The 57,671-nt window shown below is 47.3% G+C and carries 41 protein-coding genes and 3 pseudogenes (1 of these 44 running past the window's edge); 17 read left to right on the top strand and 27 right to left on the bottom strand.

What is annotated here, in order from left to right:
* On the top strand, positions 1-1,398 hold the 3' portion of the coding sequence (locus JCM15548_RS08785; RefSeq protein WP_227625628.1) for a transglycosylase domain-containing protein. The gene continues 540 nt to the left of window position 1, outside the view; the window shows 1,398 of its 1,938 coding nt (coding positions 541-1,938); the start codon falls outside the window, past its left edge; it ends in the stop codon at positions 1,396-1,398.
* Positions 1,398-1,817, top strand: coding sequence for a hypothetical protein (locus JCM15548_RS23510; RefSeq protein WP_227625627.1), 420 nt, complete (start codon positions 1,398-1,400; stop codon positions 1,815-1,817). The genes JCM15548_RS08785 and JCM15548_RS23510 overlap by 1 nt, the downstream gene beginning before the upstream one ends.
* Positions 1,818-1,901: 84 nt before the next feature.
* Here JCM15548_RS23510 and radA read toward each other — a convergent pair whose 3' ends face one another.
* From radA to JCM15548_RS23505, 4 genes and pseudogenes are all read right to left on the bottom strand, one after another.
* Positions 1,902-3,272 (bottom strand): DNA repair protein RadA, encoded by a 1,371-nt coding sequence (radA, locus tag JCM15548_RS08780; RefSeq protein ID WP_062124464.1) that lies wholly within the window; start codon positions 3,270-3,272, stop codon positions 1,902-1,904.
* A gap of 139 nt (positions 3,273-3,411) precedes the next feature.
* On the bottom strand, positions 3,412-3,747 hold the full coding sequence (panD, locus tag JCM15548_RS08775; protein WP_305047380.1) for an aspartate 1-decarboxylase: 336 nt from the start codon (positions 3,745-3,747) through the stop codon (positions 3,412-3,414).
* A gap of 11 nt (positions 3,748-3,758) precedes the next feature.
* Positions 3,759-4,489, bottom strand: a pseudogene (gene panC, locus JCM15548_RS08770) (pantoate--beta-alanine ligase).
* Positions 4,453-4,677: a hypothetical protein gene (locus tag JCM15548_RS23505; protein WP_227625626.1), complete on the bottom strand. Its 225-nt coding sequence runs from the start codon at positions 4,675-4,677 to the stop codon at positions 4,453-4,455. The pseudogene panC and the gene JCM15548_RS23505 overlap by 37 nt, the downstream one beginning before the upstream one ends.
* A 171-nt stretch (positions 4,678-4,848) precedes the next feature.
* Here JCM15548_RS23505 and JCM15548_RS08765 point away from each other — a divergent pair, with 171 nt between their 5' ends.
* Positions 4,849-5,649, top strand: a complete 801-nt coding sequence (locus JCM15548_RS08765) for a glycogen/starch synthase (RefSeq protein WP_062124460.1) — start codon at positions 4,849-4,851, stop codon at positions 5,647-5,649.
* Between the two features lie 39 nt (positions 5,650-5,688).
* Positions 5,689-7,137: a DUF4270 family protein gene (locus JCM15548_RS08760; RefSeq protein ID WP_062124458.1), complete on the top strand. Its 1,449-nt coding sequence runs from the start codon at positions 5,689-5,691 to the stop codon at positions 7,135-7,137.
* Here JCM15548_RS08760 and JCM15548_RS08755 read toward each other — a convergent pair.
* On the bottom strand, positions 7,134-7,739 hold the full coding sequence (locus tag JCM15548_RS08755) for a riboflavin synthase (RefSeq protein ID WP_062124456.1): 606 nt from the start codon (positions 7,737-7,739) through the stop codon (positions 7,134-7,136). The two genes, JCM15548_RS08760 and JCM15548_RS08755, sit on opposite strands and share 4 nt — an antisense overlap.
* A gap of 102 nt (positions 7,740-7,841) precedes the next feature.
* Between JCM15548_RS08755 and JCM15548_RS08750 the strand changes: the two genes are divergently transcribed.
* The 3 genes from JCM15548_RS08750 (at position 7,842) to JCM15548_RS08745 (ending at position 11,086) form a co-directional block, all read left to right on the top strand.
* On the top strand, positions 7,842-8,576 hold the full coding sequence (locus tag JCM15548_RS08750) for an NAD-dependent epimerase/dehydratase family protein (protein ID WP_227625625.1): 735 nt from the start codon (positions 7,842-7,844) through the stop codon (positions 8,574-8,576).
* Entirely contained in the window at positions 8,533-8,850 is a 318-nt protein-coding gene (locus JCM15548_RS23500) for a Rossmann-fold NAD(P)-binding domain-containing protein (RefSeq protein ID WP_227625624.1), read from the top strand. The genes JCM15548_RS08750 and JCM15548_RS23500 overlap by 44 nt, the downstream gene beginning before the upstream one ends.
* Before the next feature lie 214 nt (positions 8,851-9,064).
* Positions 9,065-11,086 carry a transglycosylase domain-containing protein gene (locus JCM15548_RS08745; protein ID WP_157482570.1) on the top strand — a complete coding sequence of 674 codons (2,022 nt, stop codon included), beginning with the start codon at positions 9,065-9,067 and terminating at the stop codon, positions 11,084-11,086.
* Positions 11,087-11,232: 146 nt separating this feature from the next.
* Here JCM15548_RS08745 and JCM15548_RS08740 read toward each other — a convergent pair whose 3' ends face one another.
* From JCM15548_RS08740 to JCM15548_RS08665, 16 genes and pseudogenes are all read right to left on the bottom strand, one after another.
* A complete protein-coding gene (locus tag JCM15548_RS08740; RefSeq protein ID WP_062124454.1) occupies positions 11,233-12,258 on the bottom strand; it encodes a DUF2157 domain-containing protein in 1,026 nt (341 codons plus the stop codon).
* Between the two features lie 11 nt (positions 12,259-12,269).
* A complete protein-coding gene (locus JCM15548_RS08735) occupies positions 12,270-13,496 on the bottom strand; it encodes a nucleotide sugar dehydrogenase (protein ID WP_227625623.1) in 1,227 nt (408 codons plus the stop codon).
* A 111-nt stretch (positions 13,497-13,607) separates the two neighbouring features.
* Positions 13,608-14,642: a Gfo/Idh/MocA family protein gene (locus tag JCM15548_RS08730; protein WP_062124453.1), complete on the bottom strand. Its 1,035-nt coding sequence runs from the start codon at positions 14,640-14,642 to the stop codon at positions 13,608-13,610.
* Complete coding sequence (locus JCM15548_RS08725; RefSeq protein WP_157482568.1) at positions 14,635-15,228, bottom strand: acyltransferase; 594 nt, start codon at positions 15,226-15,228, stop codon at positions 14,635-14,637. The genes JCM15548_RS08730 and JCM15548_RS08725 overlap by 8 nt, the downstream gene beginning before the upstream one ends.
* A 19-nt stretch (positions 15,229-15,247) precedes the next feature.
* A complete protein-coding gene (locus tag JCM15548_RS08720; RefSeq protein ID WP_062124449.1) occupies positions 15,248-16,396 on the bottom strand; it encodes a DegT/DnrJ/EryC1/StrS family aminotransferase in 1,149 nt (382 codons plus the stop codon).
* Between the two features lie 124 nt (positions 16,397-16,520).
* On the bottom strand, positions 16,521-17,570 hold the full coding sequence (locus JCM15548_RS08715; protein WP_062124447.1) for a polysaccharide deacetylase family protein: 1,050 nt from the start codon (positions 17,568-17,570) through the stop codon (positions 16,521-16,523).
* 163 nt (positions 17,571-17,733) lie between these two features.
* Positions 17,734-18,981, bottom strand: a complete 1,248-nt coding sequence (gene metK, locus JCM15548_RS08710; protein ID WP_062124445.1) for a methionine adenosyltransferase — start codon at positions 18,979-18,981, stop codon at positions 17,734-17,736.
* Between the two features lie 248 nt (positions 18,982-19,229).
* A complete protein-coding gene (locus JCM15548_RS08705; RefSeq protein ID WP_227625622.1) occupies positions 19,230-20,306 on the bottom strand; it encodes a LacI family DNA-binding transcriptional regulator in 1,077 nt (358 codons plus the stop codon).
* Positions 20,307-20,339: 33 nt separating this feature from the next.
* Positions 20,340-21,560, bottom strand: a complete 1,221-nt coding sequence (gene gluP / locus JCM15548_RS08700) for a glucose/galactose MFS transporter (RefSeq protein WP_227625621.1) — start codon at positions 21,558-21,560, stop codon at positions 20,340-20,342.
* 52 nt (positions 21,561-21,612) lie between these two features.
* Positions 21,613-23,522, bottom strand: a pseudogene (gene nagB, locus JCM15548_RS08695) (glucosamine-6-phosphate deaminase).
* A gap of 235 nt (positions 23,523-23,757) precedes the next feature.
* Positions 23,758-25,847: pseudogene (locus tag JCM15548_RS08690) on the bottom strand (GH92 family glycosyl hydrolase).
* 205 nt (positions 25,848-26,052) lie between these two features.
* Complete coding sequence (locus JCM15548_RS08685; RefSeq protein ID WP_062124486.1) at positions 26,053-28,392, bottom strand: glycoside hydrolase family 3 N-terminal domain-containing protein; 2,340 nt, start codon at positions 28,390-28,392, stop codon at positions 26,053-26,055.
* Positions 28,393-28,581: 189 nt separating this feature from the next.
* The gene (locus JCM15548_RS08680) at positions 28,582-30,045 is read right to left on the bottom strand and encodes an alpha-L-fucosidase (RefSeq protein ID WP_062124443.1); all 1,464 of its coding nucleotides are present in this window, start codon (positions 30,043-30,045) and stop codon (positions 28,582-28,584) included.
* 152 nt (positions 30,046-30,197) lie between these two features.
* Positions 30,198-32,048 carry a SusD/RagB family nutrient-binding outer membrane lipoprotein gene (locus JCM15548_RS08675; protein ID WP_062124440.1) on the bottom strand — a complete coding sequence of 617 codons (1,851 nt, stop codon included), beginning with the start codon at positions 32,046-32,048 and terminating at the stop codon, positions 30,198-30,200.
* Positions 32,049-32,066: 18 nt separating this feature from the next.
* Positions 32,067-35,528, bottom strand: a complete 3,462-nt coding sequence (locus JCM15548_RS08670; RefSeq protein WP_062124438.1) for a SusC/RagA family TonB-linked outer membrane protein — start codon at positions 35,526-35,528, stop codon at positions 32,067-32,069.
* A gap of 148 nt (positions 35,529-35,676) precedes the next feature.
* The gene (locus JCM15548_RS08665; protein WP_062124436.1) at positions 35,677-36,918 is read right to left on the bottom strand and encodes an ROK family protein; all 1,242 of its coding nucleotides are present in this window, start codon (positions 36,916-36,918) and stop codon (positions 35,677-35,679) included.
* Positions 36,919-37,130: 212 nt separating this feature from the next.
* Between JCM15548_RS08665 and JCM15548_RS08660 the strand changes: the two genes are divergently transcribed.
* The 6 genes from JCM15548_RS08660 to JCM15548_RS25275 are packed head-to-tail and all read left to right on the top strand — an operon-like array spanning position 37,131 to position 44,854.
* The gene (locus JCM15548_RS08660; RefSeq protein WP_062124434.1) at positions 37,131-39,389 is read left to right on the top strand and encodes a GH92 family glycosyl hydrolase; all 2,259 of its coding nucleotides are present in this window, start codon (positions 37,131-37,133) and stop codon (positions 39,387-39,389) included.
* Entirely contained in the window at positions 39,389-39,844 is a 456-nt protein-coding gene (locus JCM15548_RS08655; RefSeq protein WP_062124432.1) for a hypothetical protein, read from the top strand. Before JCM15548_RS08660 ends, JCM15548_RS08655 begins: the two co-directional genes overlap by 1 nt.
* Positions 39,727-40,497: a glycoside hydrolase family protein gene (locus JCM15548_RS08650; RefSeq protein ID WP_162198199.1), complete on the top strand. Its 771-nt coding sequence runs from the start codon at positions 39,727-39,729 to the stop codon at positions 40,495-40,497. Before JCM15548_RS08655 ends, JCM15548_RS08650 begins: the two co-directional genes overlap by 118 nt.
* A gap of 18 nt (positions 40,498-40,515) precedes the next feature.
* Positions 40,516-44,223, top strand: a complete 3,708-nt coding sequence (locus JCM15548_RS08645; RefSeq protein WP_062124428.1) for a transglutaminase domain-containing protein — start codon at positions 40,516-40,518, stop codon at positions 44,221-44,223.
* Positions 44,208-44,651 carry a copper homeostasis protein CutC gene (locus JCM15548_RS08640; RefSeq protein ID WP_062124426.1) on the top strand — a complete coding sequence of 148 codons (444 nt, stop codon included), beginning with the start codon at positions 44,208-44,210 and terminating at the stop codon, positions 44,649-44,651. The genes JCM15548_RS08645 and JCM15548_RS08640 overlap by 16 nt, the downstream gene beginning before the upstream one ends.
* Entirely contained in the window at positions 44,630-44,854 is a 225-nt protein-coding gene (locus tag JCM15548_RS25275; protein ID WP_062124424.1) for a copper homeostasis protein CutC, read from the top strand. The genes JCM15548_RS08640 and JCM15548_RS25275 overlap by 22 nt, the downstream gene beginning before the upstream one ends.
* Before the next feature lie 136 nt (positions 44,855-44,990).
* Here JCM15548_RS25275 and JCM15548_RS08630 read toward each other — a convergent pair whose 3' ends face one another.
* The 6 genes from JCM15548_RS08630 to JCM15548_RS08605 form a co-directional block, all read right to left on the bottom strand.
* Complete coding sequence (locus tag JCM15548_RS08630; protein WP_227625619.1) at positions 44,991-47,501, bottom strand: alpha/beta hydrolase-fold protein; 2,511 nt, start codon at positions 47,499-47,501, stop codon at positions 44,991-44,993.
* Positions 47,502-47,654: 153 nt separating this feature from the next.
* Positions 47,655-48,530: an ROK family protein gene (locus JCM15548_RS08625; RefSeq protein ID WP_062124421.1), complete on the bottom strand. Its 876-nt coding sequence runs from the start codon at positions 48,528-48,530 to the stop codon at positions 47,655-47,657.
* Between the two features lie 80 nt (positions 48,531-48,610).
* A complete protein-coding gene (locus tag JCM15548_RS26695) occupies positions 48,611-48,922 on the bottom strand; it encodes a substrate-binding domain-containing protein (protein ID WP_062124419.1) in 312 nt (103 codons plus the stop codon).
* Positions 48,883-49,251, bottom strand: coding sequence for a substrate-binding domain-containing protein (locus JCM15548_RS26690; protein ID WP_162198198.1), 369 nt, complete (start codon positions 49,249-49,251; stop codon positions 48,883-48,885). The genes JCM15548_RS26695 and JCM15548_RS26690 overlap by 40 nt, the downstream gene beginning before the upstream one ends.
* Positions 49,170-49,628 (bottom strand): LacI family DNA-binding transcriptional regulator, encoded by a 459-nt coding sequence (locus tag JCM15548_RS08610; protein WP_062124414.1) that lies wholly within the window; start codon positions 49,626-49,628, stop codon positions 49,170-49,172. The genes JCM15548_RS26690 and JCM15548_RS08610 overlap by 82 nt, the downstream gene beginning before the upstream one ends.
* A gap of 67 nt (positions 49,629-49,695) precedes the next feature.
* Positions 49,696-51,492 carry a glycoside hydrolase family 9 protein gene (locus JCM15548_RS08605; RefSeq protein WP_083985051.1) on the bottom strand — a complete coding sequence of 599 codons (1,797 nt, stop codon included), beginning with the start codon at positions 51,490-51,492 and terminating at the stop codon, positions 49,696-49,698.
* 198 nt (positions 51,493-51,690) lie between these two features.
* On the opposite strand from JCM15548_RS08605, the gene JCM15548_RS25270 reads away from it, so the two are divergent.
* The 4 genes from JCM15548_RS25270 to JCM15548_RS08590 all read left to right on the top strand — a co-directional run bounded on the left by JCM15548_RS25270 (position 51,691) and on the right by JCM15548_RS08590 (position 57,541).
* Positions 51,691-53,106 (top strand): SusC/RagA family TonB-linked outer membrane protein, encoded by a 1,416-nt coding sequence (locus tag JCM15548_RS25270; protein ID WP_262486961.1) that lies wholly within the window; start codon positions 51,691-51,693, stop codon positions 53,104-53,106.
* A gap of 25 nt (positions 53,107-53,131) precedes the next feature.
* Positions 53,132-54,913, top strand: a complete 1,782-nt coding sequence (locus JCM15548_RS25265) for a SusC/RagA family TonB-linked outer membrane protein (RefSeq protein WP_369403688.1) — start codon at positions 53,132-53,134, stop codon at positions 54,911-54,913.
* A 68-nt stretch (positions 54,914-54,981) separates the two neighbouring features.
* Positions 54,982-56,706, top strand: coding sequence for a RagB/SusD family nutrient uptake outer membrane protein (locus JCM15548_RS08595; protein WP_062124410.1), 1,725 nt, complete (start codon positions 54,982-54,984; stop codon positions 56,704-56,706).
* Between the two features lie 31 nt (positions 56,707-56,737).
* Positions 56,738-57,541, top strand: a complete 804-nt coding sequence (locus JCM15548_RS08590) for a hypothetical protein (protein ID WP_062124408.1) — start codon at positions 56,738-56,740, stop codon at positions 57,539-57,541.
* Positions 57,542-57,671: the final 130 nt, after the last annotated feature.

Raw genomic sequence — 57,671 nt, 5'->3', positions numbered from 1 at the left:
TTTATTTATGATGCTTATGGCATAAAATCAGCCGCTGCCACCTTTTTTAGCACCTATCCGGATTCCTTGACAGTGGAAGAATCGGCCGTTTTAGTGGGCATGCTCAAAAATCCCTCACTCTTCAATCCGGTGCGACGCCCTGAACTGACACAAGGCCGGCGCAATGTGGTGTTGCACCAAATGATGAAAGCCAGGCACCTGACACGTGCGGAATACGACTCGCTCAAACAATTACCTTTGGGTCTGGAATTCAAACGCTCAGATCATATTGGGGGACTGGCACCCTATTTCAGGGAATATCTGCGCACGACGCTGACGGCCAGGCAACCGGTAAGAGAGAACTATGCCTCCTGGCAAAATCAAAAATTTCTGGAAGACAGTGTGGAGTGGAACAAAAACCCGCTGTTTGGATGGGTGAATAAAAACCTGAAGGCGGATGGTTCAAAGTATGACATCTACCGGGACGGACTCAAAATATACACCACCATTGATTCGGAATTGCAATTAAACGCTGAAAAGGCAGTACAGATGCATTTGGCTGAAGACTTGCAGCCCAAGTTCTTCAAGGAAAAAAGGGGACGCACCCGCGCCCCTTTTACCCAACATATCACCAAGGAGCAATACGACCAGATTATTAACCGGGCCATGCAACAAACAGATCGCTATCGAATCCTTCGGCAGAAAGATATGCCGGAAGACTCCATCCGCATGGTCTTCAATGAGCCGGTACCCATGCAGGTATTCTCCTACAAGGGCGATATTGACACCATAATGAGTCCGATGGACAGCATCCACTATTACAAATCCTTTTTACGGGCCAGTCTGTTTTCCATGGATCCGCATTCGGGACATGTGAAGGCCTATGTGGGTGGTCCCAGCTACAAGCACTTTAAATATGACATGGCCACCATGGGCAAGCGTCAGGTAGGGTCTACCATCAAACCCTTTATTTATACACTGGCCATGCAGGAAGGGCTGACGCCCTGCGATCTGGTGCCCAATGTGCCCCAGACTTTCTACTTGCCTACCGGACAAACATGGACGCCCCGCACCTCCGGCAACAGACGCGAAGGTGAAATGGTTTCCCTGAAATGGGGGCTGGCACAATCGAACAACAACATCACGGCCTGGATCATGAAACAATACAATCCGCAGGCAGTGGTCAATATTCTCCGGTCATTGGGCATTAAGAGTCCCATGGATGCCGTTCCGGCCTTATCTCTGGGGGCACCGGATTTTGGACTGAGTGAAATGGTGGCGGCCTATGCCACCTATGCCAACAAGGGTGTACACTCAGAACCGCTGTTCGTGACGCGGATTGAGGATCGGTATGGCAATGTCATTTCCACTTTTAATCCCCGGCGCTCGGAAGCATCAATGAGCACAACGCCTATTTAATGCTCAACTTGCTTCAAGGGGTAGTGAATACGGGTACAGCCATCCGGTTGCGGCTGACCTATAACTTACGCGGACAAATTGGCGGAAAAACGGGGACGACCCAAAACAATTCAGATGGCTGGTTTATTGGAGTAAGCCCCAATCTTGTAACAGGCGTTTGGGTGGGCGGCGAGGACCGGGATGTCCACTTCGACAACACCTATCTGGGACAGGGGGCCAATATGGCGCTGCCGATTTGGGCACTGTATATGATACCCGCTTATGAGGACCCGGAATCGGGCTATTCACTGGAAGATGAATTTGAGGCTCCCTTAAGATTTGATATCGACCTGAATTGCCCGGACGAGTACGTCCCCCAATCAGAAGACGAGATTGAAATAGAGACGATTGGTGAGCAACAAAGAAACGAATTTTTATAGAACCGGTGAGCGACTTTTTTTCTGCTCTATTTTGCGAGGAAGAAAGCTCATTTCACGAAGGACCAGGAGGTCTTCCGGCAGCTGTTAAGAAAACAGCTGTCGGAAGGCCTCTTCGAGTTTTCCGGCCTGGACCACCTTGATGTCGAATTTCTTAAAATCGATGCCTTTGTTGTAACGGGGAACGATGATGGATTTGAAACCCAGTTTTTCGGCCTCCCCGATGCGCTGTTCAATGCGGGTCACCGGACGGATTTCGCCGGACAGTCCCACCTCTCCGGTAAGGCAGATTTCCCGTGACACGGGCAGGTCTGTATTGGAGGAGAGGACGGCACTGACCACCGACAAGTCGATGGCCGGATCAGTGACTTTTAAGCCGCCGGCAATGTTGAGAAAAACATCCTTGGCGGCGAGCTTAAAACCGGCCCGCTTTTCGAGCACGGCGAGCAACATGTTCAATCGTCGCAAATCAAAACCGGTTGAAGAACGCTGTGGCGTGCCGTAGGCGGCCGTACTGGCCAGGGCCTGCACTTCTATCAAAAAGGGCCGCAAGCCCTCAATGGCAGCCGAAATAGCAATGCCACTCATGTCCTCATCCTGATGGGCCAGCAACATTTCACTGGGGTTGGAGACTTCCCTCAAGCCGGTACTCAACATTTCAAAAATGCCAATTTCTGAGGTGGAGCCAAACCGGTTTTTAATGGACCGCAAAATGCGGTACATATAATGGCGGTCCCCTTCGAATTGAAGCACCACATCCACCATGTGTTCCAGCACTTTGGGACCGGCCAGACTGCCTTCCTTGTTGATGTGCCCGATGAGCAAAACCGGCAGGTTTTGTTCTTTGGCCAGACGGAGTATCACGGCGGTAGACTCCCGAATCTGGGAAACGCTGCCCGGGGCCGACTCCACTCCTTCACGCTCCAAAGTCTGCACCGAATCAATGATCACCAAATCCGGCTTGACCTGATTGATATGGTTGATGATGCGCTCCAGGGAGGTTTCGCTTACCACCAGGCAATGGTCACCCTGATTGGGAACCAGGCGATTGGCCCTGAGCTTGATTTGCTGGGGGCTTTCTTCGCCCGATACATACAGAATCTTTTTCCCGGTCAGCATCAGGGCCATTTGCAGAACCAGGGTCGATTTTCCAATGCCCGGCTCACCACCCAATAAAACCAGTGCGCCGGGAACCATGCCACCACCCAAAACACGGTTAAATTCCCCGATGCCTGTATCAATGCGCGGCAGATCGTCCACCGTTACCTGGTTGACCGAAACCGGCTTTTGTCGGGGTGCTTCCACTGCACCCGACAGGCTCGCAGATTTGGATTTTCCGGTCATTACCACCTCTTCCACAAAGGTGTTCCACTCACCACATGAGTAGCATTTGCCAATCCATTTGGGGGACTCCGAACCACAGTTCTGGCAGACAAAGACCGATTTACTCTTAGCCATATAATAAAATTAAAAAGTATCCTGAAATGAATGAAAGTCTAAAGATGGGAAGAAATTTACAAATGGCAGACACAAAAAAACCGGACTCTGAATAAGAATCCGGTGCTGGTAATTTCTTCGTAAGTTTTTTAAGCCGCTCCTATATCAGCTTATTGGTGGCTGTATCCGGAAAAATAAAAATGGGCTTAAATGTTTGGGCTTCTTCCCAGGACATCATGGCATAGGTAATAATGATGACCACATCTCCTACGGCTGCTTTGCGTGCAGCAGCCCCATTCAGGCAAATAACACCGGATCCCCGTTTTCCTTTAATAACATAGGTTTCTATGCGTTCCCCATTGTTATTGTTAACCACCTGGACCTTCTCATTTTCGAGAATGTGGGCCTCTTCCATCAATTCTTCATCAATGGTAATGCTCCCGACATAGTTCAGGTTAGCTTCTGTAACTGTTACGTTGTGTAACTTTGATTTCACAACATGAATGTTCATGATATACCCTTTCTGTAAATCACATTATCAATCAACCTAATTTCACCGGCAAACACTGCAACACATCCCACTATATAATTACTTTCGTCCCAGCTGTTGACCGTTTGTAAAGTATTCCCGTCCACTATCTCAAAGTATTCGACTTGCAACTCCGGTGATGCATTGATGCTTTCAACGACAAAACCAATGGTATCCGCAACATTATGGGACTGTGCAAAATTACAAGATTCTGACAAAGTACGTGCTATAACCGGTGCATTTTTTCGTTGGGCATCGGATAAAAGTTGATTTCTGGAGCTCATGGCCAAGCCGTCTTCTTCGCGAATAATGGCGCAGGAGACAATCTCAACGGGGACATTTAATTGTCGCACCATGCCCGTACGATGGCCAATTGCTGAAAGTCTTTTTCGCCAAAAAAAGCTTTGTCGGGCTTCACCAGATCAAACAGTCTGCTGACCACCTGTGCCACCCCATTGAAATGGCCGGGGCGATAATGCCCTTCCATCACCTTATCAAGCGGTCCAAAATCAAACACCCTGTTGTCGGGTTCGGGATATACTTCTTTAACAGTTGGCACAAAAAGAAGTTCACAGGGTGTTTCAGACAACATGTCAGCATCTTTTTGAATATCACGCGGGTAACGCTCCAAATCGGCCGGATTGTTAAATTGGGTGGGATTCACAAAAATGCTCACCACGACCACATCGGATTGCTTCCCGGCCTCCATCGCCAGCGACAAATGCCCCTGGTGCAGGGCACCCATAGTAGCACAAAGCCAATCACTTTCCCGGCTTCTTTAAGGGCGTGAATGCGGGCACTCAGCTCAGACGATGATTCCAATATTTCCATATCAACTATTAAAGAAAAACGCGGCAAATTAAAGGAATAAAAACCAAAGAATAAAAATTCAATCATTAAAAATTCTTTACCGGCGAACATTAAATTTGGGGATTCGGCCACCAGTCAGGCGAAAGCCATTGAATCACGGCAGCTAAGGAACTTTGTTTTAGTACCATATTTTTTGTACTTTTGTACCCGTCACCCCACAAAATGGAGCGACTAAATGTTTCATCTTTTCTTAAAACAATGGAAAAAACCAAAGTCCTTTTCATCTCCCAGGAAATTACTCCCTACCTGTCCGAAAATGAAATGTCATTATCATCGCGCAATCTGCCACAAGGCATACAGGAAAGGAACAAAGAGATTCGAACCTTTATGCCGCGCTTTGGCTCCATTAATGAGCGACGTAACCAACTTCACGAAGTCATCCGCTTGTCCGGAATGAACCTGATCATAAACGATACAGACCACCCGTTGATCATAAAAGTGGCCTCCATTCAGGCGGCCCGCATGCAAGTTTATTTCATCGATAACGAAGATTATTTTCAAAGAAAATTCACCACCGTAGATGAGGATGGCACTGAATTTGCTGACAACGATGAACGGGCGATATTTTTTGCCCGTGGCGTTTTGGAAACCATTAAAAAGTTACGATGGGCGCCGGACATCGTCCATTGCCAGGGTTGGTTCACCGGTCTGGCACCATTGCTGATAAAAAAGACCATGAACGACGATCCCTTTTTCGCCAAATCGAAAGTGGTCTATTCCATCTTCAATGATGGTTTTACCAATCCGCTGGATAAAGAATTAAAATCAAAGGTGAAAGCCTTAGGCATCGCCGAAAAGGACATTAAATTATTGGAGGACCCCAGCTTTGAAAACCTTTCCAAACTGGCCATCAACATGTCAGATGGCGTTATTAAGGCCAGTCCGGAAATAAATCCTGAAGTGGAAAAATATGCCAAAGAATCGGGTAAAGTATTTCTGGATTTCCAGGACAGTGAATCCTATATTGATGCATTCAATGCTTTTTACGATTCATTATAAGTTAAACAACACAACAGAAAAATAAATAATCATTGTTTTATGCCGAACACATTCCAGAGGCTTTTGAAATTAACAGGAGCATTAGTTTTTATGGGTTTTTTGACCTATGGTTGTGAGAATGATCCTTCTACAATTGGCCTTGAGGCACTTCCTTCTTCTGATTTACTGAGTGCCAACAGCACAGAAAACATCATATATGGAAGCAACTTTGTACCCGACAGCATCGTGTCGGACAACAGTTCAATGAATCAGTATCCTTACGGCATCATCGGTTATTTCAACGATCCGATGTTTGGAAGGACCAAGGCCGACATGGTGACAGAGGTAACACTATCTGCCAACCCACCGGACTTCCGGTATGATCCGGCTACCGGAGAAATTGATGAAGCCAAGTTTTTTCCGGATTCGGTGGTGCTGAATCTGGCGTATGTGTTTGAAAACTGGTATGGTGATCCGGAAGCGGAACACACCATTCAGGTATATGAATTAGCTGAACGTCTGGATACGGCCTTTTCTGACAGCCGGTATTTTAGTGATTTTGAAATCCTTGGAAAATACTACAGTCAGCTTTTGGGGCAAAAGACCATTTCAGCTGCGGATACTTTAAGCGATTCAACCTGGCAGTCTCAAAATTATGTGAATGTCATAAGCCTGACACTGGACAATCAGCTAAGAGACAAACTTTTTAATCTGACAGAGGATGAGCTGAAAGATCGTAACCTTTTAAAAAATCGGTTTAACGGTTTGTATATCACCACCACTGATCCAGCTGATCCCACAAGGCCAGGCTCCCTGATTAAGATAAATCTGGAACATGAGTTAACCAATCTGACCCTCCACTACCGCAAGGAATTTCGTGAACTGGTAGGTGAAGATGACGAAGAAGGCACACTGCTGGAGGTTAGAAAAATGCGTTACATCTTCCCCATCAACCCCGAAGCCCGTTCATTTAACCGCTTTGAGCATGACCATACGGATAAAATTGAAGTCAATACACCCAACGCGGAGCGTTTGATGATACAGGGAATGGCAGGCAGCCAGGCGCAAATTGACTTGCGGCCTCTGATCGCTGAATGGGCAGATTCACTGACAAGTACAGACCCCAAGTATGGCATTAGCGGGGTAGATCTGATTTTTTACGCAGACACTTTCCACAACAGCCCGGATTTGTTTACGCCTATCAATACGACCCTTTCGATAACCCACCGGAGCGAAAACAACATCCCTATTGTCGCTTCTGCTGTCGATAAAGATGGGGAAAACATCCCGGCCTTCCGATTTTCTTCGGCCAGCTACGATGCAGAAAATAACAGCTATACCTTTAGCATGAATCAGGCGTATTTTGAGAAGGCAGCCAGGGGTGAACTGGAAGTTACCCCCTTTTATCTGACCATTCCTTTCACCCAGTTCAGCTTTAAAAGAGTTATACTGTTTAATAATGTGTCGGACCACCCCCCGGTATTTAAAGTGCGGTACGTGACCTATTAATCCTTTAAAGCCATCAGGCGACTGATGTACTTACCCAGAATATCAAACTCGAGATTAACGATGGTTCCGGGTTTGATCTGGTGAAAATTGGTAAACTCGTAGGTATAGGGTATGATGGCCACTGAAAACCGGTCGTCGCGACTGTTGACCACGGTCAGACTCACGCCATTAACGCAGACAGACCCCTTCTCAACGGTCATGTAACCCTGTGCCGCCATGGCTTTGTTGATGTCATATCTGAAGGTAAAATACCAACTGCCATCCGACTCTTTAACCTCCAGGCATTCAGCGGTCTGATCGACATGCCCCTGGACAATATGGCCGTCGAGTCGCCCATTCATGATCATGCTGCGCTCAAGGTTCACCCGGTCTCCCTCTTTCAGAAAGCCCAGATTGGACTTTTCCAGGGTTTCCTGAATGGCCGTTACGGTATAGGTATCTCCCTGGGTATTCACCACAGTGAGACAAACCCCGTTGTGCGAAACACTCTGGTCGATTTTTAATTCATGGGTAAAGGAGCATTTTAATGTCAGGTGTAAATTGCCCTTCTCTTTTTTTAGCCCAACTACAGTTGCAGCCTCTTCTACAATTCCGGAAAACATACTTGTTAATTTTTAGGGCAGGCTCAAAACATACCTGCTAATCTTAAATAATATCATTAAAAATGCTAATTTAGTGACAATTTCTGAAATAAAATTCACCCTATGATATTAGTTACAGGCGGAACAGGTTTGGTCGGATCACATTTGTTGTTTCACCTCACCGAAAAAGGCGAAAAGGTGAAAGCCATCTATCGCAACAGCAGCAGCATTGAGGAAGTGAAGCGACTGTTCAGATTTTACACCGAAGATGCCGACCGCTTGTTGGAGCGTATTCAATGGATAGAGGCCGAATTATCCGATTATTTTGCCCTCGAAGAGGCCCTTCGTGGCGTTAAGCAGGTGTATCATTCCGCCGCCATGGTTTCATTCAATCCACGCGAATCAGACAAGATGCTGGAGGTCAACACGCAGGGCACCGCCCATTTAATGAACGCCTGTCTCAAATGCCAGGTTAAAAAAGTCTGTTATGTAAGTTCTGTCGCGTCGCTGGGTAAATCGGTGGATGGGCGCCAAATTGATGAAATGGTTGAATGGCAGCCGGACGATTACCGATCCGCTTATTCCTACAGCAAATTCAGAGCAGAAATGGAAGTCTGGCGGGCCTCCAAAGAAGGCGTCCCGGTAGTCATCGTCAACCCGACCGTCATTATTGGTCCGGTCAACTGGCTCAGAAGCAGCGGACGGCTGTTCTACTCCATAAAAAGGGGCATGCCCTTCTACCGGGGGGGCGACGGGTTTTGTAGATGTCAGAGACGTGGCCAAGGCGCTGGCTCTGTTAATGGAGAGCGAGGTGATGAACGAACGCTACCTCCTGAACGGAGAAAATCTTTCCTTTAAAACATTTTTTACCATGGTGGCCCGGGCCATGCAGCTCCGTCCTCCCAAAATCAAAGTGTCCAGACTGGTTACAGAATTGGGGTGGCGTGCCAATCTGGTGCTTTGCTTCATCGCCGGCAAGGCTCCTGCCATCACAAAAGACTCGGCACGTTCGGCACAGGCCTCCTCCAAATATTCGGCTGAAAAGTTCAGGCAACAATTTAATTATACCTTTATCCCCATTAAAGACGCCATTGAGAACTCTGCGGCATGGTTTAAAGCAATTGAAAAATGACATTTAAGCGACCACCCAAAAAAAGACGGAGCAAGCCAACCCAGACAGGCAAGGAGCGTCAAAACCTAAAAGGCAGGATTTTAGCCTGGAGTATCAGGCTCCTTATTGCAGGGGTAGCCTTATCCGTCGTTTTTGTTTTGCTGGTGTATATGGGGCTCTTTGGGAAGCTTCCGACAATGAATCCATCCGGGGCATTCGCAATCATACCGCATCGGTGGTCTATTCCACGGATGGTGCCATGATGGGTAAATACTATATCCAGAACCGGCTCACCATCGATAATGACCACATTTCCATCCATATAAAGAATGCCCTTGTAGCCACGGAAGACAGTCGCTTCTTTGAACATAAGGGCCTGGATTTCATCAGTCTGGGGCGTGTTTTCGTCAAAACCATCCTGTTACGGGATACCCGTCAGGGCGGCGGCAGCACCATCAGTCAGCAATTGGCCAAAAACCTCTATCCCCGCCGAAAAATTGGCTTCCTTTCTTTCCCGGTCAATAAAATCCGGGAAATATTTATTGCGGCCCGTTTGGAAAAACATTTCTCCAAGGAAGAAATCCTCGGTTTATACCTCAACACGGTTCCTTTTGGGGAGGATATTTATGGTATTGAAGTGGCCGCCAACCGTTTTTTTGCCAAGCCATCCTCCAGTCTGACCCCTCCGGAAGCCGCCACACTTGTGGGCATGCTGGCTGCCAACACGGCCTACAATCCGCGACGCCATCCGGAACGTTCCATGTTGCGCCGCAATGTAGTGCTCGACCGCATGCAGGATAATGGTTTTTTGTCGCAAGAAGAAACCGACACCTATAAAAAAGCCCCCATTAAAACAACCTATACCCGATTGGATAGCAACCACGGGCCAGCCCCGTGGTTTATGGAACAGGTAAGAATGCAGGCCGAAAGTATCCTGAAGCAAAATCCGGCGTCTCCGTATAACATCTACACCGATGGCCTGCGCATCCGGACCACCATCGACTCCCGACTGCAGTCCTTTGCCGTTACGGCCACCAAAAACCATCTGGACTACCTGCAAAACCTGTTTGAAGAACATTGGAAAGGGCGGGATCCCTGGCAGCACAATCCTGAAATATTTAACACTGCTCTTCGAAAAACAGACCGCTATCAGCTGCTTAGGGACAAGGGGCTGGAGGAAGCGGCCATCCTTGAGGAGCTGAATAAGAAGGTGCCCACCACCATCTACACCCATGAAGGGGAACAGCAAATGACCATTTCACCCATCGACTCCCTGAAGCGCGCCTTACGCATTTTGCATACCGGTTTTGTGGCGATGGACCCGTCCACCGGCCATGTTTTGAGCTGGGTAGGCGGGGTTGATTTTAAATATTTCAAATACGACCATGTCACCTCCCGTCGACAAGTAGGATCTACCTTTAAACCCATTGTCTATGCCACAGCTCTCAATCAGGGCTACGACCCCTGTGAATTCATCTCAAACGAGCAGAGGGTGTATGAGCAATTCGACAACTGGGAACCGGCCAATTCAGATGGCGAGCACGAAGGGTATTACTCCATGAAGGGTGGATTGATCCATTCGGTGAACACCATTGCTGCTGAAGTGATCAACAAAACAGGCGTTAACAGTGTCATCTCAACGGCCCGTGCCATGGGAATCACCAGTCCCATACCTACCGTTCCGTCCATTGCGCTGGGAACGGCCGACATTTCTCTGTTGGAAATGGTGACGGCCTATACGGCTTTCGCCAATTATGGAAGAGCCCAAAAACCTGTATTGATTCTAAAAATTGAAGATGCCGAAGGCCGTGTTCTGTATGAAGCAGAACCATCGGGTTTTATGGAAGAAGCCTTCAATGAAGAAACGGCACGCATGATGGTTCAGATACTGCGGGGTGTTATTGAAAGAGGCACCGGTTCTGCCTCTATAGCCGGTATCACCTGCAAGGCGATTACGGCGGGAAGACGGGTACCACACAAAACAATGCCGATGGCTGGTTTGTCGGCTTTACACCAAACATCGTCGCCGGCGCCTGGGTGGGCGCCTCCAATCCGGGCATACGGTTCAGAACAACGGAGCTGGGACAGGGGGCCCATACGGCCTTGCCCATATTTGCCCGCTTCATGCAGAAAACGGAGCAGACATCGGCCTTCAGCGCTGTTCGCACGCAACAGTTTTATCCCTTACCGGAGGACTTGCTGGTGCGGCTCGACTGTGAAGACTATCTGGAAGACTATACGCCCAGAGAGGAAATGAATTTCTTTGAAAGGCTGTTTAACAGACCCGATCGCTCTGAAAGAACAGCGCCTGAAGAAACGGACAGCACCGAACAGGACAAAGACAAAAATCTACTGGACCGCATGCGGGACATTTTCAGAAAAAAAGAGTAGGCAGGGTTTGATTTAGGGGCGGCCCCAAATGACCTCTGCTTTGCGGCCCACCAGAAAAAAAGACAGGGCCAGCAAAAAGAAAAAGAGCGATGCCGGAAGCGGATCCCAAAGAAACAGGAAGTATTGGGTATACACATCGGCAAAAAGGGCAATACTGCCCATCCAGACCCACTGTCGATGCTTCTTCTGCACCCCCTGGTGCCATACCCAGAGTGCTGCCACGGCCATCATGACGCCCCAGGGAAGCAAGTGTAAAGCACTCACCGCTTCCCAGTCATCCCAGGAGGCATAATTTCCAAACAGCGCACACAACCAGAAAGCCACCCAAAAAACAAACCAGACAAACTGAAAGGAGACCATACGAAAGACCTTCTTCAAAACCATTTTTCTCAGCCCGTGCATCAGCAGCAGGGCCAGAAAAGACATCACCAAAAACCTCAGTTGAAAGGTCATCCCCAAAAACAGCGGCTCCCAACCACTCAATCGGGCTGTTTCCAACCCCAGCCAAAGTGTCAGACCACTTAAGCCGGTCAGCCAGATGACCGAAGCGTAAAACAATCGGGCCACCAACAAACCATAGATGGCCACCAACAAAACACAGCCCACTTTCCAGAAATCAGACAGTTCAAAAACCGTGGACGCATAGTAGCAGGCCCCGCCCAGAGACATAATGCCCAACAACAAGAAAGCCTCCACAGAAACCCGGAGCGCACCGCTTTTGTGCTTTACCCGGGATGCCATCCACGGGAAAACCAGTGCCAACAACAGTAACAGGGACATGAAAAAAGCATCCGACAACTCAAAAAAACGGACCAAAACCTCCAACACCCATTCATCGGCCACCAGGTGCAGAAAGGCAATGACCATAAAAACAATGGCCAACCCAAGCATGTTTTGCGCCACACGCTTCCAGTTGACCACCTTTAATTCCATGTGTTCCTTGAGTTCATCGGCCTTCTCTCTGGAGAGCAAATCCTGATCGGTCCATGATTCCAACAGACGCTCTACCATTGTGTATTGCTTTCCCGATAACTTCATTCGACTATAGTTTACAAGCTCCAGTAATCCAGCTGCTTGATTTTATCCCTAAATACGCCCTTCACATCCACAAACAGACCTTTGGGAAGCAAAAAGCTTCCAAAATGCGATTCTTCCATTTTTACATAGTCGGCATGATTCACCGCCACTACAATCGCTTCATATTTTCCGGTAGGTTCAGGCACCAATCCGTAGCCATATTCCTCCATCAAATCATCCGAGGAGGCGTGCGGATCAACCACCTCCACATTCACACTGAACGATTGCAACTCATGCACCAGATCGGCCACCTTTGAATTGCGAATGTCGCTCACGTTCTCCTTAAAAGTAGCCCCCATCACCAAAACCCGGGAACCGTTGATGGGATGTCCGGCAGAAATCAGGCGTTTCACAATTTCATTGGCAATGTGCGGGGCCATACCATCATTGATCACCCGTCCACCGGTAATAATTTTAGAATGAATGCCCAATTCACTGGCCTTATAAGTCAGGTAGTAAGGATCCACACCAATGCAATGTCCCCCCACCAATCCGGGGAAAAACTTTAAAAAATTCCATTTAGTACCCGCCGCCTCCAATACTTCATAGGTATTTATATTCAAGCGGTTAAATATGAGCGACAGCTCATTCATCAAGGCGATATTGACATCCCGCTGGGTATTTTCAATGATTTTAGCCGCCTCGGCCACCTTTATGGAGCTGGCTTGATAAATACCGGCTTTAATAATGGAACCGTACACCTCCGAAATCACCTCCAGCGCTTCGGCATCGCTTCCCGAAACAATTTTCAATATCTTGGTCAGCGTATGCTCCTTATCGCCCGGATTGATGCGCTCGGGAGAATATCCCACCTTAAAATCCTCATTGAAACGGAGTCCCGATTCCCTTTCAAGAATGGGCACACAATCCTCTTCGGTGCAACCGGGATAAACCGTGGATTCAAACACCACATAATCGCCTTTTTTAAGAATGGAGCCGACGGTTTTCGTGGCACTCAGCAAGGGATTTAAATCGGGCAGGTTATGCTTATTAATTGGGGTAGGAACCGCCACCACATGGAAAGTGGCGGCTTTAAGATCTTCAGGGTGACATGAAAAATGAATGTCACAACCCTCAAAATCGGATGCTTCCAACTCATCACTGGGGTCAATGCTTTGCCGCATCTTTTCCACCCGATCCGCTTTGATATCAAAACCCACCACCTGCATTTTCCGGGCAAACTCCAAAGCAATGGGCAAGCCACATAGCCCAGTCCTATGACCGACAGTTTGGTATCCTTATTGATTAAATTCTGAAACATATGCTTATTTTTAAATGATTCTTTAGTTATTCGATGGACGATCCTGTTCCTATCTGTTGACCGATGGGCCGGGACCTCTCACTTCATAAATGCGTTCAATGATATCTACAATCTTCATCCCTTCCAACGCATTGGTGGCCACTTCTGTGGTTCCCTTCAGGGTTTGCACCACGTTGTCAATCACCGCAGCATGGTTGGAAGCCGACCCTTTATAGCCGCCGTAATCATTGGGCGGGTTGACCGACTCCAGTTCGGGCATCTGATAATCCGCAACATGACACACCGCTACCTCATCCATGTATTGACCGGCAATTTTGACCGTTCCCTTTTCTCCGATAATGGTAATACTGCTTTCAAGGTTGCGGTCCCACACCGCTGTGGCATAATTGATATTGCCCAGGCCGCCATTCACAAAATCAAACACCACACTGCCGGCATCTTCAAAGGCGGTAGAGTGTTGATGGGCAAAATTACCGAAATTCCCCTTTATATGGCAAATGTCGCCAAACAACCAATACATGATGTCCATGAAATGAGAAAATTGGGTAAACAGCACCCCTCCGTCCAGATCGGGTGTTCCGTGCCAACCATCCTTATGATAGTAACGATCGTCGCGGTTCCAGAAACAATTCATTTGAACCATAAAAACAGTCCCCAGTCGGTTTTCCGTGATCATTTGCTTCAACCACCTGACGGGCGGAGAATAACGGTTCTGCATCACGGTAAATACCTGCCGCGAGACCTGAAGGGCTTTAAAAATGACTTCTTCGGCGTCTTTTTTGTGCAAAGCCATGGGCTTTTCAACCACTACATGTTTGCGGGCTTCCAGGGCTAAGAGCGTTTGTGGGGCATGGAAGCCGTTTGGGGTACAAACATTGACCACATCCAATGCCACATCCGATGACAGGAGGTCCTCCAGCGACCGGAAATAAGGAAGATCGCTGTCCGCCCACCCTACTTCACCCGCCGGCAGCACATCACACACAGCCACCAGTTGCGCCTGCTCATTCCCCTGAATCATGGCGGCATGGCGTTTTCCAATATGGCCCAGACCTATGACGGCAAACTTAATCGGCTTACTCATTTTTGTCCACAATTTTAACCACCTTTCCACAGAAAAAGCGGTATTCATTTTTGGTTTCCGGACAAACAGCAATGCCATCCGGACGAAAGCGCAAGCGATGCCCATGCTCACTCATCCATCCAGCATGACGTGCGGGAATACCAACAACCAGAGAATAAGGTAACACATTTTGTGTGACCACGGCACCGGCGCCGATAAAGGCATATTCACCCACTTCCACCCCACACAAAACGGTGGCATTGGCCCCCACCGTAACGCCCTTCTTCAGGATGGTTTTTTTATATTCATGCTTCCGGCTGACCGCACTCCGGGGATTGGTCACATTGGTAAAGACTGCTGAGGGACCAATAAACACGTCGTCATCGCAAAACAAACCTTCGTACAGCGATACATTGTTCTGCACCTTTACATTGTTTCCCAAAACCACCCCTTTGGCCACCATCACATTCTGTCCCAAAGAGCAGTCTTTCCCAATTTGGCAACCACTAATCAAGTGACAAAAGTGCCAGATACGGGTTCCGGCGCCTACTTCGCAGTCATCGTCCACAATGGCGGATTCATGGATCCATGCTTTTTTGTGTATCATTATCTCTATCAATAGGTTCTTATAATTCCTTTAATAATCCGGCTACAGATCGGGCAATATAAGCCGCTTCTTCGGGCGACATTTCGGTATGCATGGGCAAAGATAATACTTCCTGGCAAGCCTTTTCGGCCTGCTTTAATCCATGGCCAACGGGGGCGTACCGACCAAAGGCCGCTTGCTGATGCAAGGCCAGGGGATAGTATATCCGGGAAGGAATACCCATCTTTTCGAGACCTTTCATCAAAGCCTCCCGTTTCCCGTTTCTCACTCTGATGGTATATTGATTGTAAGTATGCCAGGCGTCTTCCCGAACAGCCGGAAGCCCCACCTGAACCACGTCCTTTAATAAATCGTTATAGACCGCTGCCACTTCTCTTCGTTCGGATATAAAGGCGTTCAGATAGGGTAATTTGGCATTAAGCACCGCGGCTTGCAAGGTATCTAAACGGGAATTAATACCAACCCGTTCATAGTAATAGGGCTTGGCGGAACCATGTGCCGAGATAATTTTCATGCGCTGTGCCAGCGCCGGATCATTGGTAAAACAGGCGCCGCCATCACCAAAACAACCCAGGTTTTTAGAGGGAAAAAAGGAGGTGCAACCAATGTGCCCGATGGTACCTGCCTGTCGGTCTTTCCCCTTATAAAAACAGGTGGCTCCCAGCGACTGGGCCACATCCTCTATCACATACAAACCATGCTTATCGGCCAGTTGCATGATGGCCGACATGTCCGCTGTTTGTCCAAACAAATGGACCGGCAAAATAACTTTCGTCTGAGCGGTGATGCGCTGTTCGATATCCCGGGCATCTATGTTGTAAGTATCCGGGTGGATGTCGGCAAACACCGGTTTTAATCCCAGTAAGGCAATGACTTCGGCTGAGGCCACAAAGGAAAAAGCCGTGGTGATGACCTCATCACCCGGCTGTAAATCCAATGCCATCAAGGCCAACTGAAGAGCGTCCGTACCATTGGCGCATGGGACCACCGCTTCTGCCGAAAGGTAATTTTTTAAAGCATCGGCAAAGGTCTGAACCTGGGGTCCGTTGATATACTGAGCCGAATCGACCACTTGCATCATGGCGGCATCCACCTCCTTCTTTAACCTTGAATATTGCGCTTTTAAATCCACCATCTGTGGATGGATCTTCGCTTTTTCTGTGTCCATACACTCAGTAATAAAAACCTTTATCGACCATTAAGAGTGCCAAGTTACGAATTTAGGGCCTTTTTCTGATGCCCCCTGCCCGGATCTTTGACGAAATTGCTGATTATCCCCATCAAGAAACGGTTTATGTTTTTAAGTCGTCATACACAGGCAACTGTCTGATTCGTTGCAGAAGAGACATAAAACCCACTTCCTTCTTTTTCATAGATGCCTGGAGCATGTCGACGGTAAAAGGGCTCATGTTTTTGGAATGCAACACGACTTGTGCGAGAGGACGGGCCTTCCTTACCAGATATCGCCACCGTATCGGGTCCATCCCTTCGGGGGTTAACCGATAATAGCGGGAACCTATTTGTGACCACCAGTGACCGGACTGCTCCCTTTTGGTGAAATGCAGGCGTTTACCATCACCGTAGGAGCCCTTGCCCACATAGACAAAGTTCTGAAGAAAATAAAAGAAGAATCGAATATATCCGGGCACCTTAACGCTTTCTTTGGGAAACTCCCAAAAATAACCCTCATCACTGTGTCTTAAAACAGAAGAATCGAAGCGGTAATGCAAGTAAGTCGGTAAACGGCTAAAGTCAAAGGGATATTGGGGTTCATAACTTTTCATGCCAAAAGCGGCAGAAGCATCCACTTTAATACCATTAACCCTCAGGGATTCTGCCAATCGGTCAAATGGCTCCACCCGGTACCCACCGGCTCTGAAGGCACGTACCTTATAGTCGGGTTGAGCGGCCCTGCAAACCTCCTCCATCAACTGGCGGCTTTGGGTGATACAACCCATGATGGTTTCAATGCTATCGGCATCGCCCTCATCCCAGAGTCGGTGAAGGGAAAAACGGTTGTAGGTAAACCGCCATTTTTTATTCTCCCAGCGGGCATCCAGCCAATGCGGATGGATGTGCATTTGCACATCATGGCCCCGAGCAAGCAGCGTATGAATCTGCTTTTCAATCAACTCCCGGTCAAAGCGCAAATCAGCCACTTCCCCCTCGAGTTCTTTGAGTCGGTAATAATGAAGGATGTCCCAAAATACGGTCATTTTACCACCATAAACTTCAAGAATTTCCATGAGTCGCTTCACGGGACGGATCATGCAGTTCTCCACCGTTCCGGCATCGTCACCAAAGAACAATTCATAATCGACAGTTAGTAAAAGCTGTTTCATAGGGTTTTAAAATCATTATTAATGGCACTAATTTATGATTTTTTTTGATTGAATCAGACGTGGAATAAAAAAAGCCGGCTAAGCCGGCTTTTTATTATCAAATAAGTCATCTATGCCCGGGTAAAGCGCTTTAACCAGACCTACGTTTCTCAAATAAGCATGACTATAAATCAAAAGCTTTTTGAATGGCCTCCACGTAATCCAGCTTTTCCCAGGTGAAAAATTCTACTTCCTTTTCCACTTCCTGCCCATTCTCGATAAACACCACCTTGTCGGTATATGGCGCACGCCCCATGTGGCCATAGGCTGCTGTGGGTTCAAAAATAGGATTCTTAAGTCCCAAACGCCGAATAATCATACCCGGACGCAAGTCAAACAACTTTTCAATGCGCTTCGCAATCTCGCCATCGTGAAGACCAACTTTTGCGGTGCCGTAGGTGTTGACATAGACACCTACCGGCTGGGCCACGCCTATGGCATAAGCCAACTGCACCAACACCTCATCGGCCAGACCGGCAGCCACCATGTTTTTGGCCATATGTCGGGCAGCATAAGCCGCCGAGCGGTCCACCTTTGAGCTGTCTTTGCCCGAAAAAGCACCGCCACCATGCGCTCCCTTTCCACCGTAGGTATCCACAATGATTTTTCGTCCGGTCAAGCCGGTATCGCCATGGGGACCACCAATCACAAATTTTCCTGTGGGATTTACATGCAAAATATAGTCCGCAAACAGGCCGGCAATCGAGGTATTTAATTTCTTTTTAACCCGTGGAATCAGGATGTTCTGCACATCTTCCTTGATTTTGGCCAGCATGGGCGCATCGGCATCGAAAGGATCGTGCTGGGTGGACACCACAATGGTGTGCACGCGAACCGGCTGGTTGTCGTCGCTATACTCAAGAGTCACCTGCGATTTTGAATCGGGGCGCAGGTAGGTCATCTCTTTTCCTTCACGGCGAATAGCGGCCAACTCTATCAACAATAAATGAGACAGTTGCAAAGCCAGCGGCATAAACTCTTCCGTATCTCTACAGGCGTAGCCAAACATCATTCCCTGGTCTCCGGCCCCCTGGGTTTCTTCCGATTCACGGTCGACGCCCCGGTTAATGTCTTCCGACTGTTCATGCAGTGCCGATAAAACCCCACATGAACCGGAGTCGAACATATACTCGGCTTTGGTATAGCCTATACGCTCAATAACCCGGCGTGCCACTTGCTGAACGGCCGCATAACCGTTGGTTTTGATTTCACCGCTCACTACCACCAAACCGGTAGAAACCAGCGTTTCACAAGCCACCCGTGAATGAGCGTCCTGACGAAGCAGTTCGTCCAGAACTGCATCAGAAATCTGGTCGGCCACCTTATCCGGGTGTCCTTCTGACACAGATTCTGAGGTAAACAAATATCCCATAATGAAGTACCATTAGTCACTCTGCACCTTTAAGCACAAAGTATTGTTAAACAAAAAAGGGAATTTGGATGTCGATAAGCTAAAAGACGCGTTTTAGCACTTTTTTTGAGTGGTTGCAATCGGCCAAATCCCTCCACTTAATTTGTCCAACAAAGAAAAGAAAAAATATTTAAATAAAATGATTCTAAACAAATTATTATTCTTTGAGCAGATAAACCAAGTCCCAGAAAACGGAACAAAAAGATAGGTCATATATAATATTGTACATTCTCTTTGGTAATGATGTCCAGCGGAAGATAGCGAATGGGCTCCACCTGCTTGTTAAAAAGCAGGTGATCGGCCATCATTTGCACCCCGTAAAACCCTTGGCCCTTTGGGTTTTGATTGATTAAAAAATGAATGAGGCCCTCATTCAGGTAAGCGATATTCTTTTGCAGCAAATCATAGCCCACAAGAAGAATGTTCTTAAGTGCCCGCTTCTGAAGGTAGGCGGCTATAGCATAAGCCCGGGAGTTGGTGACAAAAAAACCAAGTATATCAGGATACTTTTCAAAAGTCACATCCAATTGCTTATGAAAGGAGATTTCATCCCCATAGCCTTTCAGGTCAATAGAAATGGTTTTAAAATCCGACAGACCTTTCTCCTGAAAATAGTCCATAAATCCCTGTTCCTTTTTTATCAGGTGGGAGGAGTTGGGAACATCCTCATCGACGTGTGCAATAAGACAAGTGCCTCCTCCTTTGCTGCCAAAGTGCATCAATTTACCGGCCAGTAAACCACTCTGGTAGGAGTCTTGCCCAATATAGGCCAAAGGCTTATAATCCGGAATATGTGTATTAAAGAGATTGAACGGAATACCCTCCTGACTCCATCGCCGCATATAAGACAAAGATTCTCTGTAAAAAAGAGGGGCCACAACAATGCCATTATAGCCCACGTCAGACAAGCTCTCAGCCGCTGCTTTGAAAGACTCCACGTCGTTCTGATCAAACAGGTGCTTCCTCACCTCCACGCCATATGGGCGAAGCTGTTCCTGAGCCTCATCTACCCCTTTGGAGGGCGCCTCCCAATACTCATCATACCCAGGATCAGGAATTAGCGCCGCCAAACGGTAATTGCGCCTGGAAACCAGTGCCCGGGCCAAAACGTTGGGCTCATAATTGAGCTCACTGATGACCTGCAAAACCCGGTCACGTACTTGGGGTGACACTTTCCCGCGATTATGAATAACCCGGTCAACCGTGCCTGTTGAGACACCCGCTTTCTCAGCAATGTCCTTAATCCGGGTTACCCCACCAATATTTTCCTTGGATGGATGACTCACCTTTTAGTTTTTCAGATAAAATACCAGTTAAAATCAGACCCTGACTTTATGCCCTTTGAGGGCATAATACAAAATATATAGGAAAATGGGGACCGTCACCCAATAAGCATTCTGAGCACCAAAGGCATCCTTCACAAATCCGTATAAGGTTGGTATCAAGGCTCCACCCACAATGGCAATCACCATCAGAGAGCTACCGGCTTTGGTAAAACGCCCCAAATCTGTCATGGCCAAGGGCCATATGGCCGGCCACATCAAAGAACACCCCAAAGCCATAAAAACAACAAAATAGATAGACATCTCAGGAGGTGTTAGTACCACCATAAGCGAGCCCACAATGGCAATTACCGAAACAATCAGCAGCGCATTGGATTGACTTAAGTATTTAGGAATCAACACAATTCCTGCCACGTAGCCAAACACCATTCCCACTGGCGCAATCCATGCGTAATACTCAGGATTGGGCAAATTAAGACTTTCGGCATAGTCAACCAGCGTTCCCAACGAAATGGTTTCAGCACCCACATATAAAAACAAGGCCAAAACACCTAAAAGAAGGTGCGGAAATTGCCAGACAGAGGTCTTTTTGGCGGCATAGGGACAATCGTCCACGCTGTCTTCATCTTCGCCGGTAGCTTTCACCTCAGGCAGGGGCGCCAAAAGCGCCAACACGCCCAATAAAAGGAATACTCCGATAATGATCATAAAGGGAAGCCGGGTATCGGCCAGACTAACTTCATTAACACTCTTACCAATAACCAAGGCTAAAAACATGGGGGCAATGGGCCAGGCCAATTTATTGGCGATACCCATGATACTCATCCTTTTGGCAGCACTTTCGATGGGTCCCAGAATGGTCACATAGGGATTAACCGTTGCCTGTAAAAAAGTATTACCCATGCCACTGATAAATGACGCCACCAGAAAAAGGGTCAGACTTTCCATTTTAGCCGACGGAATGTAAAGAAAGAAACCAATGGAGAACAAAAGAAAGGACAAGGCCATTGTTTTTTTGTAGCCAATTTTCCCAATCACCAGAGAGGCGGGATAGCCGAAAATTAAAAAGGCACTAAAAGTAGCTGCCAGAACCAGATAAGATTCAGCGGAAGATATTTCGAGTGCCTGATTTAAAAGAGGAATCAGGTAACTGTTGATGCCAAGGGCAAAACCAATGGCAAAAAACATGGTTCCCAATATCACAATGGGAAAAAAATAATAGCTGGCTCTTTTCGTTGTTGTAGGTTGCCCGTTCATATCATAAAATATTTAAGTTATTCACTTTCATCTAACACCTAACAATCTATTATTAAAACACATACCGCTTAAAAGCTTCAATAGCCTCGTACTCTGTAAGGCCTAACTGATCATACAGCGGGCAGTCGCTCGATTCCGATCTTCTGCCCTTTGCCAGAATTCGCGTTTATCTTTCCCCGGAAACACAGGTTCATCTTTTTGAGACTGATGCTTAAAAATGGCTTTTCGCTTTTTCATCAGTTCATCGGGACTAATAGGAACGGCCATTTCAATGTCTTCAATATCCCATTCCTGCCAAGCTCCCCGGTACAACCAGACCCAGCAATCGCTGGCCCAGTCATCGGACTTGACCACTTTTAAGGCTTCAAATATGGCTTTAAGGCAAACCGCATGCGTTCCGTGCGGGTCTTGCAGATCACCGGCAGCAAATATCTGATGCGGTTGAACCCTGCGCAACAAATCTACAATAATATCCACATCTGCAGAAGAAAGGGGTTTCTTTTTCACATTCCCGGTTTCATAAAAGGGCAGATCCAGAAAGTGAATATTTTCTTCTTTAACCCCACTGTAACGGCAAGCTGCAGTCGCCTCTCCCTGACGAATCAAACCTTTGACCGACAACACCTTATCATAGGCGTTACCATTTCCGGAATTCGCGACCAAATGACTGGTAATATCTTTGTGAAGTGCATCAAACTGATCCACAGAAACACCAAACTTATGGGCAAAAGCCTTAGCAAAATCAGTAAATCTGAGGGCATCATCATCAAACACCGCAATATTTCCTGAAGTCTGGTAAGCCACATGCACCTCATGTTTCTGCTCTGCCAATCGAATAAGGGTTCCGCCCATAGAAATCACATCATCGTCGGGGTGGGGACTAAACACCAACACCCTTTTGGGAAAAGGCTCAGAACGCTCCGGCCGCGTCTTATCATCACTGCCGGGCTTACCGCCAGGCCACCCGGTAATGGTCTGTTGCAGAATGTTGTGGGTTTCAATATTTAAATCATAAGCACTTCCAAACTTCTTAAGCAAAGCATTTAAGCCCCATGTTTTATAATCCGATTCCGTCAATTTTAAAATGGGTTTGCCCGATTGCTTCGATAACCATATGATGGCTTTTTTTTGCATTTTGCTGTCCCACTCACACTCCCCAATGAGCCAGGGCGTTTCAAAGCGACTTAGGCGGGAAGCCGCCATCGTATCCAAAACAAACAGGCAATCGCTGTGCTGTTGAAGAAAGGAGGCCGGCACATCAGCAGTCATTGCTCCCTCAGCAGCCTGTCGCACAACATCTGCTTTACCATTTCCCCAGGCCAGCAGAAATATCCTTTTGGCCTGAAGAATGGTCTTAACCCCCATTGTAATGGCCTTTGTTGGTACATTCTCAGCTCCGCCGAAATCCTGGGAAGCATCATCAATTGTAATTCTATTCAGATTAACCAGACGCGTTCTGTCCGTAGGCAAGGATCCCGGTTCGTTGAACCCAATGTGGCCTGAGCGACCAATACCAAGCACCTGAATATCCAGCCCCCCCAAGGATTGGATTTTGCTGTCGTACGCCAAACAATAGGCCTCCACTTCCTGTAGAGACAGGGTCCCTTTTGGGATATGAACATTACTGCTGTCAATATCAATGTGCGCGAAAAAACTTTCCCACATAAACATATGATAGCTATGACTGTCTTCAGGCGCCATTGGAAAATACTCATCCAAATTAAAAGTAATCACATTTTTAAAGGTCAAGCCCTCTTCGCGGTGTATTCTTATCAGCTCTTTATAGACCAAAAGAGGTGTACTACCGGTGGCCAGACCAAGAAGGGTAGGCTTGTTAAGTTTGTTCTTTTCTTTAATCAGTGAAGCTATTTGCTGTGCCACATAAACCGATCCTTCATCACGGTTATCGAACACACCAGTTGCCACCTTTTCAAGATGACTTTTTAATATACTGTTATCCATCTCTTTAAGTTATTGGTTTATTTCAGCTCTTAAAAGTCAACTACCCCATACAGCTTTGCCGTCACACCTTGTAAACAAAACACAACGTACTATATTACAGGGCAAAGACACAATCATACAAAAATCGACTCAACAAATCTAACACATTAAAAACAATAAAAAAAGAAAAACGGGCAAAAAGTGTGCACGTACACACAGAGAAAAAATCCCTTGTTTTGTTCCTAAATTACTCCCGCTATTCAAAATAATGAACCGGGGTGTCGCCCATATAAAATTCAAGCTTTCCTCCCCGTTCAATGGCTTCATGGGAAATAGACACAGATGGATGATCCACTCCATTTAAAACAATCCGTTGAATGTATTTATTCGCGGAACTATTATTGTGGGCTACAATGTGGAATATTTTATTTCCCTTAACGCGCAGGGCGACCTCATCAAACATGGGACGACCAAAGATGTACTGACCACCGGCAGGTTCAACGGGGTAAAAGCCCATAGAAGAAAGAATGTACCAGGCCGACATTTGACCGACATCCTCGTTACCGCTTAAACCTTCGGGCGTATCGTCATACATCGTTGTTAAAATCTCGTGCACAACATCGGCCGTTTTCCCGGGTTCACCCACCATCGCATACAGATAGGGAATATGGTGACCGGGCTCATTACCATGGGCATATTGCCCAATGAGTCCGGTGATATCGCTCGAAGCCGCTTCACCCATATCCCCTTCAGCCACAAACAAGGTATCCAGTTTGGCCACAAAGGCATCTTTTCCGCCCAGCAGTTTAACCAGACCATCGACATCCTGTGGCACCAGCCACAGGTATTGCCAGGCGTTGCCCTCACAAAAGTCATCGCCCATATGTACGGATTTGAAGGGATTGAAATCGGCACGAAAGGCGCCCTCCGAAGAGCGTCCCCGAATAAAGCCGGAAGTGCTGTCAAAATAGTAGAGGTAGGCATTGCTGCGCTCCAGGAAATAAGAGTGATCTTCGTAAAAGCCGAGCTTTTTAGCCACTTGCGCCAGGGACCAATCGGCCAAAGCGTACTCCAATCCCATGGCCACCGATTCGCGCTCCACATGCTTGTCGAAGGGAATGAATCCATGCTCCTTGTACAAATCCAATCCACGCTCATCCAGCATAGCAGATTGCTTCATGGCTTCATAAGCGGCCTGTTCATCCACCTTGTAACCTTTAAGTACGATATCGGCGAGGACGGGAATGCCAGGATTGCCAACCATGCAATCGGTCTCATTGCCCATCAGATGCCATACTGGCAATTTGCCTTGTTGCTGATAGATATTGATCATGGTCTGGGCCACATCGGGCACCATCTCAGGATGAATGAGCGTCATCAATGGTTGAGCCGCCCGATAGGTATCCCACAATGAAAAAGTCGTATAATTCGTGTACGACGTATCGTTGTGTACCTGATAGTCGGCACCCCGGTAATCCCCGTTGACATCATGAAACAGCGAAGGCGCAATCATGGTATGGTAGAGTCCTGTGTAGAAAGTCCGTTTGGCCGCCACATCAGCGGTTTGAATCACAATTTTATTGAGTTGCTCATTCCATGATTGGTCGGCAGCGATGGCCGTCCCTTCAAAATCCCATCCGGGCAATTCGGTCAGCAAATTTTCCAGTGCATTATCACGGCTGACTGCAGAAAATCCGGCTTTGACCAAAACAGGCTCCTGAAGGTCATCTTCAAACACAGCCTGCCCATAAAGCTTTCGGGCTTTTAAGGACTGGCCCTCTTTTTGTTCGAGACCGTCGAACACTTTAAAGATCTTCACCGGTTTAGAAAAAATGGCGGTAAAATACACCACCTGATCTTTGGCCCATCCGGATGACCGTCGGTAACCCGAGACCACCGTGTCGTTTTCCATAACAATATAAGCATCGATGGTCCTGTCCCAACCGATTCCATGCTCCAAATCAATCAATAGGCCGGGCTGCTCCCCTTTTGGAAAAGTATATTTATGAAAACCGGCTCTCGGAGTGGCCGTGAGCTCAGCCTGAATACCAAAGCGATCCAAAACCACAGAGTAATAGCCGGCTTTGGCGACCTCAGTGGCCCTGTCAAAATAGGAATAAATGCCTGTAGCCTCGTCCGGCAGCTCTCCTCTTGTGGTGGCTACATCCCCCATAATGGCATAAAGGCCACATCCCCCAGGTCGCCAATCCCTGTCCCACTCAAATGTAAATGCCCGAACCCGATAATGGTGGAGTCCGAGTAATGGTAACCCGAGCACCAGTCCCACCCCTCACTGTGCTGAGTAGGCCCTAGCTGAACAAAGCCATAAGGCACATTGGCCCCCATAAAAACATGCCCGTGCTCACCGGTTCCAATATAAGGATCCACATATTGGGTCAGATGCTCCATCGCCGTATCGGCCACTGGAGATTGACACCCCGCCAGAAACAGGGCAAAAACTACTGATGATAAAACTAATCTCGACTTCATATAAATCCGTATTACTTATACCTCGTTGAAAAACAAATGACCTGATATGCGCCTCCTGACCTTACTTCACGACTTCAATTTCTGCTTCCAGTTTAATGGCGTCAGAAGAAGCTCCAATCATAAGTTTAAATTTGCCTGGTTCTATCACACGTCTCATTTGAGCGTCCACGATAAAAAGATCTTCATGGCTCACTGTAAAAGTCACCCGTTTGACTTCCCCTTTTTTCAGGAACACCCGCTCAAAATGCTTCAATTGCTTAAGCGGCTGCACCGAAGAGGCAAACTGCTTTCTCATATAGAGCTGCGCCACTTCCTCTCCATCAACACTCCCTACGTTTTTCAAGTCGAAAGAAACTTCATAACGCAGAGATCCAACCTCATTTACTGTTAAGTCGCCATACTCAAATTGCGTGTAACTTTTGCCATAGCCAAAGCTATACAAAGGCGTTAGCGGCATGTCCACATAGGCATGCCCCACTGGCGCCAAACGGTTATAGTAGAGGGGCAATTGTCCAGCACTGCGAACCACCGTCACCGGCAGTCGACCAGCAGGGTTATAGTCGCCAAACAGCACATCGGCAATGGCCTGGCCGCCTTGCTGACCGGGATACCAGGCGGTAAGCAAAGCCTCTGCATGTTGAGCAGCCCAGTTCATATCCATGGGGCGCCCCTGAATATAGACCACCACAACGGGCGTACCCGTTGCTTCAACCGCCTTCAGCAGCTTCATTTGAAAGCCCAGCAATTCAAGCGTAGCGCGGTCAAATCCCTCACCAGCATCCATATCACTCACATAATCCTCACGGGTAACGGCTGCTCCCGTCTCCATGTAACTGGTTTCAAAATCTCTGGCACTGGAACCACCGACCACCACAATGGCCACATCTGCCTTTTTAGCAACTTCAACGGCCCGGGCTATTTCGTTCCAACTGGTATCACGAATGGCACAGCCCCGCACATAATCCACGTTTTTAGCACCCAATTTGGTCTGTACGCCTTCTAAAACCGTAACAATGTTAGAGGCTTCCTGAGGGGCGGTATAATCGCCCAGCATGTTATACCGGTTGTGGGCATTGGGTCCTATAACGGCTACCTTCTTCATCTTTTTGGGATTCAGGGGCAACAAATTATTTTTATTTTCGAGTAAGACGATGGAAGACTGAGCCGCCTTCAAAGCCAATTGAATGTGCTCGGGTGTGCGCACTTCCCGCTGCGCTTTGTCGGCCTCCACATAAGGATTTTCAAACAAGCCCATTTCGAATTTCAGGCGCAGGACACGGCTCACGGCCGTGTCTAAGACGGCGATGTCCAGACTACCCGCTTCCACGGCATCGACCAGCTGCCGAAAAGCATTTCCTCCCAAGTCCACATCCACACCAGCCTTTATCGCCATTTCGGAAGCTTCACGAATGGTTTCGGCCACATAATGATTGCTGCGCAATCCTTCAATACTGAACAAGTCAGACACCACAAAACCATCAAAACCCCATTGATTGCGCAACACTTCGGTCAATAAATAATCGTTCGAAGTACAGGGAATGCCATCAATAGAGTTATAGGCCGTCATCACAGAAAGTGCTCCGGCCTGAACCGCTTCCCGAAAGGGATGCAGGAAGTTGGTATGTAAGTCGCGCGTGCCAACCATGGCAGGTCCGCCATTCCGGCCCCCTTCTGGAGAACCATAAGCCAGAAAGTGCTTCAGGGTGGAGATAACACTGTATTCCCTATCCAGATCACCGGCACCCATGCCGCGTACCAGGGCAGCGCCCATGGCTCCACTCAAAACGGGATCCTCACCATAGGTCTCTTCCACCCGCGACCAGCGGGGATCCCTGACCAGGTCCAGCACGGGACCATAAGCAATGTGACCTCCTTGAAGACTAACCTCTTTGGCAACCACTGCCCCCATCTCCTCAATGAGCTGGGGCGACCAGGTAGAGGCCAGACCAATTCCGGTCGGGAAGACCGTCGTACCGATGGCCATGTGACCATGCGGTGCTTCCTCTGCCAGGAAGATGGGAATGCCCAATCGGGTATGCTCCATCACATACTTTTGTATGGCATTGCCCGTTTCTGCGGCCAGGGCAGGATTCAATCCTGTCTCCAGCGTTTTCTCCGTCCATGGGTCAGCCCGGTAAGTCCCCCAAAGCATCCCAATATGGTGCTCAGCCACCAAACCCTTAAATTTTTCTGAGGGTGCTACTTCACCATTCACCTTCACCCACATTTCCCAGCCAAAGGGACTCAACAACTGTCCGGCCTTTTCCTGGATGGTCATATGTTGTAAAAGGTCCGCCACCCGCTCCTCCGCAGAAAGCTGAGGGTTTTTATACTTAAAATCTGTCTGTGCAGCTGCCGTAGAAAAAAAACCGACTGCCAAAGCGATCAATAAAATCCGCATATATTTAATTTTAACAGGTAAATCCACTTCCATCAACTGTTCTGGTCAACTATTATTAGTTGGGGACAGTGCCTAAGTCATCAGGATCAATGACAACAAGTTTAATGCGTTTTCGGAGGGTGCTTCTTTTTTCCATGAAATAGGGAACATTCTCCGTTTGTAAAACGAATTCTGTTACCGCCAAAAATATTACTCTATTTCAGATACTTTAAAACTCCAGGCATACCTTGAAGGTGGGGACTTTCTTAAACCAGCCGGAATATCAATCACAAAGCCATCACCCTGAGGCTTCCATTTAAGCGCCACATCTGAGCCCAACAGGCTTACTTTGGCACCCGGTACAGGTTGGATTTGCGGCACCACTATTTTGGATGGCATACGGGATTCCCCTTCATCTGCCATATAAATACAATAAATCTCCCTATTGTTTTTTTGAGTTAAAGCGACGTTGCCAATCTTAAAAGGAGCAATAGCGCGGGTTTCATAAATCGCTTCACTGTTCACCTGCATCCATTCCCCCATCTCTTCGAGCAAATCATAGGCCCCTTGCTGCCAGGTGCCATCGGGACCGGGAGCCACATTGAGCAAGAGATTACCGCCTTTGGCCACAATATCTACCAAAAGATGGACCCCTTCGCGTCCGGACATGTAAGTGGCATCGGGCGTGTGAGACCAGCCTCCGCCAGAAATAATGCAAGACTCCCAGGGATAGGGAAGAGAATGCTCTGGCACCCGGTTTTCAGGCGTTAAGTAGTTCTGATTTTTCCCATGCACAGCCCGATCAACTACTATCAACCCAGGTTGCTTTTCACGCGCTTTGTCCACCAGTTCATCCATACGTATGTCCTGGTTAACAATCTGCGCCTTTATAAAACCGGAAGTATTGTTTTCCATCTTCCTGCCATACCATTCTCTAATAAACTCGGGCGATTTTTTGGCCACCCAACCACCATCCAGCCAGAGAATATCGACATCCCCATAGTCGGTCATCAACTCCATAATCTGGTTGTGGGTAAACTGAACAAAATTCTCCCATCTTTCAGGGTAAGCCTCCGGATCGTAATTCACGTTACGGTCGGGCGTTGCAAAATTAGACCACCAGTAATTCTCATTGTGCCAGTCGGGCTTCGAAAAATAAGCCCCGGCCCATAAGCCCTTTGCCCTGAATGCATCAAACACCTCTTTGGTAATATTGGCTTTAGGGTTGGTATGAAAAGGACAATCGGGTGATGTCACTTTATAGTCGGTGTATTTACTATCAAACATGCTGAAACCATCGTGATGTTTGGTAGTAAATACAACATACTTCATACCGGCATTTTCAGCTGCCAGCGCCCACTTTTCAGGATCAAAACTAACCGGATCAAAAGTTTTCTGCAAATTATGATACGCCTCTTTATAAGCCACATAATCTTCGTGCGGCCGGCGACACCAATCCTCATCTTCGGCACAAATACTCCAGGATTCCACAATGCCCCATTGGCTGTAGTGGCCCCAATGCATTAATAAGCCAAATTTCAAATCCTGCCACTGCTCCAGTTTTTGAAGCACCACAGGATCCGTTTCAGGCACATAACGCTCATCTTCATAGATGGCTTGAGCACAAATCATTTGCCCCAGCATCCAGACGGCAATAAATAAAATAAATTTCATCTGTTTATTTTTTGTTTTTTATTTATCAGATGGAACTCGCCGAGAAAATCATCTTCCCTTTGTGAGAAATTACTCTCATGCTCGTTTCATAACCTCAATAAAAAGCATAAGGGCACCTGTTAGGAGTGCCCTTATGCGTTAAACAATACTAATTAATTACTTGGACCCTCGCCGTAGTTCGGGCTGTTTTTATCGAACCATAAGCGCTCGGTGTTCAGCGTCTGCGGATCATTCACTCCGGTGGTGAATCCCTGAGCATCAATGCCCGCTTTTGCATTGGCAAAGTTCAGATCATCCTCGGTAGGGGCCTGCACCACAAAGCGACGGGGCATCACCATGTCCCTTCCAGAAGAAAGGACTGGTTGCCATGCCAGATAGGTACTGTTTCTCATGGGCACACCTGAACGACGAACAGTAGTCCACAAATCACCAGGTGTATTCATGAAATTAATATACTGCTGTATATAAACCTTTTCCAATCCATCAGTTGTCAAATCACTTATGGGCCGCTCCAAAAGGGCTGCGATTTCACCTGCACGCAGTTTTACACCTGCAGCTTCCTGCTCTTCTACAGGATATACCGGATCCATTTCATAGTAAGGTAACTGGTTATTGGCAGCCAAAGCATCGGCACGACGTACCGAGAACTCAACCCCCAGGTTAAAATACTCCTGGGCAGTCTTGGGCAAATTAGCGCCCAACAATTTAAACTCTGCAAGATACAGATTTGTTTCAGCAGCAGAGCCTAAAATCACCTGCAAACCGGGAGCATTATCTTTCAGCTCTATTACCCGCCCACCAGGTTTAGTAGGATAAGTGTAGTTGTAGCTGGTGCGGGTAATCTTCTGATTAAACAAAGAAGTACCTGCATAAGATTTCTCCACGCCGCCAACAGCAACCTTAAACTTATCACCCTGTCTGAAATAAATATCATTGGCTGCTTCGTTCAAAGCATCTGGTGAAAGAGGTGCTCCATGATAACGAACCCAAGGCTCACCCGGTCCGCTCCAACCGGCAAAATCACCTTCCGCATCCAACACAACAAATGGCTCTACATAAGGGGGTAGATCCACCTCTGCATCCAAAAATGCCTGTACCACTTCCCCATTGAAAGAGTTCTTCTCAAAATGGAAACGTACACGCGGGTCTTTATTGTCCACCAGAAACTCCAACAAATCACGGTTGCCATAACCAATCCACAAGGCATTACCGGTCCCATACCATTTTGTTCCACGATGATAAACAAAGTCATCACTCAATTCGTCCATATAACCAACAGGTGAATTGGCCACTTCCTGAGCAACAGCCAAAGCCTTGGTAGTATTAGCCTGAACAAGACGAGCAGCAATTTTTAGCTTAAGCAAGTTACAGAACTTGGCCCATTTGCCGTAATCACCTCCATAAACTAAGTCCTGATTTCCTAAGGTAAACTGTCCCTCGGTATCTTCCAGAACATCCAAAGCCCAATCCAACTCCTCCAACCAAAGATTAAACAGTTCCTCTTCACTGTCCATTTTAGGCGTCAATAAATTGGTGAATGGTCCTAAGGCTGCTTCGGAATAATAAATGGATCCAAACAAATCAGTCTTGGTCATAGCCGGCTGAATCTGAATAGCATAGGTGATGGCTTTAAGCGCCTGAAAGGTAGCAGCCTCCTCAGCAGGCATATTATCAATCCTGTGCTGAATATCACGGGTCTGGCGCATCAAATCCCTGTACAGTCCCTGACCGCCACCCCAGGCACCCATCACATTGAATTGATGACCGTTACCACCCTGCGTGGTGGTTACCTGGGTCCAGGGATAGATATATTGAAAATTGTCGTAAAACCAGTTCGTATAATCATTGTTATACATAGCTTCAATGGCCTTGGCAGCAGAAAAACGAAGATCCGGATTGGAAATCACCGAAGGGTCGGTATTCAGCTCTGCAAAATCATCCTTATCGCAACCCCAGCTAAAGGCAAGCATCAAGGCGAATAAGATTTTAGCAATATTTTTCATATTCCTTTATTTTTAATATTAAAAATCAACTGACACACTAAATGTATAAGTCGCGGTATAGGGCGTAAAAGAACGCTCTCTATAACCTGTGCTACTCGCTGTACCCCTGAAACTTTCAGGATGCAGATTATTGGGAAGAGAGTTGTACAGATAAGCCAGGTTTCTGGCGTTCACGGACAAATGCACATTTTGTGCCCGAATTTGCTGGGCTATATTTCTGGGCAGGTTGTAACCCAAAGAAATGTTTCTCAGCGCAACGTACTTAACTTCTGAGAACCAGTCGTCGTTTACCGTACCCTGCCCCCAGGAATTACTGAAATAATTATGTCCGGAAGCGTGTGAAGGCTCTACATGACCGGCATCAAGGGCTTCCTGGAAAGTCATTCCACCCACATTAACATTTGTGCCGCCTGGCGAAGCCACTGTTGTTCCTTCCGCAAAAACACCATCGGGAATCACACCGTCATGGAAGGTTTGTCCCGCACGATCGGCATACTGAGAAGTCCAGGTAACACCACCATGCCCCTCTCGTCCTTTTAAAGAGGTCTCCAACCAACCATAGGCTGTACCGTAGCGGTTACTATAGGAAGCCATATGGCCACCAAAACGCGCGTCAAGCAGTACCGACATGGTCCAGTTTTTATAACGGAAATCGTTGGCCCATGATCCTTCAAAATCAGGCTGCAATTTACCTACTTGCTCTACTTCCATGCTGCGGGCATAGTAGGCGGCCCTGGCGTTACCACTGTAAGCCAACACCTTCATACCGTTTCGTGGGTCGTTGGGATCTTCAGACTGCCATACCTTAGGCTTACTATCACTCATCAACACGCCATACTCACCACCATTATAGGCTACAGAAGCAATCCGGAAATTACCATAGTTAAAATCCCCGTCCAAACGACGGAATTCACCGTAGCTTTCGTGCAAATTCTCAACTGTTGTCTTATTGTTCCAGTAGTTGAAAGTACTGGTCCAGTCAAAATTGCGATTTTTAATAGGTGTTACGCCTAATGATACTTCGATACCAGTGTTTACCAGAGATCCCACATTGGTGATCAAACCTCCATTCAATCCGCTCTCTTCAGGAAGTGGCACCTGACCGATCTGATCCTCAATGGTTTCGTCGTACCAGGCAAAGTCAAAATTAACCCGTCCGTTGAAAAGTCGGGCATCCAGACCTAATTCAATGGATTTTTTTCTTTCCGGCTTGATGTCGGGATCGACACTCGAATCAGCCATGGCGTTACCATAAGCAAAACCGCTGGCCAATTCATAAGAGTTCAGCGCGTAACCCCTGTTTATGAAATAAGGAGCGGTATCGTTACCTACCTGGGCCCAGGAAGCACGCAGCTTACCAAAGGTGAACCAATAAGGCATTTCAAGCGACTCGGTAAAAACCCAGGAAGCGCTCACCGAGGGGTAGAAATAAGAAAAGTTTCCGGTTCCGTTGGTATAAACCAGAGCAGAAGACCAGTCGTTACGACCAGTAGCATCCAGGAACAATTGATTTTTCCAGCCCACATTGGCCATGAAATACAAGGAATTGATCTGCTTGGTACCAGACACTCTGGCCTCAGACCCGCGTGTCTCTTTGGAATTCCCTACAAAAAACTGTCCGGGAACAACCAGACCGCCGTTGGTCCATACTCGAGAATAAGTACGCTCCTGATCCCAAAGCTCACCACCAAGAATAAGACCGGTAGACAAGTCCTCATTGAAATCCTTTTTCAAATTGAATACCAGTTTTCCAGTGCGGCTCACATCCTTTTCGTTGCCCAAAGAATAGTAACCACCCTCATTGGCATAACCCTGACCCAATTCTTTGTTTTCATGGTCAGCAGTAAAATAGTTCATATTACCTTCGGCAGTTACTGAAACCCAGTCGGCCAAATCCGCCGTCAGCCGGACTACAGGCCGCGTCACATACTCGTTACGCACATTCTCATTCATGTTGTAGTTAAACCACAAGCCAGTCATGGGCACATAGGCATATTTATCGCCATAGGCAGTGCGGGGTGTGCCGCCATGAGACGCTTGCCATACCTCACGCTGACTCCACTTGTCAGTGTCGTACCAGTTAGGAATGTTTCCCGAAAGGAAATTCTCACCAATGTCGTTCCGGGGATTCTTTGAAACAGATGTACTGAAAGAAACGGAAGCATCGGCACGCAACCAGCTGGTCAACTCATAAGTGCTGCTAAGCTGGGTAGCATTTCGGGTGAATTCATTGTTGGGCAATACCCCCTTGCGCTTATTGTAAGAGTTTGACAGATAAAAAGATCCTTTGTCAGAACCGCCAGTAATGGCTACCGATGTATTGGAGTTGACCCCCAAATCGAAAGCCTCCTTAAAATGATCTTTTGCAGCGCTGTAAGTGGTCATTTCCCCGTCATAGTCAACCATCGCGCGATCATCGAAACGGGGTCCATATCCGGACCAGGCCCAAGGATGATTCCGTTTGGTAGGCACGCCATCGCTGTTCAGATACAACTGATTGGTGGAGAAGCGATAATAGTTTCCGCCACCATCCTGCTCGCCATAGCTGGTATATCCGGCCAAAGCACCCGGACCGAATTCATACTGGATGTCGGGCTGTCTGTAAACATGATCAATACCCAATGATTGAGAAACACGAACACCAATACCCTGGCGACCCTCTCCACTTTTGGTGGTAATAACAATGGCCCCATTGATACCTCTGGATCCATAAAGCGCCGTAGAAGCAGCTCCTTTCAATACTGATACCGACTCAAAATCATCGGGGTTCAGGTTCTTGATCATGTTGCCAAAGTCGTTGGATGAAGCATCCCAGTCGGCAGAAGCATTAGAGATAGAGTTGTCAAGGATTACACCATCGATGACAAAAATCGGATTGTTGTTGTCCTGGTTCATGACCGAAACACCACGTAACTGGATTTTAGTGTTACCAAACACGCTACCGTCAGACAGGCCAACACTTAAACCAGCAGATTTACCCTGTAAGGCCTGCATCACATTCACAGTATTCACCGAAGCCAGTTCCTCACCTGCCACCTCCGACATCGCATAACCAAGAGCCTTGGTCTCACGTCTGATACCCAAAGCGGTCACCACGACTTCCTCCATTTCAAGGATATCCGGAATCAACATAATGTCGATGATAGAACGGCCTTCTGCGGGCAGGGTCTCGGTAACAAAACCGATAAAAGAAAAATTTAATAAAGCCCCTTCGGGTACCGACAGGGTGTAGCGACCATCAATATTGGTAATCGCACCAATCGAGGTTCCCTGAACTGCCACGGTAACCCCCGGCATAGGAACACCTTCGTTGTCGGTAACTACTCCTGTAACAGTTTGCTGTTCTTGCATCAAGAGCTCAGCAGCTGCCCCTGCTTTTGAGGAAGGATTAGAATCTCCCACCTCAACATTGGCGTAAACGCCCGACCATGCTAAAAACAATAGCATGACCAAAAAGGATGTCTGTTTTTTGAGGTTCATAATTGCACATTTTTATTAAAAAAATTAAATCACTCACAATACTTTTTTACGCATTCATTTTTTCACATTCAGGGATTTTTATAAGTTACATAGGCATTCATTTTTGGTTAAAAAATAGTTCGTTAAGTTGGTTCGGTCGTTACTGTATTTATTTGGTGTTTACAAAAAGTGTGAATATATCTTCCATGACGACAGCCATGGCGCCATATAAACCCGTGTCACTGTCAGAATTTGAAACGGCAACAATTGTTCGTTCTCTTATCTGGGACATGGTGTAGGTATTAACCGCTTGTTGAATAGGCGTAGTCAAAAGTTGATCGGCTCGGGCCATTTGACCACCAAGCACAATCATTTCCGGGTTGACCAATTGAATTAAAACGGCAATCCCCTTTCCCAAACGCTCGCCCACTTTGGAGAACAGACTAATCGCAAATTGATCCCCATTTAGTGCTGCGTCAACCACATCTTTGACGCTTAATTTATTTATATTCTTATTATGCAGGGAAGTCATCATGGTGTGCTGGCCATCCAATATGCCTTTCTGAGCGAGTTTCACCAAAGCGGTTCCGGCAGCCACGGTTTGCAAACACCCTGTCTTGCCACATAGGCATAATTCACCTTCTTCTTCAATGGGTATATGACTGAATTCGCCTGCAAAACCTGTCGCTCCTCTGTATAGCTTCCCTTCTAATATCAACCCCAATCCAATTCCCCAATCCAAATAAAGAACAAGCACATTTTCTTTATCTCTGGCAACGCCGGACCGCCGCATGGCTAAAGCAATGGCATTGGCATCATTCTCAATAAAAACGGGAAGCTGAAGTTGTTCATGCAGCAGTTGTCGTAAGCCCTTTTCCCCAAAATTTAAGTAAGTATGATTGATACCCTTCTCGGAATTAACCAGACCGGGAACACTTAAGCCCACCCCCAAAACATCTTTTCGATCAATGTTGGTGGTCTGGAAATAAGCCTCAATATTCAACAAAAGAGATTTAAGCGTTTCCATTTCATTGTTGAGCTCTATCTCAAAAACATGGGTTTCTGTCATCTTCTCATTAGAGCAATTAAAAAAAGCCATCCGGGTTTGGTAGATATCCATACTTATGGCCAACACATAGAAACTCTCTTTGGCCATGCCATACAATTCAGGCCTTCTTCCCCCGTTAGACTCCCCAAATCCTTTCTTTTCCAGAACTCCAAGCTCTAACAATTGATTGATGAGCAAAACACCTTTTGGAACGCTCACTTTCAAACCCTTACACAAACTGGCAATAGGTTTGGCTCCGTTAAAATATAAGAATTTGATCATCTTAACAGCCAACAAATACTCTTTACGGTCAAGTCCTTCCAGTCTGGAAATTAAAGAATTATGTAGTTTTTTTGGCTTCATAAGATATTAATCGAATATTATCACCTAACATCGGTGTAAAGCTCTAATATTTTATTTTAACAAACAAGACTTTTGCAATAATTTTATTAAAGAAATGATTTATTAGTTAAAAGTTATATATTTACGCTCTGGGGATCGGATGCTCAAAACCATGAGCAAAACCTTTAAACACCGCACTGTGAAAGCCAATAACTAAAATAAAACAGACTCACATGAACAGAGACAAGACCATCATTGGATCATTACTGACACTGACAATTCTGCTCTTATCGGCCTGCGGCCAGGGAAAAACCGTTAAGGACTTCAACCCTTTGCAATATGTAGATCCCCATATCGGGTCGGGGGGACACGGACATGTATTTGTGGGCGCATCGGCACCCTTTGGCATGGTACAGCCGGGACCTACCAACCCTACCCAGGGTTGGGATTGGTGCTCCGGTTATCACTATTCCGATTCCATTCTTTCCGGTTTCACCCACACCCATTTAAGTGGCACGGGCATTGGGGACTTGTGCGACATTCTTATCATGCCCATTTCTGATCAATACCAGCCCGAGAAGGAAAGTATTTGGTATCAGAACTGGACCACCAAGTTCTCACATGCCGATGAAATGATCCAGCCGGGGTACTATAAGGTAGTGCTAAAGGAAATTGATGTGGATGCTGAATTGACAGCTACCCAAAGGGTTGGCCTCCATAAATACAACTTTAAGCAAAAGGGCAACTCCCGCTTAATCATTGATATGATCACCGGCACAGGTTGGGATCGATTCACAGATGGCGCTATTGAACAACAAGGGCCATCTTCGATCAATGGCTACCGCTATTCCACAGGCTGGGCCAATGACCAAAGGGTTTATTACCACATGGAATTTTCGAAACCGATTGCCTCAATTGAATACATCAAAAACGAAACCCTGACGTCACGACACAATACCAAAAACCAGACGGCCATTATCACCTTTGAAGGTCCCGGTGAGCTGCTGGTCAAAGTAGCTCTCTCACCCACTTCTACTGAAGATGCTTACAAGAACATGGGGGCTGAGTTGGACCACTGGGACTTTAACACGGTGCTGACCGATGTCCAAAACGCGTGGAACAAGGAACTTTCTAAAATAAAAATAAGTACCGATGACTTATCGGTCCAGCGCATCTTTTATACCGGACTTTATCACACCATGATTGCCCCTTCCTTATATAACAACAGTGACCGTTCTTATTTGGGAACCGACAAGCAAGTGCATACCGATCCGGGCTATGACAATTACACCGTTTTCTCGTTGTGGGACACCTACCGGGCGTTGCACCCGCTGTTTACCATTACCCAATCGGAACGCATCACGGATATGATCCAATCCATGCTGGCCATTTACCAGCAGCAAGGAAAACTGCCGGTCTGGCACCTGATGGGCTGCGAGACCAACACCATGGTGGGTTACCATGCGGTTCCCGTAATTGTGGATGCTTATTTTAAGGGCTACCGGGATTATGACGTTCAACTGGCCTATGAGGCCATTAAGGCCTCTGCCATGCGCGATGAATCGGGCCTTTCTTTTCACAAAAACCTGACTTACATTCCTGCTGAAAAAGAAATCGAATCCGTGGCCAAAGCCATGGAATATGCCATTGACGACTGGTGCATTGCCCAAATGGCCAAAGACCTGGGACATGAGGAGGACTACAGCTATTTTATGAAAAGAGCGGCCGCCTATCAACTCTATTACGATGAAGAGACGCGCTTTATGAGGGGCCAACTCAGCAATGGAGAATGGCGCACCCCTTTTAGTCCCTTCCATTCCAGTCACCGCGACGACGACTACTGTGAGGGCAATGCCTGGCAGTACCTGTGGTTGGTGCCACAGGATGTTGAGGGACTGATAGCCCTATTGGGCGGAGAAGTATCCTTTACCACTAAACTGGACAGTCTATTCACCATTGACTCCACACTGGAGGGAGAAGCCTCTCCGGATATCACCGGACTCATTGGTCAATATGCCCATGGCAATGAGCCCAGTCACCATGTGGCCTATCTTTATGCCTATGCGGGAGAGCAATGGAAAACGGCTGAAAAAACCCGGGAGGTTTTAAAAACAATGTACCACGATGCACCCGACGGTCTTTCCGGCAATGAAGATTGCGGTCAGATGTCGGCCTGGTACGTACTCTCGGCCATGGGCATGTACCCGGTGAACCCGGCAGCCGGCATCTATGTGTTGGGCAGTCCGGCAGTTGACTCCGCAGAAATAATGGTCGACAAGGGTCAGACCTTCCGCATTACTGCCAGGAATAATTCTTCTGAAAATATTTATATCCAATCGGTCACCCTGAACGGACAAGCCTACTCCAAGAGCTATATCAAACACAGTGACATCATGCAAGGAGGAGCACTGGTCTTTGAAATGGGCCCACAACCCAACAAGCAGTTTGGAAGTAAGCCTGAGGACCGACCACAATCAAAAATCTACCACTAATGGATAAACGGACTTTTTTAAAGACCAGCGGACTATTAGGTCTGGGTCTGCTGGGTGCAGCAACGGCGCCCTGGTTAACATCGTGCGCATCCAACAATGGCGCTGAACTGCCCCCTAACTGGATGTGGTTTCATGCCAATATGGAACGGACGGATGAAGAATGGGAGAACATACTTCTGACTTTAAAGTCAGCCGGCATCACCGGCATTCTCATCGGGGGCGGTCGGCCCATGCTGAGCCGCATCATTCCGATGGCCGACAAGCACGGCATGGATGTCCATGCCTGGATGTGGACGCTGAACCGCAGCGGCGATGAGGAAGCACTGAAACACCCCGATTGGTACGCGGTCAGTCGGATGGCAACTCCTGCTTCGATGTCCGCCCATACGTCAACTACTACCAATGGGTATGTCCCTCCAAGGAGGAGGTGTACCAGCACATACTTAAACAGGTGACGGAGTTGTGCGGGATTCCCGGACTAAAAGGAGTTCATCTCGACTACGTCCGCTATTCCGATGTGATCCTGCCTGAAGCGCTACAACCGGTTTACAATCTGGTGCAGGACAAGGAATATCCGGAATTCGATTTCTGCTACTGCGCCACCTGTCGCGAAAAGTTTAAAAAGACTTCCGGTATTGATATACAAACAGTGGAAGACCCGACCGCCCTTTTAGAATGGCGCCAATACCGCTACGACAGTGTGACCAGGCTGGTCAACCGACTGTCGAAGGAGGTCCACCAAAAAAACAAACTCATTACCGCTGCCGTTTTCCCTTACCCGGAACTGGCCCGCACCATTTGCAGACAAAGCTGGGACGAATGGCATCTGGATGCGGTATTTCCCATGATTTACCAAAATTTTTATAACAAACCGGTTGAATGGGTCAAATATGCGGTACAGAAAGGCATTACCGACACCAGGGGAAAAGTGCCACTCTTTGCAGGACTCTATCTGCCGGAGCTGAGCGGGGAAGATCTGAAAAAAGCCATCGATTATTCATTGGAGGCAGGCGCTTCGGGTGTGGCCGTGTTTGATTTCGGCAGTTTTTCAGAGGCCCACCAGGAGGCTTTCAAAACAGCACTTTTGGAACGAGACACTGGGAAATAACTTCTAAAAAGAAAAGAGATGAGAACGAAAATAGGGGCAGGAGGCATGGTCCTTTTCTTACTAATCAGTCTTCACATTAAAGCGGACCAACCCTTTGCAGCGGACGAGGCCCGCTACAATCCCTTAAGCTATATCTGCCAGAGAACCACTTCGCAGATCATCATCGATGGCTCTTTAGATGAGGCAGACTGGGCGGCCGCTCAATGGACAGAAGATTTTCAGGACATACAGGGGCCGGCTTTGCCGGCTCCCACCTTCCGCACACGGGTAAAAATGCTGTGGGATGACAGCTACCTTTATGTGGCGGCAGAATTGGAAGAACCCGACATCTGGGGCACCATTACCCAAAGGGATGCGGTCATTTTTCACGACAACGACTTTGAAATTTTTATAGACCCCACAGGAGATACCCACAACTACCTCGAATACGAAGTCAACACTCTGGGAACGGTCTGGGATTTGATGTTAACCAAACCCTATCGAGATGGCGGAATGGTGGTGAACAACTGGGACATAAAAGGCCTGAAACAGGCCATTGTGATCAACGGCACATTGAACAATCCGGGCGATCGGGATGAAGGATGGACATTGGAAATGGCCATTCCTATGTCGGTTATCAAGGAGGTCAATCGCCGGCACCAGCCAAAGGAGGGTGACCTATGGCGCATCAATTTTTCAAGAGTTCAATGGCATACCGAAATAAGAGATGGCCAATACCATAAAAAGAAGGATGACCAGGGAAAACTTCTGCCGGAAGAAAACTGGGTCTGGTCCCCCCAAGGGGTCATTGACATGCATCGACCCGAATTTTGGGGCTTTTTGTCTTTTTCTGAAACGGCAGTCGGCCAACCCACCAACCCCTTCGTGATGCCCGCCGATGAGTCCCTCAAATGGGCCTTGCGCAACATATATTACCGGCAGCGCAACTTTATGGCCATCCATAAGCGGCCGGCCACGCTCGAAGAGATAGAAATGGAGCGTATTCAATTGGCTGGACGAATGCTGGTGCCGGAAATGGTGAGCATGGGACAACAATACGTGGCCAGAATACAATTACCCGGCACCAAAACCTGGTGGCATATTAGAAATGATGGTTTCGTCTGGGCTTGCAACAACAGCCGGCAGCACCTCATCCAAGACCCCGAAAAAAGGAAGGCGGTACTGGAAAGGTATGAGGCCCGAAAGGCGCAACTGCTACACGAAAGAAGCGAGGCCTTGCTATCGGTCATGGACAGTGCCAACCTTCAGGAGCAGGAGGCCCTTCAGTTTCTTTATGCCTATTCTACGCTAAGTGATTTAAGCAACTACGACGGGGCCTTTTTCCTGAATCAGGTGCGCGGCGCACTGGCGGCGCGCGACAGTTTTCCATGGGGACAAATGATGAGTGAGGACGACTTCCTGCATTTCGTACTGCCTCCGCGGGCAGGCAATGAAAACATGGACAGTGCCCGTCAGGTCATTTTCCATGAGCTGTTGCCCCGGCTAAAAGGCATGACCATGACCGAAGCGGCCCTTGAAGTGAACCACTGGTGCCATGAAAAGGTGGTGTATCAGGGCACCGACATCCGCACCTCAGCGCCGTTGGCCACCATAAAAACGGCCTATGGGCGTTGTGGTGAAGAATCTGTTCTAACGGTTACCGCCCTGCGCGCAGTGGGTATTCCGGCCCGGCAAATCTACACGCCCCGATGGGCGCACCAGGACGACAACCATGCCTGGGTAGAGTTTTGGGCCGACGGCCAATGGCATTACTATGGGGCATGCGAGCCGGAGCCAGACGTGAACATGGGCTGGTTCACCGAGGCTGCCCGCAGAGCTATGTTAACGGCCACAACGACGCCGGGTCACTATCCATCCGACCTGATTGTCAAGCAGAAGTCCAACTACACCAGACTCAACCAGACCGATTTATATGCCGATGCCAAAACGCTCTTTGTTAAAGTGACGGACAAGGACCAGCGTCCCATGCAGGATGTTTCGGTGCGCTACCTGCTTTACAATTATGCAGAATTCTATCCGCTGGCCACACTCAAAACCGACCGTCAGGGGTTGTCACAACTGCGGCTGGGGCTGGGCGACATTTTGGTCTGGGCAGGCGATAGCCGGCACTATCGTTTTGAAAAAGTGTCAGTAGCCACAACCGACACGCTGCATCTGGTGATGGATGAACAGACGCCTGCAAATGCTGCCTGGGATTTCGACCTGGTTCCACCGGTAGCAAAAGCTCCGCTACCTGTCAACGAAACCGGCAGAGCAGCCAACAACCGCAGACTGGCCTATGAAGACTCCATTCGCACAGCCTACGAAGCTACTTTTATGTCGGAAGAAGAAGCCATTCAGTTGGCACGCAAGCTGGAAATCGACCAGGAGGTATTTGCTCAAATCATCCAAAAATCCAGAGGCAACTGGCGGGACCTTTGTAACGTGATGGAACAAATGCCGGCTGAAAAGAGATCACTGGTCTTTGATTTATTGGAGGTCATCTCTGAAAAAGACCTGCGGGACGCACCTGCATCCGTTCTTTTGAGTCATCTGCAACACACGCCATCTGCCGAGGAAACCGCGCATGACATTTGGGTTAAGTATGTGCTTAACCCCCGCATTGCCCTCGAAAAACTGACCGGCTACAAAGCCAGCCTTCGACCCCATTTTCCGGAATCTTTCTGGCTGAAAATATCCCAGAATCCTTTAGTGGCTGAGCAGTGGATCAACGACCACATTAAACTGCTTGGTGCAGATGAGCATTACATTGAAACAGCGGCTGTACCGCAAGGCACTTTCAGTATGAAGGCCGGCGACGCGCACGACCGCCACCTGCTGTTTGTGGCCATGTGCCGCACAGCAGGCGTGCCAGCGCTCATTGATGAAGTTACCGGCCATGTGAAATTTCACCGGGAAGGAATATGGCATACCGTCTTTTCCCCTTATTCAGCTCCCGGTCAAACACAGGCACAAGGAAGCCTGCAACTCAACTATCAAGGGGATGAACCATGTAAGTATTATCAGCATTTCACACTGGCCAAGTATGAAAACGGATTTTATAAAACGCTCGAATTTCCGTATGCCAAGGAGATCAGTGCTTTTCCGTCAGAAATCCCCTTGGATGCCGGCGAATACATGCTGGTCACCGGCCAACGCCAGAATGACGGCACCGTATTGTCACGGGTGTCCTTTTTTACCATGGCCGCCGAAGCGACCACCGTGCTTCCGGTCATTCTTCGCCAACGGGAGTCCCAGATGGAAGTCATCACCACCTTTGAACTACCCGCCTTCATTCAAAAAATGGATGGCTCTAAAGTGGAAACCGGACAACTTGTAGAGACCTATGGCGCCATGGCCATGGTCTGGCTCGATCCCGGCAAAGAACCCACCCGGCATGTACTCAGGGATCTCAAGAATTTAAAAAGCACCTTTGATGAGGCCCTCCTGCCCTTCCTGTTTTTTGTCCCCGAAGAAAAACGCACCGACACCTTCGCCCCCGAATCGTACGTTTTACCCGCCCATTCGGTTTTTGGTGTGGCGCCCGAAATAATGCCACAATTATCAGATCACCTTAACCGGGAATTGAAAGGAGAGCTTCCCGTTGTTATTTTAGTCAACCCCAAGGGAGAAGTACTTTACTTTTCTTCTGGTTATAAAATTGGTGTTTGCGAGCAATTATTATCAACTTTCCAACAAATTAGTTTACCAACAGAAAACAATCCTGGGACATGCAAAATACATTAGACACAGCATCCATTATCCTTGAAGCCTGCGTTGAAACACTGGAGCAGTGCATCACCGCTGAGCAAAAAGGCGCCGGGCGGGTAGAACTGTGCGACCGGCTCGACCTGGACGGCACCACACCGTCGGAAGATCTGATCCGCGCCGTCAAAAAGGCGCTGAAGATTCCCATCCGGGTAATGATTCGTCCACGAGGCGGGGATTTCATTTATACGCCCGCTGAATTGGATCAGATGCGCCAGTCCATCCTGCTCTGCCAGGACATTGGCGTGGATGGCGTGGTTTTGGGCATACTGAACAAGGACAATGAGCTGGACCTGGAAGCCATGCGCCCCCTCATCGAACTGGCAAAGCCGCTCAATGTGGTTATTCACAAGGCCATTGACGACACGCCGGACACCTTTGCTCCATGCAGCAACTGCAGTCCATAAAAGGCGTGAATGCCATTCTCACTTCGGGCAAAGCCCCATCGGCAATGGCTGGGGCGGATGTCTTAAGAAAGATGACCGAACACCAGAAAGATCTGCGCATAATTGTGGCAGGCGGTGTTACCAAAGACAATATAAGCGAGCTACATCAATTAACAGGCGCCTCCCAATACCATGGCAAACGCATTGTAGGAGAACTCTTTTGACCACAGCATTATTTCGAAACACATCGCTTTAAAGAATTCTATGACCCGTTGAATTCTTTACACCATCTAAAAGGGCACAGACCAAAAATATCTGCGCCCTTTTTTCACACTTTAGCAGCATAGCTGCAGATATTTACTACTTACTAAATTCACCTTTCCCGATGCTCCAGTCACGCCCAAAGAACCCGGATATTTTTATGTCCTCCAGACCAGTCTTCAAATAATCGGCAGAAAAAACCATCACATCCGGGAAACCGGTGATGCCGGAAAAATAGTTATTGGCATAGGTCGCCTTCATCCCTTTCAGACCAGTTCCTGCCACTACACCGACACTGGCTGTGGCACTGTCAAATCGAGGATAAACAAAATAGGTTCCCAAATCATCACCCTTTAGCACTTCGTCACCGAAGCGAATCTCACCATTAGCCACATGCAAGGGGGCATTACGCAGCACTTTTTTCCAGGCGGCGTTATTGCTGGCGTTGCCATAGATAATCACATTCCGGTCCTTATACTCCTTCGCGTTAAATGCCTTATCCGAAACCACATCAATGGAAGCATTGCCACGGTACAAAAAGGTTTCGGCATCAAAACGCGCTTTATTAAGATACCACGCGTTTTCTTCTTTTGAACCGCCGGTGGCATAAACAAACACAACATTATTGTCAAAAGCCGTCTTGAAGCCCCCGTGACGCAGGGAATATTTTTCGGCCGTCTTTACCTGGCTGACCGACTGCCAGCCATCACCTGCATTTTCAATGGTCAGGTCCATTCCTTTTTGACCCTGAATACTGGTCCCGTCTATCACCACGACTGGGTCGTTCTCCAGATTCAACTGGGAAAGATTCAGCGTGAGGACCGACACATTTTCAACCGATCCGATAATGGAATCCCCCTTCACATCAAATACGACATTGGAAAAGTCCCATGATCTGGGTTGCTGCTCAATTCTGACCCAGTAATTCTGGGCCGAGACAGCCGGAGAAGCGGTATGGAATTCTATGTGCTGCACATTTTTAGCAGCAGGGATGGCATGCCACTTAAAATAATCGAAAATGGGGAACCAATCCACACTGTGATCGCCATACCAGTGAGAACCGCCGGGGTATTCATAATAGCTAAAATTATTGTGAAACTCACCGAGGGTGCTGCGCATCAACCGGGCCTGGTCCACACTGACCACATTATCGGCATCACCATGCAAAATATAAACACCCGATTGCAAATAGTTGCGCTTTAGGCTCAAGGTGCGACCGGCATTGGCCGCCCGCTTGATTTGGCTGTAGTGCCTATCCGCCTCCAGGATGGAATCGTTTCCGGCACGGCGATAACCAATGATATCGGGATAACTGGCACAGGGTGCAATGGCAGCAAACTGATCGGGATACGTCACGCCCAAATACCAGGTGCCATGTCCCCCCATTGAATGCCCTGTCAAGTAGGTCAATGAGTCTTCTGTTTTAAAGACTTTTTTGGCTTCAGCCAGTACCTCCATGGCATCGATGCGTCCCCACTCCTCCCAGTTGAAACCAAAGGGACGACGGTTGGTAGGTGCCACTATGTGCGCCCAATCCTTTTTCTTGTAAGCACGTGCCTGATTGCGCGCTTCCACCGAAGCACCATGCACCGACAAAACCAAAGCTTGTCCGTCGGCCACCTCCGTGGAAGGCGCCACACTGTAATACTGAACGCTACCGTCTATCTGGCTGATAAAGGTGCGCTCATGGTGATCCGTTGCAGGACGCTGCTGCAGTTCTATTTCGGTCCTGTCCAACTCCCGTCCTCTTCCATCCGAAAGAATCAGCGTGGCTTTAACACTTCCGGTTTTGAAGGCATCCTTAACACCGGGAACTCTGAATTTCACCTTGCGGACCGCCATCGGCATCACCGCATCGGTGGCAAAAACAGCGCGCTCACCCGTTTCAAGAACACACTCAATCTTCACGTCCTTCAAGTCCTTGTCGGTGGCATTCAATAGGCGCACTGCGCCCCATTTCTCTTCTGCCTCGCCATTTATAATATCTGGCAAAGTCAAATCGCGGTTGATTAACATCACCTCCTGAGCGGGGACCACCAGCTTGGCAGCTACCCGACCAAAGCGGCCCGGGGTATAAATAAATTGATTCGTCCCTTTCTTTAGGCGAAAAGGAATCAGGGTATAACCAAAATCGTAGTGATCGCCCTCCTGAACCATGCCATTGATATAAACCCTGGTATGGCCGGTGGCTTCCAAAAGAACCACCTCTTCAACAGGTGCATCAAAGCTGGTATACAGATATCCACGTCTTAAATTTCGATCTCTAAATACTTGAGCAGTATCTGCTGAAATAGCACGCCATTTCAAGGGGGCATCTGTTCCCGGATAGCTAGCCAGCTCCTCTCCCTCTAAAGGCGTCTTAAAAGAATTGTTGGCCAGTTGCCAGGCAACCATGTCCTGACTGCCGAACAAAACGCCGCTGCGTGCCGCATGTTCCAGCACGAGTCCCTCCTCAAAAACATGAATAATGGAACCTTCTTTGGTTTCTTCATACTTCTCTTTTCCGAAGTATTCAACAATATTGCCCTGCCTTTGAGCGGAAACAGAGTTATAGCAGCTAAAGAACACCGCCAGAAAGAGGGGTGTTACTTTAATCAATTTTCTCATCATAGTGTAAATATTTGTTTTTCAATTTTAGCCTGTCACAAATACAAACACCAAATAAACAGAAAGACCATGACCAGGAACCAACACTGATCATTTTTTTCAACTCCAACAAAGATAACAAGTAATACAATCAAAATAAACCATTCGCCAAAAAAATCAGTATTGCTGTTTGGCGTCAAAATAGAGCGCCGCAGCTCCCAAAATTGAAACATCCGGCTCATCGCTGACGGCAATCGTCAGATTTTCCACAGATTTAGGATAAGGAAATTTCCTTAGAACCTTCCACACATGGGATTCAAAGAAAGGATAAAAAGAAGCAATTGGCCCTCCCAGAATAATGCACTGAGGATCGAGCGCGAATAAGATGGTTTGAATAAAATGGCCCATATCTATGCCAAACTGTTCTAAAATAGCCAAGGCTATTTTATCCTCCTTCTTTGCTCTGGCAAGCAAAGTCTTACTTCTCATCCCATACTTCAATTCAAAATAACCGGGGGTACAGTAATGCTCATAGTTATGGTCCCGGTAAGGAATATAACCAAACTCACCGGCTCCACAATTGGTGCCGGAATAGAGCCTGTCATTGGTAATGATTCCCACGCCAAGCCCTTCACCGGCAATTACCCCAACCATGTTACTGTAGGGGCGACCTTTACCGTAATATTTCTCACCAACGGCAAAGCAATTGGCATCATTGTTCACATAAATATCTATCTCAAAACGCGATTTAAGCAAATCGGCCAGTTGAACCTGTCGCCAGGAGGGAATATGTTCCACATTGTAAACAATGCCGCGGGAAACATCTACCAGACTGGGCACGCCGATGCCAACACCCACAACTTCCGGCGTTATGACTTTTTCAATGGCTTCCATCATCTGACTGAGAATCTCCTCTTCACTACCGTAGTTGTCAATTTCCATGGAAACAGACGCCTCCACCACATTGTTATTGACCCGTCCTGCCCGCAGGATCTTCCCTCCTAAAAAAACCCCTATGACGGATTGCTCATTTTGCGATAGATCTTTAATCATAATAATATCAATGAGTTATACACCTGTATCCGTATCAATCTATAAAAGTAGTCAGCTATAAAAAAGCGGCCAACTATTTCTTAATCTCTTTTAAAAGAACTCCTTCTAACGATTAGTTGAAGTGGCTTAACGATCGTCCCCGAATCGCCGGAACGACCTTCTATCGCATCAAACAATTGACTTATAGAAGTTCTTCCCATGTCATACCCCGGCATTTCAACGGCCGACAGAGACGGACATATATACTCATTGGCCGGTTCATCGCCAAAGGTAACAATGGCCAATTCGTCGGGAACCTTTATTCCTGCTTCAACGGCCATTTTGGTGAACAATAAGCCGGCATCACTGCCTGCTACAAAATCCCATCCGGCCGTTGAAGGGCCGTCATCCATCTTTTAAAAACCCCACGCACATCTTCGTGTGTCAAATCTGTTGCCAATAAAAAATTGGGCAACAATTCTATTTGGTTAATTTCCAAGGCCTCCTGAAATCCTCTTGCCCTTTCCTGAAACACTTTACAGTCAGAAGGCCCACCCAAATGAGCGATCTTTTTACATCCTGTTTTTATAAGATGGGATACGGCCTGAAACGCCCCGTCAAAATTGTCTACAATTATTTTTTGGCAATCCATTGCATAATCTACCCGATCGAACAAAACAAGAGGGATCCCATTTTTCTTAAGCTTTTCAAGATGAGAAACATCCGTTGTCTTAACCGACAAGCAGGCAATAACCCCGGCAACACGGTGGAGTTAAACATTCGGGCAACTTCGATCTCGCGCTCCAACGATTCATTGGTCTGTGCAATGATTATCTGATAACCTTTATCATTCGCAACAGACTCAATCCCACTCACAACCTGACTGAAAAAATAACGGTTGATGTTAGGCAGCAATACGCCGATTATGGTTGATTTATTCTTTGACAAACCAGAGGCCACCAAATTAATATCATAACCTAATTCAGCAGCCTTTTGCCGAACCATCTTCTTAGTTTTCTCACTAATCTGACTCTTATTATTAAGCGCCCGGGAGATGGTAGATGGTGCTACCTTTAATTCCCGGGCAATGTCATTGATGGTTACGTTTGATGCGGGCATCCGTTAATTCTTAATTACAAATCCGTTTTCGCTGGCAAAATTAAGAAATATTGTTTAACAAACGTAATCACTGCAATGATAATGAAATCGCTAGCATCAGCCATGATCCATGTTGCAACCATTGCTCACCCCACCTCCACTTATGCGAAGGATCATTTCTGTATGGATCAGGGTAAAAAGCGATATCTCTTTCATTACCAAAACCCGCTGTAATTCCATTAGAAACACATCCTGACACATTCATTTCTTTTTCACCTTCTGCATATTTCGGATTATTTCTTCCGCGACCATCCAACATGCAAATATCATATGGATTAAGGCCCAAAATCCAATTAATCTGATTGGCTGCATAACCAAGCACCTCTTCTTCTTTGTTGCTGTCCAAATAAGGCAACGCTAACCTCATAGCTGCGGACAAAGAAGCTATGCGCGCATTTTCACCCTGCCACCAATAGCCGGTTTCGTTGTTTTGTGGTATAAAAAAAGCTGTTCGATTAGGAATTTCAATGGTAGCCTTAACGTATTGCCGGGCATAACCGAACGGGTTATGTACTTCATTTGTTATTGCCAATTCAAAATCCACTGCACGCCGGATAGCTTCTACAGCTTTATTTCTATGAGATGAATCCGCTTCCAATTGCAGATACCTCACCAATGCGACAATGGGCAGACCAGCTTCAGCCGCATGGAAAAAGGGTCTGTTCGTCGCAGAATCTGCCAACCAAAAACCCCTGGCATTCTCATCATTGGATAAACGGCCGGTCAGCCGATGCATCCTTTTTCTGGCAGCCTGCAGATACTTGTGATCATTGGAAGCATAAAAGAGCTCTGTAGCTGCCATTAAAGCGCAGTAGTCATCAATCACATTCTCTTCCCCATTGGCAAGGTATTTCAGGTTATTCTCCTCCAAATGCTCAAACCCCTTTATGGCAGCAGAGAGGTATTGATTGGTGGCAGACTCATTGCCCAATTGATCGCCGGCCACTCTGGCTAAAGCAGCAATAGACATACCGCCACCCTCCCGGTAGCCCGCCTGGTAGTATTCGTTTTTAATACCTTCCTGACCGATGTAAGCACAAATTTCTCTTTTTTCAGGATCCCAGGACCAATTGTCGAACACATTCAGATAGAAATAGCCAGCTGCATCCTGCATTTTAACCAACCAGTCGGCACCATGTAATGCCTCATCAAGCATTTTTTGCCGCGTCTCCACCACGTCTTCAAACCTGTAATTGGAGAGCCTGTGGGCAGCCTCAAGAAAATTCCATACAACCATTGGGGCTTGTTGCGGATTCATAAAATTGGCATAACTCAGGTGACTCAAATACTTACTCCTGTCGCCCGATGCATCGTACCACCCGCCGCTGACATCAACAACATCCGCCCGATCGCCAAAAAAGCCCATTTGCTGGTCTGTTTCATTGTACACGCCAGAAGTTCTTTGGGAATGAATACCCTTTATCAAGAGGCTTAAAGTTGATTGAGCAATTTGCTGGTGGGCTATTGAAAAATACTCACTGACATAGGCTTTGTCCATATAATCCAATTCAATCCGATAGTTCCCGGGAACATCAAAAGAAGAGAAAGCCCCGGCAACAGCATTGCCCGTATGCCAATTATCAATGGGTCCACCATTTTTGAATGCCCCCTCAAAAACAAGCTTCCCATCCTGATCCACCAAACTGAATGATTCGGGCGCATGACTTTCCTTTGTCTGAAAAACAAAGGTCTTACTGCCTTGGGTATCGTAACCCAAATGATTAATTAAAATTTGTCCGGTCAAATTCTCCTTGGGCTTTTTTAAGCCACATTGCACCAACAGGAGTAATCCTGCTGTCATCAATAGGTGTCGAAATGTTCTCATCGTAAATCATTTTTATTAAAAACTCAATCAACTACTTGCACTGTGTTGTGCAATCCGAAAACAAAAATACAATTTATTTGCGCAACCGCTTGCATTATATTGCAATAATTAACATCTTTGCACAGAAGTTTACTTTGCAGGAAGGTTCAACATTAAACTTTAATCAGTCGATTTATTTATTATTTAACTATGAAACCCATGAAAAGAAGAAATTTGGTGTTGATTTTTTGCTTACTGATAGGTCTGACATCCTATGCACAGCAAAGCGTCAACGGTGTTGTAAACGACACAAACAATGAGCCTGTTCCGGGACTTACAGTCATGGAGAAAGGCACGCAGAACGGGGTAATAACAGATATGGATGGGCGATTCACCATTGAAGTGGAAGACCAGTCATCCATTCTTGTCTTTTCATTTGTAGGAATGAGAACGCAAGAAATCGAGGTTGGCACACAAACCCAAATAAGTGTAGTTATGCTGGATTATCTATCTGATCTGGACGAAGTGGTTGTCATTGGCTATGGCGTTCAGCGGAAAGCGCTGGTCACCGGGGCCAATGTCAATGTCAGTGGAGAAAAAATTGCAGAATTGAATACCACAACAGCCATGGAGGCACTTCAAGGGATTGCACCAGGCGTCCAGATAACCAGAAACAACGGATCTCCCGGCGCTGGAACAAAGGTAACCATCCGCGGCATGGGAACCATAGGTGATGCAGCCCCCCTTTACATAGTGGATGGGGTGGCAGCCTCCAACATTAATCATCTCAACGCTTCAGACATTGAAGCCATCGATGTATTAAAAGATGCCGCATCGGCAGCCATATATGGCTCACGAGCTGCCAATGGCGTCATCCTTGTTACCACTAAAAGAGGCGTAAAAGGTCGTAAAGCTCAGGTTACCTACGACGGATACTATGGTGTTCAGAATCTTTATAAAAAGCCAACGGTTTTAGATGCCCAGGAATATATGTACATTTTCAATGAGGCCAGACTCAACGACGGAGCAGCTCCTTACAACTGGGAAAACATGATTGTTAATGGCAATACCTATTTTGACGGCAACTACCCCGGCAACTTGGGACAGGCCTACGGGCAACATGTCTGGGACAAACTACAATCCGGCTGGAAAGGAACGGACTGGGTGGATGAAATGATTAAAGACAACGCCCAAATGCAGAGCCATTCGGTCAATATTTCCGGGGCCTCTGATGACATCGTCTATGCCATGGGTTTTTCCTATTTGAATCAGAGTGGCATTGTAGGTGGCGACATTACCGATGCAGGTTACCGCAGAATGACGGCTCGACTGAACACCGAAATGGTCCTTTTCAAAAATGAGAAGCACAACATTGTGACGGTTGGTGAGAACTTTACCTACACAAATACGAAAAACAGAACCATAGCCGCCGGAGATATTTATTGGAACGACTTGCACAATGCCATTATCACCAATCCCTTTATGCCCCAGGAATATGATATGCAGTCGCTCAACCGTCTGACAATGGGCTACAGTCCCACTTTAGAAGGGGTTGACAGAAATCAACACAACCCCATTGCTACGATGTATGACCGGCACAACAACAGCTGGGGAAAAGGCAACACGGTCAGGTAATGTATTTACCGTAATAGAGCCTGTTATGAATTTGAAATACAGATCATCCTTTGGTATCAATGGCTGGTTTGGACACAACAGATCCTACAACCAGGTGTATGCCCTTGCCAACCTGTCACGCCGGGCTAAAGACCGGGTTACCCAAAGTATGTACCAGGGCATTTCCTATACCTGGACCAACACACTGACCTACGACTTCAAAATCAACCACCATAAAATAAACCTGCTGGCAGGCACCGAGATGCTAAAGAACGAGCTCAGCACCAGCATGGAAGCCTCCAAGTCAGGCTCAGCCTTTGGTCTGCCAGAGTATGCCTACCTATACAATGTTCAAAACGTTGAAACAATTGGAGACATCAGTGCCACTGGGCGCGACTGGGCCGCGCAAGGAGGTGGGCTAATGTCTTACATGGGCCGCGCCTCCTACAACTTCAAGGAAAAATACATGCTCGATATCACTTTTAGAGCAGATGGCTCTTCCAACTTTGCACCGGATAACCGATGGGGTTATTTTCCATCTGTTTCAACCGGATGGATATTTACCGAAGAAGACTTCATGCAAAGCGCTGACTGGATAACCTTTGGCAAACTGCGCGCCAGCTGGGGCCAAAACGGCAACCAGTCCATCAGCAACTTCATCTACACCTCCAACATTAATTATTTATCACGAGGTTACTACTTCGGGGCTGACAAGCTGGTTTCTTCCTCCACCTCCATTCCATCAAACATCCCCAACCCGGATGTCAAATGGGAGACTTCTGAGCAATTGAATATTGGACTGGATGCCAATTTCCTGGATTCCCGGCTGGGCTTAAATCTCGATTGGTATAAAAAAACCACCAAAGACTGGCTGGTTATCGCACCCATACTAGGGACTTTCGGAGCAGATGCCCCATATATCAACGGCGGCGATGTGGAAAACAAGGGATATGAAATGATGCTGTCCTGGAATGAAAGAAAAACCTCCTTTAAATATGGCATTAGTTTGAGCGGCGCCCATAATAAAAACAAAGTAACCCGACTGGCCAATGCTGAAGGCATCATTCACGGAGAAACAGACGTTCTGGCACAAGGAACTGCTTATGTATCACGTGTTGAAGTCGGCCAGCCCATCGGCTATTTTTATGGTTACAAAACCGATGGGATATTCCAAAACAATGCCGAAGTGAATGCTTATGTAACGGCTGATGGTGACCCTATCAGAGTCGGATCCGAAATGGATACTCCGCGTCGACCAGGCGATGTGCGCTTTGTTGATCAAAACGGCGATGGCGTAATCAATGAAACGGACAAAGTTAAAATAGGCACACCCCATCCTGATTTTGAATTGGGCATACAATTAAACGCTGAGTTTAAAGGTTTCTATGCCAATACAACATTGGCCGGAAAATTTGGCATGCAAGTGATGCAATCCTATCGTGATTTCTCTGGCTCTCCAATGCAAAATTTTTCTACATCTGTATTCAACAGGTGGCACGGAGAGGGCACCTCAAACACTCAACCACGCCTGAGCGCGGTGGCCAATGCCAACTCAAATTACATCTCGGACATCTACTTGCACGATGCGGATTTCCTAAGAGTCAACAATTTGACTGTTGGATATAAACTAGACAGAATATTGAACTCGGTGGATTGGATGCAGGCAGCCTCCGTCTATGTTTCTGTAAACAACCTCTATACTTTTACCAAATACGACGGAATGGATCCCGAGGTAGGCTACGGACCAGACAGTTGGTCGTCCGGCATTGACCTGGGACTTTACCCTCTGCCACGGACGGTTATGTTGGGTGTGAATGTTACGTTTTGACACAAACACCCTTAAAAAAAGTCATCATGGAGTTCCATACGACAACTAAAAAATTAAATTATTCCCGTATGAAAAAAATACTATTTTCCTTAGCACTTGGGTTGGTTGTCATCACCAGTAGTTGTGATGACCACCTTGATACCAGGAACCTGTTTCAAAAAAGCACGGATAATTATTACCGTACGCCTACCGATATTGAGGAAGCCTTATCCGGCGTTTACAACGCCCTTTATGTACAAACAGGCACAGGACTTGCGGATGAGCACATTGCCGCCAGCATGATGAGCGATCTTGTTTTTTCAGGTGGTGGTGCCGATGATGCCTTTGCTTTAAATGCAGCGGAATTTGTCGATCCATCTGAAGACACCTATCATCCGCTCTGGCTTGAAACATACAAAGGCGTATTTAGGGCCAACAGTATTATATCTGCTTTATCTGATGCCGATTTCTCTTCCTTTTTTGCCAGTCAGGAAGAGGCTGATGCCTATTTACAGAATGCTTTGGGAGAAACGTATTTTATGCGCGGCTTTCTAATGTTCAGAGCGGCCCGTTTCTTTGGTGGCATGCCACTTATTTTAACGCCCGATGCCCTACGCAATGTACCGAGATCTTCCTACACAGAGACTTTCAGCCAAATAGCAGCCGACTTTCACAGGGCAGCCACACTTATGAGCAGTGTGAATATAAACACAACCCTGTTGAGCGATTACGGTCATGCCAACAAATGGGTTGCCAAAGCCTACCTCGCCCGCACCTACTTGCATTTTACAGGATACATGACCAATATAGAGAATCAGCCTACAAGCGAGATTCTTCTGCCTGATGCAACAGCTATCAACAAAGCGCACATCATCGAACATTTAGAGGATGTAATGAATAACAGTGGTTATCAACTGGTCACAGATTTCAGAAACCTGTGGCCCTACGCCTATGTCAATGAGAGCGCCGGAGAAACAGTCCTGCCATGGGCTGAAAATGAGGATCTCAAATGGACTGGACAGGATGGTCCTCATTCAACTTTCGGCACGGGAAACAAGGAGGTGATGTTTGCCTTACGTTATGCCTTTGCAGATTGGAACAATACCAAATTCCGGAATTGGGCCGTTCTATTCTTCTCTATCCGCGGTCAGGACCTGCTCCCCTACGGTCAGGGATGGGGATGGGGAACAGTCAACCCTGTGTTTTATAATGAATGGTCGAACGATGACCCACGCAAACGCGGCTCAGTTTTAGACCTGAATGCCACAGATGAGGGCGTAGAAGGTTACAATCCGGATGCCAATAACGGTGTTTTACAGACAGATCTGGTCAATAAGAAATACATTCAGCTACAACACGATGGCCCGGATGGTGTAAAGGGTCTGTTCTACTATATGTATGGACCGGGAGCCGACAGCGACAGCTATATGCTGTGGAGTGCTCAGGATTTCTACTATTTACGCTACGCCGATGTACTGTTAATGCACTCAGAATTAACACAAACCGCCGATGGCATAAACACTGTAAGAGCCAGATCCGGCTTGGAACCTGTCAGCTATTCACTGGAGGTATTAAAGAATGAACGCAAACACGAATTTGCGTTTGAAGGTGTGCGCTGGTTCGACCTGGTCCGATGGGGCGACGTGGACAACAGTGCCAACAATTACTTTGGCAGAACAGCCACGGTTACCAACAACGGCGTTGAAGGAACCTACAGTGCCACTTACAGATCTGAAGTCAAAGGTCTGATTTCCATCCCTGAATCGGAAATTCGTTTGTCCGATGGCCTTTACGAACAGAACCCGGGATGGTAACATGCATTGTTTCAAACTAAAAATGATCATTATGAAAACACTAAAAAAAATAGGCATATATGCATCAGCTTGCCTGGCGCTAATCACATCCTGCGAGCCAATAGAGGACCGAGACGCGTTGGAAAACAGCTTCGATCCGGAAAAAATAGAATTGCTGGCCATTCATTCTTCACCGGGTAGTAATCTATTCACCTTAAAAATGAATACCCCGGGCGTCACAGGCTATTGGAACTATTCTATTAATAAAGGCTTTAGTGATGAAGTGGAGGTGCTTTACCCAATCACTGGCACTCAGACATTTACCTATGTTGTATCTTCAGGATATTTGCCCGATAGCGACGTAACAAAGGTGGAGTATGTGACCAAAACCATAGACGTTGACATCACTGTTCTGGATGTAGCAGTCCCAGAAGAATGGGGACATTTGGTTGGTGAAGGCAGTAAAACCTGGGTTTTTGACAAATCTGACCTAACCAAATGGTGGTACATGACGGATGCTGACTGGAACGCTTTCTGGTGGCAACCAGAGGACGGACCAACGGATGAATTGGGTCGGATGACTTTTGATTTAGACGGTAGGCCCAACTTTACCTACCACGCTTCACCCGATGCAGATCCAGTAACTGGTAGCACCTGGGTTTTCAATTCAGACTTCTCCAGACTGACCATAATTGGAGATGCCAATATACTGGGCGTAGAAGGTGGAGGCGTACAGGTCGATGGACTAAAAGAGTACCAAATTATAGAACTCACAGAAGACCGCCTGGTCCTGTTTATGTCCGGGGTTGCATGGAGTCCGGGATGGGTGTGGGTATTTAAACCTATGGCAGAATAGGCGTAAATACTTTCAAATAACATATTTAAAACAGTAACTTAGTTTTGAAACTCCAGCACCACCAAAGGGAGCTGGAGTTTTTATCCAAGGCTTGATCAACCATTTAATTCTTTAGCATATGACGACATTA

Source organism: Geofilum rubicundum JCM 15548 (assembly GCF_000974365.1).
Classification (GTDB): domain Bacteria; phylum Bacteroidota; class Bacteroidia; order Bacteroidales; family Marinilabiliaceae; genus Geofilum; species Geofilum rubicundum.
This window is presented reverse-complemented; position numbering and strand designations above follow the sequence as displayed.

Coding starts and splice junctions, on each gene's coding strand:
- JCM15548_RS23510 (WP_227625627.1), top strand. CDS start 1,398: ATGCTCAACTTGCTTCAAGGGGTAGTGAATACGGGTACAGCCATCCGG.
- radA (WP_062124464.1), bottom strand. CDS start 3,272: ATGGCTAAGAGTAAATCGGTCTTTGTCTGCCAGAACTGTGGTTCGGAG.
- JCM15548_RS23505 (WP_227625626.1), bottom strand. CDS start 4,677: ATGATTGAATTTTTATTCTTTGGTTTTTATTCCTTTAATTTGCCGCGT.
- JCM15548_RS08765 (WP_062124460.1), top strand. CDS start 4,849: ATGGAAAAAACCAAAGTCCTTTTCATCTCCCAGGAAATTACTCCCTAC.
- JCM15548_RS08760 (WP_062124458.1), top strand. CDS start 5,689: ATGCCGAACACATTCCAGAGGCTTTTGAAATTAACAGGAGCATTAGTT.
- JCM15548_RS08755 (WP_062124456.1), bottom strand. CDS start 7,739: ATGTTTTCCGGAATTGTAGAAGAGGCTGCAACTGTAGTTGGGCTAAAA.
- JCM15548_RS08750 (WP_227625625.1), top strand. CDS start 7,842: ATGATATTAGTTACAGGCGGAACAGGTTTGGTCGGATCACATTTGTTG.
- JCM15548_RS23500 (WP_227625624.1), top strand. CDS start 8,533: ATGAACGAACGCTACCTCCTGAACGGAGAAAATCTTTCCTTTAAAACA.
- JCM15548_RS08740 (WP_062124454.1), bottom strand. CDS start 12,258: ATGAAGTTATCGGGAAAGCAATACACAATGGTAGAGCGTCTGTTGGAA.
- JCM15548_RS08730 (WP_062124453.1), bottom strand. CDS start 14,642: ATGAGTAAGCCGATTAAGTTTGCCGTCATAGGTCTGGGCCATATTGGA.
- JCM15548_RS08725 (WP_157482568.1), bottom strand. CDS start 15,228: ATGATACACAAAAAAGCATGGATCCATGAATCCGCCATTGTGGACGAT.
- JCM15548_RS08720 (WP_062124449.1), bottom strand. CDS start 16,396: ATGGACACAGAAAAAGCGAAGATCCATCCACAGATGGTGGATTTAAAA.
- JCM15548_RS08715 (WP_062124447.1), bottom strand. CDS start 17,570: ATGAAACAGCTTTTACTAACTGTCGATTATGAATTGTTCTTTGGTGAC.
- metK (WP_062124445.1), bottom strand. CDS start 18,981: ATGGGATATTTGTTTACCTCAGAATCTGTGTCAGAAGGACACCCGGAT.
- gluP (WP_227625621.1), bottom strand. CDS start 21,560: ATGAACGGGCAACCTACAACAACGAAAAGAGCCAGCTATTATTTTTTT.
- JCM15548_RS08685 (WP_062124486.1), bottom strand. CDS start 28,392: ATGCGGATTTTATTGATCGCTTTGGCAGTCGGTTTTTTTTCTACGGCA.
- JCM15548_RS08680 (WP_062124443.1), bottom strand. CDS start 30,045: ATGAAATTTATTTTATTTATTGCCGTCTGGATGCTGGGGCAAATGATT.
- JCM15548_RS08675 (WP_062124440.1), bottom strand. CDS start 32,048: ATGAAAAATATTGCTAAAATCTTATTCGCCTTGATGCTTGCCTTTAGC.
- JCM15548_RS08670 (WP_062124438.1), bottom strand. CDS start 35,528: ATGAACCTCAAAAAACAGACATCCTTTTTGGTCATGCTATTGTTTTTA.
- JCM15548_RS08665 (WP_062124436.1), bottom strand. CDS start 36,918: ATGAAGCCAAAAAAACTACATAATTCTTTAATTTCCAGACTGGAAGGA.
- JCM15548_RS08660 (WP_062124434.1), top strand. CDS start 37,131: ATGAACAGAGACAAGACCATCATTGGATCATTACTGACACTGACAATT.
- JCM15548_RS08655 (WP_062124432.1), top strand. CDS start 39,389: ATGGATAAACGGACTTTTTTAAAGACCAGCGGACTATTAGGTCTGGGT.
- JCM15548_RS08645 (WP_062124428.1), top strand. CDS start 40,516: ATGAGAACGAAAATAGGGGCAGGAGGCATGGTCCTTTTCTTACTAATC.
- JCM15548_RS08640 (WP_062124426.1), top strand. CDS start 44,208: ATGCAAAATACATTAGACACAGCATCCATTATCCTTGAAGCCTGCGTT.
- JCM15548_RS25275 (WP_062124424.1), top strand. CDS start 44,630: ATGCAGCAACTGCAGTCCATAAAAGGCGTGAATGCCATTCTCACTTCG.
- JCM15548_RS08630 (WP_227625619.1), bottom strand. CDS start 47,501: ATGATGAGAAAATTGATTAAAGTAACACCCCTCTTTCTGGCGGTGTTC.
- JCM15548_RS08625 (WP_062124421.1), bottom strand. CDS start 48,530: ATGATTAAAGATCTATCGCAAAATGAGCAATCCGTCATAGGGGTTTTT.
- JCM15548_RS26695 (WP_062124419.1), bottom strand. CDS start 48,922: ATGGATGACGGCCCTTCAACGGCCGGATGGGATTTTGTAGCAGGCAGT.
- JCM15548_RS08610 (WP_062124414.1), bottom strand. CDS start 49,628: ATGCCCGCATCAAACGTAACCATCAATGACATTGCCCGGGAATTAAAG.
- JCM15548_RS08605 (WP_083985051.1), bottom strand. CDS start 51,492: ATGAGAACATTTCGACACCTATTGATGACAGCAGGATTACTCCTGTTG.
- JCM15548_RS25270 (WP_262486961.1), top strand. CDS start 51,691: ATGAAAAGAAGAAATTTGGTGTTGATTTTTTGCTTACTGATAGGTCTG.
- JCM15548_RS25265 (WP_369403688.1), top strand. CDS start 53,132: ATGAATTTGAAATACAGATCATCCTTTGGTATCAATGGCTGGTTTGGA.
- JCM15548_RS08595 (WP_062124410.1), top strand. CDS start 54,982: ATGAAAAAAATACTATTTTCCTTAGCACTTGGGTTGGTTGTCATCACC.
- JCM15548_RS08590 (WP_062124408.1), top strand. CDS start 56,738: ATGAAAACACTAAAAAAAATAGGCATATATGCATCAGCTTGCCTGGCG.